This is a genomic window from Achromobacter sp. 1012554356 (assembly GCF_059760815.1).
This window is the reverse complement of sequence record NZ_JCBANC010000047.1, coordinates 1-48,206: the sequence shown is the minus strand read 5'-3', so window position 1 is coordinate 48,206 and position 48,206 is coordinate 1. Positions and strand designations below refer to the sequence as shown.

General features: G+C 64.7%; 53 protein-coding genes, 1 tRNA gene and 1 pseudogene. 40 read left to right on the top strand and 15 right to left on the bottom strand.

Annotation, left to right across the window (positions count from 1 at the left end):
• From AC6LJW_RS21685 to AC6LJW_RS21630, 12 genes and pseudogenes are all read left to right on the top strand, one after another.
• Positions 1-240 (top strand): annotated as a pseudogene (locus AC6LJW_RS21685) (IclR family transcriptional regulator); the annotation flags it as partial.
• 81 nt (positions 241-321) lie between these two features.
• A complete protein-coding gene (locus tag AC6LJW_RS21680; protein ID WP_056567431.1) occupies positions 322-588 on the top strand; it encodes an exodeoxyribonuclease VII small subunit in 267 nt (88 codons plus the stop codon).
• Between the two features lie 7 nt (positions 589-595).
• On the top strand, positions 596-1,507 hold the full coding sequence (locus AC6LJW_RS21675; RefSeq protein WP_056567428.1) for a polyprenyl synthetase family protein: 912 nt from the start codon (positions 596-598) through the stop codon (positions 1,505-1,507).
• Positions 1,508-1,561: 54 nt separating this feature from the next.
• Positions 1,562-3,424: a 1-deoxy-D-xylulose-5-phosphate synthase gene (gene dxs / locus AC6LJW_RS21670; protein WP_056567425.1), complete on the top strand. Its 1,863-nt coding sequence runs from the start codon at positions 1,562-1,564 to the stop codon at positions 3,422-3,424.
• 209 nt (positions 3,425-3,633) lie between these two features.
• The gene (folE2, locus tag AC6LJW_RS21665) at positions 3,634-4,431 is read left to right on the top strand and encodes a GTP cyclohydrolase FolE2 (protein ID WP_056567423.1); all 798 of its coding nucleotides are present in this window, start codon (positions 3,634-3,636) and stop codon (positions 4,429-4,431) included.
• Between the two features lie 4 nt (positions 4,432-4,435).
• Positions 4,436-5,359, top strand: a complete 924-nt coding sequence (locus AC6LJW_RS21660) for a DUF817 domain-containing protein (protein ID WP_427986475.1) — start codon at positions 4,436-4,438, stop codon at positions 5,357-5,359.
• 185 nt (positions 5,360-5,544) lie between these two features.
• The gene (gene rpsF, locus AC6LJW_RS21655; RefSeq protein ID WP_056567418.1) at positions 5,545-5,919 is read left to right on the top strand and encodes a 30S ribosomal protein S6; all 375 of its coding nucleotides are present in this window, start codon (positions 5,545-5,547) and stop codon (positions 5,917-5,919) included.
• Between the two features lie 50 nt (positions 5,920-5,969).
• The gene (priB, locus tag AC6LJW_RS21650) at positions 5,970-6,293 is read left to right on the top strand and encodes a primosomal replication protein N (protein ID WP_056567416.1); all 324 of its coding nucleotides are present in this window, start codon (positions 5,970-5,972) and stop codon (positions 6,291-6,293) included.
• Positions 6,294-6,392: 99 nt separating this feature from the next.
• Positions 6,393-6,665 (top strand): 30S ribosomal protein S18, encoded by a 273-nt coding sequence (rpsR, locus tag AC6LJW_RS21645; protein ID WP_056567414.1) that lies wholly within the window; start codon positions 6,393-6,395, stop codon positions 6,663-6,665.
• A 14-nt stretch (positions 6,666-6,679) separates the two neighbouring features.
• The gene (gene rplI / locus AC6LJW_RS21640) at positions 6,680-7,135 is read left to right on the top strand and encodes a 50S ribosomal protein L9 (protein WP_056567412.1); all 456 of its coding nucleotides are present in this window, start codon (positions 6,680-6,682) and stop codon (positions 7,133-7,135) included.
• 131 nt (positions 7,136-7,266) lie between these two features.
• Entirely contained in the window at positions 7,267-8,106 is an 840-nt protein-coding gene (locus AC6LJW_RS21635) for an RIO1 family regulatory kinase/ATPase domain-containing protein (RefSeq protein WP_105241418.1), read from the top strand.
• Complete coding sequence (locus tag AC6LJW_RS21630) at positions 8,103-9,485, top strand: replicative DNA helicase (RefSeq protein ID WP_056567408.1); 1,383 nt, start codon at positions 8,103-8,105, stop codon at positions 9,483-9,485. Before AC6LJW_RS21635 ends, AC6LJW_RS21630 begins: the two co-directional genes overlap by 4 nt.
• Before the next feature lie 70 nt (positions 9,486-9,555).
• On the opposite strand, the gene AC6LJW_RS21625 is transcribed toward AC6LJW_RS21630, so the two are convergent.
• From AC6LJW_RS21625 to AC6LJW_RS21605, 5 genes are all read right to left on the bottom strand, one after another.
• Positions 9,556-10,533: a bile acid:sodium symporter family protein gene (locus tag AC6LJW_RS21625; protein ID WP_427986473.1), complete on the bottom strand. Its 978-nt coding sequence runs from the start codon at positions 10,531-10,533 to the stop codon at positions 9,556-9,558.
• A gap of 161 nt (positions 10,534-10,694) precedes the next feature.
• Positions 10,695-11,687 carry a 4-hydroxythreonine-4-phosphate dehydrogenase PdxA gene (pdxA, locus tag AC6LJW_RS21620; protein WP_498088226.1) on the bottom strand — a complete coding sequence of 331 codons (993 nt, stop codon included), beginning with the start codon at positions 11,685-11,687 and terminating at the stop codon, positions 10,695-10,697.
• A 75-nt stretch (positions 11,688-11,762) separates the two neighbouring features.
• On the bottom strand, positions 11,763-12,071 hold the full coding sequence (locus AC6LJW_RS21615) for a hypothetical protein (RefSeq protein WP_056567405.1): 309 nt from the start codon (positions 12,069-12,071) through the stop codon (positions 11,763-11,765).
• 82 nt (positions 12,072-12,153) lie between these two features.
• Positions 12,154-12,612 carry an Lrp/AsnC family transcriptional regulator gene (locus AC6LJW_RS21610; RefSeq protein WP_056569385.1) on the bottom strand — a complete coding sequence of 153 codons (459 nt, stop codon included), beginning with the start codon at positions 12,610-12,612 and terminating at the stop codon, positions 12,154-12,156.
• A gap of 79 nt (positions 12,613-12,691) precedes the next feature.
• Positions 12,692-13,297, bottom strand: a complete 606-nt coding sequence (locus tag AC6LJW_RS21605) for a hypothetical protein (protein WP_498088225.1) — start codon at positions 13,295-13,297, stop codon at positions 12,692-12,694.
• A gap of 205 nt (positions 13,298-13,502) precedes the next feature.
• Here AC6LJW_RS21605 and AC6LJW_RS21600 point away from each other — a divergent pair, with 205 nt between their 5' ends.
• Both AC6LJW_RS21600 and AC6LJW_RS21595 read left to right on the top strand, forming a co-directional pair.
• A complete protein-coding gene (locus tag AC6LJW_RS21600; RefSeq protein ID WP_056567399.1) occupies positions 13,503-13,748 on the top strand; it encodes a hypothetical protein in 246 nt (81 codons plus the stop codon).
• 184 nt (positions 13,749-13,932) lie between these two features.
• On the top strand, positions 13,933-14,205 hold the full coding sequence (locus tag AC6LJW_RS21595) for a hypothetical protein (protein ID WP_235512246.1): 273 nt from the start codon (positions 13,933-13,935) through the stop codon (positions 14,203-14,205).
• A gap of 12 nt (positions 14,206-14,217) precedes the next feature.
• On the opposite strand, the gene AC6LJW_RS21590 is transcribed toward AC6LJW_RS21595, so the two are convergent.
• On the bottom strand, positions 14,218-14,781 hold the full coding sequence (locus AC6LJW_RS21590; RefSeq protein WP_056567396.1) for a DedA family protein: 564 nt from the start codon (positions 14,779-14,781) through the stop codon (positions 14,218-14,220).
• Positions 14,778-16,217, bottom strand: a complete 1,440-nt coding sequence (locus tag AC6LJW_RS21585; RefSeq protein ID WP_498088224.1) for an aminotransferase-like domain-containing protein — start codon at positions 16,215-16,217, stop codon at positions 14,778-14,780. The genes AC6LJW_RS21590 and AC6LJW_RS21585 overlap by 4 nt, the downstream gene beginning before the upstream one ends.
• 169 nt (positions 16,218-16,386) lie before the next feature.
• Between AC6LJW_RS21585 and AC6LJW_RS21580 the strand changes: the two genes are divergently transcribed.
• From AC6LJW_RS21580 to AC6LJW_RS21565, 4 genes are all read left to right on the top strand, one after another.
• Positions 16,387-16,767: a hypothetical protein gene (locus AC6LJW_RS21580; protein WP_498088223.1), complete on the top strand. Its 381-nt coding sequence runs from the start codon at positions 16,387-16,389 to the stop codon at positions 16,765-16,767.
• Positions 16,768-16,787: 20 nt separating this feature from the next.
• Positions 16,788-16,864 (top strand) — tRNA-Met (locus tag AC6LJW_RS21575).
• Positions 16,865-17,086: 222 nt separating this feature from the next.
• Positions 17,087-17,422 carry a hypothetical protein gene (locus AC6LJW_RS21570; RefSeq protein WP_427986470.1) on the top strand — a complete coding sequence of 112 codons (336 nt, stop codon included), beginning with the start codon at positions 17,087-17,089 and terminating at the stop codon, positions 17,420-17,422.
• Between the two features lie 303 nt (positions 17,423-17,725).
• Positions 17,726-18,961, top strand: coding sequence for a TIGR03862 family flavoprotein (locus tag AC6LJW_RS21565; protein ID WP_498088222.1), 1,236 nt, complete (start codon positions 17,726-17,728; stop codon positions 18,959-18,961).
• Positions 18,962-18,985: 24 nt separating this feature from the next.
• On the opposite strand, the gene AC6LJW_RS21560 is transcribed toward AC6LJW_RS21565, so the two are convergent.
• Together AC6LJW_RS21560 and AC6LJW_RS21555 are read right to left on the bottom strand one after the other, a co-directional pair.
• A complete protein-coding gene (locus AC6LJW_RS21560) occupies positions 18,986-19,390 on the bottom strand; it encodes a hypothetical protein (protein ID WP_056569378.1) in 405 nt (134 codons plus the stop codon).
• A gap of 65 nt (positions 19,391-19,455) precedes the next feature.
• On the bottom strand, positions 19,456-19,815 hold the full coding sequence (locus AC6LJW_RS21555) for a hypothetical protein (protein WP_498088221.1): 360 nt from the start codon (positions 19,813-19,815) through the stop codon (positions 19,456-19,458).
• Between the two features lie 268 nt (positions 19,816-20,083).
• Here AC6LJW_RS21555 and AC6LJW_RS21550 point away from each other — a divergent pair, with 268 nt between their 5' ends.
• The 5 genes from AC6LJW_RS21550 (at position 20,084) to AC6LJW_RS21530 (ending at position 24,156) form a co-directional block, all read left to right on the top strand.
• On the top strand, positions 20,084-20,218 hold the full coding sequence (locus AC6LJW_RS21550; RefSeq protein ID WP_056569376.1) for an entericidin A/B family lipoprotein: 135 nt from the start codon (positions 20,084-20,086) through the stop codon (positions 20,216-20,218).
• Between the two features lie 132 nt (positions 20,219-20,350).
• Positions 20,351-20,794 (top strand): BPTD_2524 family lipoprotein, encoded by a 444-nt coding sequence (locus AC6LJW_RS21545; RefSeq protein ID WP_056567384.1) that lies wholly within the window; start codon positions 20,351-20,353, stop codon positions 20,792-20,794.
• Between the two features lie 3 nt (positions 20,795-20,797).
• On the top strand, positions 20,798-21,208 hold the full coding sequence (locus AC6LJW_RS21540) for a hypothetical protein (protein WP_498088220.1): 411 nt from the start codon (positions 20,798-20,800) through the stop codon (positions 21,206-21,208).
• A 99-nt stretch (positions 21,209-21,307) separates the two neighbouring features.
• Positions 21,308-22,600 (top strand): aspartate carbamoyltransferase, encoded by a 1,293-nt coding sequence (locus AC6LJW_RS21535; protein WP_056569372.1) that lies wholly within the window; start codon positions 21,308-21,310, stop codon positions 22,598-22,600.
• A gap of 125 nt (positions 22,601-22,725) precedes the next feature.
• On the top strand, positions 22,726-24,156 hold the full coding sequence (locus tag AC6LJW_RS21530; protein ID WP_498088219.1) for a diguanylate cyclase: 1,431 nt from the start codon (positions 22,726-22,728) through the stop codon (positions 24,154-24,156).
• Between the two features lie 52 nt (positions 24,157-24,208).
• On the opposite strand, the gene AC6LJW_RS21525 is transcribed toward AC6LJW_RS21530, so the two are convergent.
• The gene (locus AC6LJW_RS21525) at positions 24,209-25,108 is read right to left on the bottom strand and encodes a recombination-associated protein RdgC (protein WP_056567374.1); all 900 of its coding nucleotides are present in this window, start codon (positions 25,106-25,108) and stop codon (positions 24,209-24,211) included.
• A gap of 150 nt (positions 25,109-25,258) precedes the next feature.
• Here AC6LJW_RS21525 and AC6LJW_RS21520 point away from each other — a divergent pair, with 150 nt between their 5' ends.
• Positions 25,259-25,468 (top strand): hypothetical protein, encoded by a 210-nt coding sequence (locus tag AC6LJW_RS21520; RefSeq protein WP_056322527.1) that lies wholly within the window; start codon positions 25,259-25,261, stop codon positions 25,466-25,468.
• Between the two features lie 389 nt (positions 25,469-25,857).
• Here the strand turns inward: AC6LJW_RS21520 and AC6LJW_RS21515 are convergent, their stop codons facing one another.
• The 3 genes from AC6LJW_RS21515 to AC6LJW_RS21505 form a co-directional block, all read right to left on the bottom strand.
• On the bottom strand, positions 25,858-27,519 hold the full coding sequence (locus tag AC6LJW_RS21515; protein WP_056567371.1) for an MFS transporter: 1,662 nt from the start codon (positions 27,517-27,519) through the stop codon (positions 25,858-25,860).
• Positions 27,520-27,713: 194 nt separating this feature from the next.
• Complete coding sequence (locus AC6LJW_RS21510; RefSeq protein ID WP_498088227.1) at positions 27,714-29,090, bottom strand: sensor histidine kinase; 1,377 nt, start codon at positions 29,088-29,090, stop codon at positions 27,714-27,716.
• A gap of 112 nt (positions 29,091-29,202) precedes the next feature.
• Positions 29,203-29,892 carry a response regulator transcription factor gene (locus tag AC6LJW_RS21505; RefSeq protein ID WP_056567365.1) on the bottom strand — a complete coding sequence of 230 codons (690 nt, stop codon included), beginning with the start codon at positions 29,890-29,892 and terminating at the stop codon, positions 29,203-29,205.
• A 225-nt stretch (positions 29,893-30,117) separates the two neighbouring features.
• On the opposite strand from AC6LJW_RS21505, the gene recA reads away from it, so the two are divergent.
• Both recA and recX read left to right on the top strand, forming a co-directional pair.
• Complete coding sequence (gene recA / locus AC6LJW_RS21500; RefSeq protein WP_175184363.1) at positions 30,118-31,179, top strand: recombinase RecA; 1,062 nt, start codon at positions 30,118-30,120, stop codon at positions 31,177-31,179.
• A 129-nt stretch (positions 31,180-31,308) separates the two neighbouring features.
• Positions 31,309-32,037: a recombination regulator RecX gene (gene recX / locus AC6LJW_RS21495; RefSeq protein WP_498088218.1), complete on the top strand. Its 729-nt coding sequence runs from the start codon at positions 31,309-31,311 to the stop codon at positions 32,035-32,037.
• A 25-nt stretch (positions 32,038-32,062) separates the two neighbouring features.
• Here the strand turns inward: recX and AC6LJW_RS21490 are convergent, their stop codons facing one another.
• Positions 32,063-32,980 carry a LysR family transcriptional regulator gene (locus tag AC6LJW_RS21490; protein WP_056567360.1) on the bottom strand — a complete coding sequence of 306 codons (918 nt, stop codon included), beginning with the start codon at positions 32,978-32,980 and terminating at the stop codon, positions 32,063-32,065.
• A 185-nt stretch (positions 32,981-33,165) separates the two neighbouring features.
• Here AC6LJW_RS21490 and metE point away from each other — a divergent pair, with 185 nt between their 5' ends.
• The 14 genes from metE to AC6LJW_RS21420 all read left to right on the top strand — a co-directional run bounded on the left by metE (position 33,166) and on the right by AC6LJW_RS21420 (position 46,686).
• On the top strand, positions 33,166-35,463 hold the full coding sequence (gene metE / locus AC6LJW_RS21485) for a 5-methyltetrahydropteroyltriglutamate--homocysteine S-methyltransferase (RefSeq protein WP_498088217.1): 2,298 nt from the start codon (positions 33,166-33,168) through the stop codon (positions 35,461-35,463).
• Between the two features lie 285 nt (positions 35,464-35,748).
• Entirely contained in the window at positions 35,749-36,351 is a 603-nt protein-coding gene (locus AC6LJW_RS21480; protein WP_056322544.1) for a DUF2889 domain-containing protein, read from the top strand.
• Positions 36,352-36,361: 10 nt separating this feature from the next.
• Positions 36,362-37,522, top strand: coding sequence for an ADP-forming succinate--CoA ligase subunit beta (gene sucC, locus AC6LJW_RS21475; RefSeq protein ID WP_056567354.1), 1,161 nt, complete (start codon positions 36,362-36,364; stop codon positions 37,520-37,522).
• 21 nt (positions 37,523-37,543) lie between these two features.
• On the top strand, positions 37,544-38,425 hold the full coding sequence (gene sucD / locus AC6LJW_RS21470; protein ID WP_056567350.1) for a succinate--CoA ligase subunit alpha: 882 nt from the start codon (positions 37,544-37,546) through the stop codon (positions 38,423-38,425).
• A gap of 266 nt (positions 38,426-38,691) precedes the next feature.
• Complete coding sequence (locus AC6LJW_RS21465; RefSeq protein WP_056567347.1) at positions 38,692-39,390, top strand: TerC family protein; 699 nt, start codon at positions 38,692-38,694, stop codon at positions 39,388-39,390.
• 112 nt (positions 39,391-39,502) lie between these two features.
• Positions 39,503-40,222 (top strand): TerC family protein, encoded by a 720-nt coding sequence (locus tag AC6LJW_RS21460; protein ID WP_056567345.1) that lies wholly within the window; start codon positions 39,503-39,505, stop codon positions 40,220-40,222.
• Positions 40,209-40,331: a hypothetical protein gene (locus AC6LJW_RS21455; RefSeq protein WP_255357201.1), complete on the top strand. Its 123-nt coding sequence runs from the start codon at positions 40,209-40,211 to the stop codon at positions 40,329-40,331. The genes AC6LJW_RS21460 and AC6LJW_RS21455 overlap by 14 nt, the downstream gene beginning before the upstream one ends.
• A 9-nt stretch (positions 40,332-40,340) precedes the next feature.
• Positions 40,341-41,285, top strand: a complete 945-nt coding sequence (gene hemC, locus AC6LJW_RS21450) for a hydroxymethylbilane synthase (RefSeq protein WP_498088216.1) — start codon at positions 40,341-40,343, stop codon at positions 41,283-41,285.
• On the top strand, positions 41,285-42,103 hold the full coding sequence (locus AC6LJW_RS21445) for a uroporphyrinogen-III synthase (RefSeq protein WP_498088215.1): 819 nt from the start codon (positions 41,285-41,287) through the stop codon (positions 42,101-42,103). The genes hemC and AC6LJW_RS21445 overlap by 1 nt, the downstream gene beginning before the upstream one ends.
• Positions 42,104-42,140: 37 nt before the next feature.
• Positions 42,141-43,331, top strand: coding sequence for a uroporphyrinogen-III C-methyltransferase (locus AC6LJW_RS21440; RefSeq protein ID WP_056569365.1), 1,191 nt, complete (start codon positions 42,141-42,143; stop codon positions 43,329-43,331).
• A gap of 4 nt (positions 43,332-43,335) precedes the next feature.
• Positions 43,336-44,973, top strand: a complete 1,638-nt coding sequence (locus tag AC6LJW_RS21435; RefSeq protein ID WP_498088214.1) for a heme biosynthesis HemY N-terminal domain-containing protein — start codon at positions 43,336-43,338, stop codon at positions 44,971-44,973.
• A 29-nt stretch (positions 44,974-45,002) separates the two neighbouring features.
• Positions 45,003-45,533, top strand: a complete 531-nt coding sequence (gene ppa / locus AC6LJW_RS21430) for an inorganic diphosphatase (protein ID WP_056567332.1) — start codon at positions 45,003-45,005, stop codon at positions 45,531-45,533.
• Between the two features lie 287 nt (positions 45,534-45,820).
• Entirely contained in the window at positions 45,821-46,516 is a 696-nt protein-coding gene (locus AC6LJW_RS21425; protein ID WP_056567329.1) for a fumarylacetoacetate hydrolase family protein, read from the top strand.
• 38 nt (positions 46,517-46,554) lie between these two features.
• Positions 46,555-46,686 carry an entericidin A/B family lipoprotein gene (locus AC6LJW_RS21420; RefSeq protein ID WP_056567326.1) on the top strand — a complete coding sequence of 44 codons (132 nt, stop codon included), beginning with the start codon at positions 46,555-46,557 and terminating at the stop codon, positions 46,684-46,686.
• A gap of 74 nt (positions 46,687-46,760) precedes the next feature.
• Here AC6LJW_RS21420 and AC6LJW_RS21415 read toward each other — a convergent pair.
• Positions 46,761-48,206: PhoH family protein (locus tag AC6LJW_RS21415; RefSeq protein WP_498088212.1), on the bottom strand; the 1,446-nt coding region annotated here is incomplete at its 5' end.

Sequence of the window (48,206 nt, the reverse complement as noted above, 5' to 3'; positions counted from 1 at the left end):
CCCGAGGCCATTGCCCGGGCGCGCGCCGAACTGGCGCAAGCCGGCTGCTGCTGCGCCATCGGCGAATGGCAGTCCGGCATCAACGCCGTGGCCGTGCCGTTCACGTCCATCACGGGCGAGGGCGTCTTCGTCATGAGCTGCGGCGGGCCGGCCAGCCTGCTGGAGGCCTCGCATCTGCGCGACCGCGTGGCGCCCGCGCTCCTGGCGGCGGTGGCGGGCCTGGCGGGCACGCCGGCCTAGGGCGCGGGGCGCATCCGGGCCGTGCTTGGCTATCTCGTACAATTCACGGATTAATCCACCCCCAAGTGCCCGGAGGCCCGTTTGGCCAAACCCACTCAAGCTGATCCGCAGAACGACGATCGTCCCTTGCCCCAGGATTTCGAAACGGCCCTGGCCGAACTGGAATCGCTGGTCGCGGCCATGGAAGACGGATCGCTGCCGCTCGAGCAATCGCTGGCTGCCTACCGGCGCGGCGTGGCGCTCACGCGGGTCTGCCAGGATCGCCTGGCGCAGGCCGAGCAGCAGGTCAAGGTCCTCGAAGGCGGCCTGCTGCGGCCGCTGGATCCCGCGGCACTGGACGACGAATAAGACACCGATGAAGCAAACTCAACTCGCTTTTTCCGAGTGGTTGCAAGGCCGTGCGCGGCACGTCGAAGACGTGCTCGACGACCTGCTGCCGCCGGTGGATCAGCCGCCTGCCCGGCTGCACGAGGCCATGCGTTACGCCGTGCTCGGCGGCGGCAAGCGCGTGCGCGCTGCCCTCGTCTATGCCGCTGGACAGGCCTGCCCCGTCAGCGGCAGCGTGCTCGCCATCGAGGCCTCGCTGGACCGCGCGGCGGCCGCTGTGGAACTGATCCACGCCTATTCGCTGATCCATGACGACCTGCCCTGCATGGACGACGACACGCTGCGCCGTGGCCGGCCCACCACGCACGTGCAGTTCGACGAGGCCACCGCCATGCTCGCGGGCGATGCGTTGCAGCCGCTGGCGTTTGAGCTGGTCGCCTCCATGCCCATCGCCCCGGCGCTCATCGTCCAGGCTACCCAGTCGCTGGCTCGCGCGGCCGGCAGCCAGGGCATGGCAGGCGGGCAGGCCATCGACCTCTTCAGCGTCGGCCGCGCGCTGTCGCGCGATGAACTGCAAATGATGCACGGCATGAAGACCGGCGCCATGCTGGCGTGCAGCGTGGCGTTGGGCGGCATCGTGGCGGGCGCCAGCTCGGCCTCGCGCCAGGCGCTGGACGCCTACGCGCAGGCCATGGGCCTGGCGTTCCAGGTGGTCGACGACATTCTCGACGTTACCGCGGACAGCGCCAGCCTGGGCAAGACGCCGGGCAAGGACGCCGCTGAAAACAAGCCCACGTATGTGTCCCTGCTGGGCCTGGACGAGGCCCGGGCCTTTGCCGAGGAACTGCGCGTGGCGGCGCTGGCCGCCCTGGCGCCGCTGGGCGACGCCGGCGCGCGTCTGGCCCAGCTTGCCGACTTCATCGTTCTTCGAGACCGCTGATCCGAGATCAGCCCGGCCTTCTTGGTAGGCCGGGCCAACGAACCCCATAAAAGCATGACGACAGATTTACTGGACCGCATTCAATCGCCGGCTGACCTCAAGCGCCTGGATCGTCGCGAACTGAAAAAGCTCGCCGACGAACTGCGCGGCTTCGTGCTGGAGTCGGTATCCAAAACGGGCGGACACCTGTCGTCCAACCTGGGCACCGTCGAACTCACGCTGGCGCTGCACCAGGTGTTCGACACGCCGCATGACCGCATCGTGTGGGACGTGGGCCATCAGTCCTATCCGCACAAGATCCTGACGGGACGCCGCGCCGGCATGGCCAAGCTGCGCCAGCAGGGCGGCATTTCGGGCTTTCCGAAACGCAGTGAGTCCGAGTACGACGCCTTCGGCACCGCGCATTCGTCCACGTCGATCTCCGCGGCCCTGGGCATGGCGGTGGCTTCGCGCAATGCGGGCGAACAGCGCCAGCACATCGCCGTGATCGGCGACGGCGCCATGTCCGCGGGCATGGCGTTCGAGGCCATGAACAACGCGGGCGTCACGCCCGACATCAACCTGCTGGTGATCCTGAACGACAACGACATGTCGATCTCGCCGCCGGTGGGGGCGCTGAACCGTTATCTGGCGCGCCTGATGTCCGGACGTTTTTACGCCGCGGCCAAGAATGTGGGTCGGGCGGTGCTGCAGCATGTGCCGCCGGTGCTTGAACTGGCGCGCCGCTTCGAGGAACACGCCAAGGGCATGGTCACGCCCGCCACGCTGTTCGAAGAGCTGGGCTTCAACTACGTCGGCCCCATCGACGGCCACGACCTCGATGCGCTGGTTCCCACGCTGCAGAACCTCAAGGCCCTGGAAGGCCTGCAATTCCTGCATGTCGTCACGCGCAAGGGCCAGGGCTACAAGCTGGCGGAAGCCGATCCCGTGCTCTACCACGGTCCCGGCAAATTCGATCCGGCCGTTGGCATCCAGCAATCCAAGGCGCCCGGCAAGCGCACCTTCACGCAGGTGTTCGGCACGTGGCTGTGCGACACGGCGCAGCAGGATTCGCGCCTGGTGGCCGTCACGCCCGCCATGCGCGAGGGCAGCGGCCTGGTCGAATTCGAACAGCGCTTCCCGCAGCGGTATTTCGATGTGGGCATCGCCGAACAGCATGCCGTCACGTTCGCCGCGGGCGTGGCATGCGAAGGCCAGAAGCCGGTCGTCGCCATCTACTCCACCTTCATGCAGCGCGGCTACGACCAGTTCATCCATGACGTCGCCTTGCAGAACCTGGACGTCACGTTCGCGCTGGACCGCGCCGGCATCGTGGGCGCGGACGGCGCCACGCACGCCGGCAATTACGACATCGCTTTCCTGCGCTGCGTGCCGAACATGGTGGTGGCCACGCCCTCCGACGAAAACGAAACCCGCCTGCTTCTGTCGACCTGTTATCAGCACCCCGGTCCGGCATCGGTGCGTTACCCGCGCGGCGCCGGCTGCGGCGCGGCGGAAGGCGGCGGTCTGGATACCGTGGAACTGGGCAAGGGAGTCGTGCGCCGAGAAGGCAAGAAGATCGCCATCCTGGGCTTTGGCACGCTGGTGCAAGCCGCGCTGGGCGCCGCCGGCAAGCTGGACGCCACCGTGGCCGACATGCGCTTTGCAAAGCCGATCGACCGCGACCTGATCCTGGACCTGGCCAGCCGCCACGACGCGCTCGTGACGCTGGAAGACGCCTGCATCATGGGCGGCGCGGGCAGCGCGGTGCTCGAAGTCCTGAGCGCCGCCGGCGTGCTGATCCCCGTGCTGCAGCTTGGCCTGCCGGACGAATTCATCGACCACGGCGAGCAATCGGCCCTCCTGGTCGGGCTCGGCCTGGATGCCGCGGGCATCGAGCAGTCGATCCGCACGCGTTACGCAGACCTGCTGAAGTGATTCGGCTGATTTGATCCGGCTGATCCTTGCGGCCGAGGGCAGGCGCCTTCGGCCGCAAGGATGAAACACACTGTTCCGGCCCCGCCCGCATGGGATCCGAGGGGTTACCCCTTCTCAACGCGCATGGCTGGGCGATAATTAGCCCCTTCTCAAGACAACCCGGCCAGCACGTTGCTCCACGGCGGACCGGCCCGGACAGGTAAGCCGAAATGAATTCTCCGATCGACCCCGCCCTCGTGATGCCCGACGTCCAAAGCTCGACGGACACGCGGCATATCCCGATTCAGCGCGTCGGCATCCGCGGCGTGCGTCATCCCATGCTGGTCCAGAGCGGCGACGGCTCGGCGCAAGGCACGGTGGCCAACTGGACGCTGACCGTGGCCCTGCCGCCCGAAGAAAAGGGCACGCACATGTCCCGCTTCGTGGCCTTGCTCGAAAAATACCGCAGCACGCCCATGACGCCGGCGCTGTTCCGCACCATGGCGGCCGACATGCTGCCGCTGCTGCATGCCGAGCGCGGCGACATCACCGCCTCGTTCCCGTACTTCATCAACAAGTCCGCGCCGATCTCCGGCGTGCAGAGCCTGCTGGACTACGAGGTCCAGTGGATCGCGCGCGCGCAGGCCGGCCACGTCGAATTCGAGCTCGTGGTCCAGGTGCCGGTCACCAGCCTTTGCCCGTGTTCGAAGGCCATCTCCGAATACGGCGCACACAACCAGCGTTCGCATGTCACGGTGTCGGCCATCCTGAATGAAGACATCTCGATGGACGGCGTGATCCGCCTGATCGAAGACGAAGGCTCGTGCGAACTGTGGGGCCTGCTAAAGCGTCCCGACGAAAAGTTCGTCACCGAACGCGCCTACGACAATCCCAAATTCGTCGAGGACCTGGTGCGCGATGTGGCGGCCCGCCTGAATGCGCATCCCGGCATCGCGCGCTATCGCGTCGAGGCCGAAAACTTCGAGTCCATCCACAACCACTCGGCCTACGCCGTCGTCGAAGGCTGAGGTGGTGCGTCATCCGGCGGCCAGCGACTGGCCGCTCATCGCCGATCTGCAGCAGTGGGAAGCGCGGCTGGCCAGCAACCTCGCGAGCCGCGGCCGTTTGGGCGTGGCGCTTTACGAGTTCTTCCGCTTCGGCGTGAAGCAGGCGTGGGCGTGCCTCTTCGGCGGCCTGATGTGCGCGCTGCTGCTGGGCACGCACTGGTGGTATCCCAAGGACGCGGCGCTGGCGCGCTATGACTTCCTGACCCTCGCCGCGCTCGGCATCCAGGCCGCGCTGCTCGCGCTGCGCATGGAAACCTGGAGCGAGGCGCGCGTGATCCTGATGTTCCATGTGGTCGGCACCTGCATGGAGATCTTCAAGACCGCCGCCGGCTCGTGGATCTATCCCGAGGCCAGCGTCCTGCGCGTCGGCGGCGTTCCGCTGTTCACCGGCTTCATGTATGCCGCAGTGGGCAGCTACCTGGCCCGCGTGTGGCGGCTCTTTGATTTCCGCTTCCGCGCGCATCCGCCGCTGGCCGCCACCGCGTTGTTGTCGGTGCTGATCTACCTGAATTTCTTCGCGCACCATTACGTCTCGGACTTCCGGTGGGCGCTTTTCGCGATGACGGCCGTGTTGTTCGCGCGCACGTGGGTGTACTTCCGCATCTGGCAGGTCTACCGGCGCATGCCGCTGCTGCTGGGCTTCGTGCTGGTGGCGCTCTTCATCTGGTTTGCCGAAAACATCGGCACCTTCGCCAATGCGTGGCGCTATCCCAACCAGTCGCAGGTCTGGCAGGTCGTGTCCATCGCCAAGCTGGGCTCGTGGTTCCTGCTCATGATCATCAGCTACGTCATGGTCAGCGCCGTCAACCGGCCGCGGGCGATCACGGCAGCCGATCTGCCCGCTCCGACGGGGCAGGCACCCGTCAGAGACGCGTCCCTTATTTCTTGAGCTTGCGCCGGCTTGCAAGCGGCCGCTCAATCGGTGATAATCGAGAGCTTTCTTGCTCGACCACCCATGGTTTTTGGGTAGCGGGCTGCCCCTTGCGGCGAACGTCGATGATGTTGATCCACCCATGATGGAAAGCGCGGGTGCAAGACGTTAGGCCAGCAAGACATCCTCAAGGAGTTTTACCCATGCGTCACTACGAAGTAGTGTTTATCGTTCACCCCGACCAAAGCGAGCAAGTGCCCGCCATGGTCGAGCGTTACCAAGCACTGGTCACGGGCCAAGGCGGCTCGATCCATCGCCTGGAAGACTGGGGCCGCCGTCAACTGGCCTACCCGATCCAGAAGCTCGTCAAGGCTCACTACGTCTGCCTGAACATCGAGTGCGGCCAAGCCACGCTGGATGAGCTGGAACACTCGTTCCGCTACAACGACGCCGTGCTGCGCCACCTGGTCATCAAGACCAAGAAGGCCCAGACCACTCCGTCGATCATGATGAAGTCGGTCGAGCGCGAAGAAGCCCGCAAGGCTTCGGCGGAAGCTACCCCGGCCCAGGCCGAGTAAGCAGGCTCACGCAGAGCTCATTCCATCAAGTCCCCTCGGTGCCTGGCAGGATGAACAAGCTGGAACTCAGCGCCCGCGTTCTCGAATGCGAGCCTTTGCGCCACACACCCGCCGGTTTGCCAGCGCTGGAAATGCTGCTGGCGCACGAGTCGGAGGTCATCGAAGCCGGCCACCCGCGCCGTGTCGAACTGACGATCGCCGCCGTGGCACTGGGAGATCTGGCGTTGCTGTTGAGAAACACCGCTTTAGGGTCTGAATTGCTGGTGCAGGGGTTTTTGGCTCCCGCGCGCAAGGACTCGGTGAAGATCAAGCTGCATCTGCAGCAGGCGCGCAAGATCAGCGGTAGCGCTGGACGCGATCCGCAGGTGGCCTGAACGGAATGAGACCAAGGGTGCGAGAGCGCCTTCTGAATACGGATAGGTTATGGGGAAGTGGGCAATGACCCAGTCCCCTCAAACATAAAGGCACATATCATGGCTTTCTTCGGAAAACGCAAAGAAAAACGCAAATTCACGCAGCAGAACCCGCTCTTCAAGCGTCGTAAGTTCTGCCGCTTCACCGCAGCCGGCGTCGAAGAGATCGACTACAAGGATCTGGACACCCTGCGCGACTTCGTGCAAGAAAACGGCAAGATCATCCCGGCTCGCCTGACCGGCACCAAGGCAATCTACCAGCGCCAGCTGGACTCCGCCATCAAGCGCGCGCGCTTCCTGGCTCTGTTGCCTTACACCGACAACCACAACTAATCCGGGGCACTGAAATGCAAGTTATTCTGCTCGAAAAAGTCGTCAACCTGGGCAACCTGGGTGAAGTCGTGCGCGTGCGTGATGGCTACGCCCGCAACTTCCTGATTCCCCAGAAGAAGGCCCGTCGCGCAACCGACGCCGCCCTGAAGGAATTCGAAGCCCGTCGCGCCGAGCTGGAAAAGGTCCAAGCTGAAAAGCTGGCCGCCTCCCAAGCTTTGGGCGACCGCATGAACGGCTACCAGCTCAAGATCGTTCAGAAGGCCGGCGTTGACGGTCGTCTGTTCGGTTCGGTCACCAACGCCGACATCGCCGAAGGCCTGAAGAAGGCTTCGTTCGAAGCCGTCGAAAAGTCGCAAGTGCGTCTGCCCAATGGCCAACTGAAGGCCATCGGCGAATACCCGGTTCAGGTCGCCCTGCACGCCGACGTCGTGGTCGACATCACGGTTCTGGTCGAAGGCGAACTGTCCTAATCCGGCAGTCGCGGTAAAAAGAAGCCGGCCCGCGTGCCGGCTTTTTTTCTTTCCGCGGCAATGTACCGATTTTTTGTTGAATGGTGCGCGGCCCCGCACCCTCGTTTTACGCTGTCATTTTCGAGGACCTCTTGACTCATCCGCCTGTCCATCACAACGCGCCGCCCGGTTTGCGAGCCTGGCTCGACAGCGTGGATGCGTCGCGTGAACCTTCGGTGCGGGATGTGACGATAGATGGCGTGCGCTGCATCATCAAGCGGCGCCGGCCCGGCATCCTGCAGGGCGTAAGCTACGTGCTGCGCTACGTGCGCGCCTTGTTCCTTGCCGTGGGCTGCAAGGTGTTCCTGGGCGAATTTCCGCGCCCCAGCGTGCTGCTGCGCAATGGTCTGGCCCACGAAGGGCAACGCCTGGCGCAGTTGCTGGAAGCCGGTTGCCGTGTCCCCGAGGTATGGTGGCGCGAGCAGAACCTGCTCGTGCTGGAATTCGTGGGTGAAGACCTGGCGGACCTCATCCGCAACGAAGACTCCACCTCGCGCCTGTGGCTCACGCGTGCTGCGGCGGCCGACCTGGCCGCTTTCCATGCCCGCGGCATGTGGCATGGCGGGGCGCAGATCCGCAACGTGACGTTGCGCGACGGCGAGATCTGGCGCATCGACTTCGAAGAAAATATCGGCGCGACGCTGTCGCGTCCGTTGGCGCAGGCGTACGACCTGTTCCAGATGCTGGCCTCGCTGGTGTCGTTGCGTAAACTGGGCGATGCCGATGCGCGCACGCTGGGCAAGCTGGCGCTCGACGTCTACCTGGACAGCAATCCCGACCCCGAGGTCCGGGCCCGCTTGAAGCGCCTGGCGCGCGTGCTGTGCGGCATTGCCATGCCGCTGCGCCCCGTTCTTGCCCGATTCCCCTCGCGCGACATCCAAGGGTTTTTCCGCGTCGCGGATATCCTGCAGCCGTTACTATTGAAGCCATGAACACACCCGCCGATTCCCAGCTCGAGTACCTGCGCGTTCCCCCTCATTCCATCGAGGCCGAGCAGTCGGTGCTGGGCGGATTGATGCTGGACAACGCCGCTTGGGACCGCATCGCGGACGTGCTCCTCGAAGAAGACTTCTACCGCCACGACCACCGGCTGATCTGGCACCACATTGCGCGCCTGATCGGTCTGGCGCGTCCGGCCGACGTCATCACCGTGCACGAGTCCCTCGTCAGCGCGGGCAAGGCCGAAGAATCTGGCGGGCTGGCCTACCTGAACGCCCTGGCGCACAACACGCCGTCAGCCGCCAACATCCGCCGTTACGGCGAGATCGTGCGCGAGCGCGCCATGCTGCGCAAGCTGGTGTCGATCGCGGATGAAATCTCCTCGGCCGCCATGAATCCGCAGGGCAAGGAAGCGCGCCAACTGCTGGACGAGGCCGAATCCAAGGTGTTCAAGATCGCCCAGGAAGGCGCACGCGGCGCGGCAGGCTTCCAAGAGATCCAACCGCTGCTGACGCAGGTGGTCGAGCGCATCGACGAGCTCTACCACCGCGAGAGCACATCCGACGTGACGGGCGTCCCCACGGGCTTCACGGATCTGGACAAGATGACGTCCGGCATGCAGGGCGGCGACCTGATCATCGTGGCGGGCCGCCCGTCCATGGGCAAGACGTCGTTCTCCATGAACATCGGCGAGCACGTCGCCATCGAAGAGGGCCTGCCCGTGGCAGTGTTCTCCATGGAAATGGGCGCGGTGCAGCTCGCCATGCGTATGCTGGGCTCCGTGGGCCTGCTGGATCAGCACCGCATGCGTACCGGCAAGCTGATCGCCGAAGACTGGCCGCGCGTCACGCACGCCGTGCAGCTCATGCAGGACGCGCAGGTCTACATCGACGAATCCCCGGCGCTCAGTCCGATGGAAGTGCGCGCCCGCGCGCGCCGCCTGGCTCGCCAATGCGGCCAGCTTGGCCTCATCATCATCGACTACCTGCAGCTCATGTCCGGCAACGGTTCCGGCGAAAACCGGGCTACTGAAGTGTCGGAAATCAGCCGTTCGCTCAAGGGTCTGGCCAAGGAATTGAATTGCCCGCTGATCGCGCTGTCGCAGCTCAACCGAAGCCTGGAACAGCGCCCCAACAAGCGTCCCGTCATGAGCGACTTGCGCGAATCCGGCGCAATCGAACAGGATGCGGACGTAATCCTGTTCATTTACCGGGACGAGGTCTATAACCCCGATTCGCCGGACAAGGGCACGGCCGAGATCATCATCGGCAAGCAGCGTAACGGCCCGATCGGCTCGGTGCGCCTGACGTTCCAGGGCTCCAGCACGCGCTTCCTGAACTTCTCCGGCGCGCAGCCGCGGGACATGTACTGATCCCGGCAACGGCCACGACCAATAAAAAACCGCGCTTCGCAGCGCGGTTTTTTTTCGTCTTGAACGGCGATCAGTGCGTGGCGTCCGGCCGCTTGCCGTAGCGCGCCGCAAGCACGCCGCAGACCATGAGCTGGATCTGGTGGAACAGCATCAGCGGCAGTACCACCGCACCCACGGCGTGGCCGGCGAACAGGACCTGGGCCATCGGAATGCCGCTGGCCAGGCTTTTCTTCGAACCGCAGAAGAGCAGCGTGATGCGGTCTTCGATGCTGAATCCGAACAGCCGGCCTGCCAGTGCGGACAAGCCCAGCGCCAGCGCCAGGATTACGCAGCAGCTCACGACCAGGCCAACCAGCGCGGGGATCGGGGTGCTGCTCCACAGGCCTTCATTGATGGCTTCGGAGAACGCCGTGTAGACCACCAGCAGGATCGAGCCCTGGTCCACGAACTTCAGCATGGCCTTGCGCTTGTGCACCCAGGCGCCGATCCAGCGTCGCGCGAACTGGCCCAGCACGAAGGGCAGGAGCAGTTGCAGCATGATCTTGCCGACCGCATCGAACGAGATCGGCGCGCTGCCGGCGTTGGCCACGACCGTGCCGACTAGCAGCGGCGTGAGGAAGATGCCCAGCAGGCTGGACGCCGAGGCGCTGCACACCGCGGCGGGAACGTTGCCGCGCGCCATCGACGTGAATGCGATGGCCGACTGCACCGTGGCGGGCAGGCAGCACAGGAACAGGATGCCCAGGTAAAGCTCGGGCGTCACCAGCGGCTCCAGCACCGGCTGAAGGGCCAATCCCAGCAGCGGGAACATCAGGAACGTGGCCGAGAAGATGGTCAGGTGCAGCTTCCAGTGCGTGAGGCCGGCGATGATGGCCTCGCGGGAAAGGCGCGCGCCGTGCAGGAAGAACAGCAGGCCGACGGCCACATTGGTGATCCAGCCGAACACGACCACGCCTTGCCCATGTGCGGGCAGGAAGCTGGCGATGATGACGGTGCAGATCAGGTAGAGGGTGAAGCGGTCGGGCAGAAGTCGAACGAGGCGGGACATGGGATGGGAGGAAGAACGGAAAAGCGGCGGCGCGGGGCGCCGGAAACGGGGCGTATTGTAGACCCGCACCGGCGCGGGTTCTTCGCCCGAGGGACGCAAGCGTCCGCGTGTTGAGGCAGTCTGCGGGTCTTTCAGGCGCGCTTGGGCGCTCAGTCAGGCGTTCAGTCAGGCGCTCTGGGCGTCATCGCCAGCGCAAGATCAAACGCCGTCACCAGCGAGGCGTGATCGGCCACGCCCTGGCCGGCGATGTCGAATGCGGTGCCGTGGTCCACGCTGGTGCGCACGAACGGCAGCCCGACGGTGACGTTCACACCGTGGTCCACGCCCAGATACTTCACCGGGATGAGGCCCTGGTCGTGGTATTGCGCCACCACGATGTCGAACTCCCCGCGCCGGGCGCGCATGAAGATGGTGTCGCCCGGCCAGGGGCCGCTGGCATCGATGCCTTCCGCGCGGGCGGCGGCGATGGCCGGTTCGATGATGTCCATGTCTTCGCGCCCGAACTTTCCGCCTTCACCGGCATGCGGATTCAGCCCCGCGACGGCGACGCGCGGATGTGCGATGCCCATTTGGCGGCAGGCGCGGTCCGCAAGACGCATCGCGGTCAATTCGGCCTGCGGCGTGATCCGCGCCATGACGTCGGCCAGCGCGACGTGGATGGTCACCAGCAGCACGCGCAGCTCGTCGTTGGCAAGCATCATCGCGAAGTCCCGCGTCCCGGAGCGGTCCGCCAGGATTTCGGTGTGGCCGGGATAATCAATGCCGGCCTCGTGCATGGACTTCTTGTTCAGTGGGGCGGTCACGATGGCGCGGATGTGTCCGGCAAGCGCATCGTCGATGGCCGCGCACACATAATCGTAGGCGCCGCGGCCCGCCAGGGCGCTGACCTTTCCCAGCGGCAGGCCGGCGGGCAGGGCGGCGCTGCAGGCCACGACCTGGATACCGGCCGCGTCCGGCCGGGCCTGGCTGATGTCCGCGATCTCGGTGATATCCAGGCGGGCGCCCAATTGCGTTGCCGCGCGGCGCAGCGCGCCAGCATCGCCATACACCACACAGGGCGCGGCCAGTCCCTGCACATAGGCCTTGACGACGATTTCGGGACCGATGCCGGCGGCATCGCCCATGGTGATGCCCACGGGCAGGGGAGTGTTCACAGTGCTGGCAGAAAGAGGGGGGACACGGGAATGCTACACCCGAAGCCGGGTGGCGCCGTGGGCGCTCATTGGCGCTTATTGGGCGGGGTTCTTGGGGGGATCGATCGCCGCGCATTCGAACGTGACCGTGGCGCGCTTGGAACCCAGGCCGGTGGCATGATTGGACGTCACGCTGGGCTTGACCAGTTTGCGGCCGATGGACTGGCAGTACTGGTCGGCGCGCTGCAATGCCTGGTTCTTGATCTCGACCCAGCTCAACAACTGTGTGCCGGAGCTGTAGGTGACGCTGTATTGGTCCTTGGCGGTGGACGTGACCTCGCTCATGCTGGAACACGCGGTCAACAGGACGAGGAGGGCGGCGGCAGGGGCAAGGCGAGCAAGCATGAAAAATCCAGGATTCGCGACAGGCCCCATTACACCACCATGTTGCGCCCGCCGGAAAGACGGTCCACAGGATATACGTCGCTCAGGGCGCCGCGACCGCGCTGCGCCGGTCGACCTTTCTGCTGAGCACGATCGACGTCTGCGTCTGCTTGACGCCATCGATGAGTCCGATGCGGTCCAGTAGCGCGTCCAGTTGCTCGTGGGTCTCGCAGCGCAGGAAGATCAGGTAATCATAAGGACCGCTGACCGAAGACACTTCCTCGACCTCCGGCATCTTTTCCAGTTCGCGGATCACGGCGGCCGGCGTCTTGGGCAGCACGCTGATGAAGCAGTAGGCGCGCACCGCCGCCTCTTCCAGCAGCCGCCCAAGCCGCACGCCATAGCCGGAAACGATGCTCTCGCGTTCCAGCCGCGCGATGCGCGCCACCACGGTCGTGCGCGCAAGGCCAAGCTTGCGCGCCAGGATGGCGGCGGGTTCGCGCGCATTGGCCTGCAAGAGGCTCAGCAGTTGCCGGTCGATGGCGTCGAGTCGTTCGTTCATGCGATGGGCGATGGCGTTGAGCGGGAAGGCGAAGTGGCGACGGTACAGGCGCCGGCCTGCCCGCGTCAATGCGGCGCCGCTAGCCGTCGGACTCGGGCGGAATGCCGCCGTGATAGATGCGGCCGTCGAACTCGAAGCGCGTGATGGTCTTGTGCGCGGCATCGAAGATGCGGTCACGGCTGGCGGCGTCCAGGCCGTCGTGGTCCGCAAAGCTGAAGCGGCACAGGTCGATGTCGCTGTCGTAGAACGCGCTGTGCACGAAGCGGCTGACATCCGATTCGTGCGCAAAATGCGCGAACTCGCGCAGTTGCTCCATTTCGTGGAACGAGCCGTTGCGGCTGACCAGCAGCATGCCGAACTTGCGTTCTTCGTCCGCCATCGGTTCCGGCGGCAGCGCCGCGCCATCGCCGTGCGGGTCCTGGCAGTCGAAGTGCGCGCCCGCTTCACGCATGGCGGCCAGCACGCGCTGCCATTCCGGTTCTTCCAGTGTCAGGCGGGCCATCATGTAGAACAGCCGCTGCCGGCCCAGCGTGCGGGGTTCCGGACCGCCCGCATAACTGGGCCACGGCGTCGAGGTGTCCAGCCCGGCCAGCTCGGCCATCCTGCTGTCGGGGTAGCCCAGCCTGTCCTGCAGCCGTTGCAGCGACTGGGCGCTTGGCGGGACGTAATTCTGGATCGTTTTCATGTGCGCGCTCCGGTTGTGCCGGGCGCCCGGAAGCAGCGCCGGCGGCGTGCGCCGCGGTGCCCTTGCGGCTACGCTTCATGCTAGCGCCGAGCCCGGTGCTTGCCTAGCCGCGGCAGGGGAGGCGCGTCGCTTGCTCCCGGGCCGGACGCACCCAATCGCCATGCTAGGATTTGCGCCAGATTTCATTGCCAGGAGGCTTTACATCATGGACATCCAGGAACAGATCGCCGTTGTCGTGCACACCATCTCGCACCAGGGCGGCCGCATCGACGCGCTCAATACCACGCTGCTCTCGATGCTGCATCTGGCGAAGAATTCGCCGGGCCTGCGCGAGGCCATCGAGGCGCAGCTAGAGCAGAATTACTCCGGCCTGCTGGCGCGTTCCGAGAATCCGCAATACGTCGCGGGCTTCGAAAGCGTGCGCGACATGGTCCTGACCGCCCTGAAGTGATGCGCCCGGCGGCAGTTACCCACAGGTTCTGTGGACAAGCCTTGGGATAGCGCGGGCATAGATCCACAAATTCCTTCAATTACAACGACTTGCGTTGGGCGGTCAAAAGCGGCTCCATTGCGCTGATGCGAAGCGCAACCCGACCGCCGCCACGGCAGGCCAAGCCCGGGTAATATGCGGCCCCATGCGGAATCAGTATTCATTGGAAGGCCGGAACCTCGCCCTGGCGGCGCGCGTCTCGGAAGCAGCAAAGCTGGCGGCATTTGACCCCGGCAAGCTTTCCCCCGAGGCGAGGGAGAGCTGGGAGCGCATGGGCCATGGCTTCAAGGCCTGGCACGACTTCGACCAGCGTCACCCGATCCTGCGCCGCCTCGCGCGCCTGCCGGTCATCGGCACTTTGTACCGCAATGCGCGCCGCCGCCATGTGCAGCGCGCAAGCGGCAAATTGGTGTTCTGAGCGCGCTCGCCGCTACCTGCGGCGGCGCGCGTAGACCTGATAGGCCAGCCACACCAGCACGCCGAGCGCCACGGCAATGGCCAGCTTGGTTTCCACGCCATGCAGGCGTCCCAGCAGCGCCTCGATCGTCCGGCCGAACACAAACCCCAGCAGGCTGAAACAGACCGCCCAGATCACGGCGGCGATGGCGTTCAACATCAGATAACGCAGGGCCGGCACCTTGGACACGCCGAGCGCAACGGGCCCGACCGTCCGCAAGCCATACAGAAAGCGCAGCGCCAATATGAATCCGTTGGGATATCGGTCAATCGCGGCCAATGCCTTGTCGAACGCGGGCTTGGCGCGAATGCGCTGCACGTAGCGATGCTCGCGGTAGCGGCGGCCCAGCAGGAACAGCAGTTGATCCGCCATGAACGAGCCGGCGAAGGCGCAGAGCATGACGTATGGCAGGTGGAACAATCCCTGATGCGCCAGGAAACCGGCAAATACCACCACGCTTTCGCCTTCCAGGAAGGTCCCGCCCAGCACGGCCCACAAGCCATAATCCGCGATGAATTGATGCAGTTCCGCGTTCATCCTGTCCTTTCTTCCACGATGCGCGCGAGCGTCACCAATGCGTGCGAGATTTCCGGCGTGATGCGTTGTCCGCAACTGATGCGCAGGAAGTGGTTATAACGGGCGCCATTTGAAAACATCGCGCCGGGCGCCACCCGTATCCCCTGCCGCAGCCCTGCCTCGAAGACTTCCATGCCCGACACGCCCTCGGGCATTTCCACCCAAAGCAGCATGCCGCCTTGCGGCACGCTCAGCCGTGTGCCCCGCGGAAAATGCGCGGCAATGGCCTCGGCGGTCAGGTCGCGCTGCGTTTTGAGCTCGCGCCGCAGCCGGGACAGATGGCGGTCGTAGGCGCGCGATCCCATGTATTCCGCCACGGCGATCTGCGCCAATGGTTCGTTGGGACGGCTTTGCGCGAACTTGAGCATTGCGATCCGGGCTTTCCACCGGCCGCCGAGCAGCCAGCCCAGCCGCATTCCCGGCGCCAGTGTCTTGTGCATCGACGAGCAATAAATGACGTTGCCCGTGGCATCCCAGGATTTCGCCGCTGCCAGCGGCGTGTCGTCGTCAGTCAGCGCGCCGTACGTGTCGTCCTCGATGAGCGGCACCTGTTGGCGCTCGCACAGCGCCACGAGCCGCGCCTTGTGTGCGTCAGGCATGACGCAACCGAGCGGATTATGGAAATTCGGCACGACGACCACGGCGCGGATGTTGCCGTGGGTCTGGAACGCCAGGTCCAGCGCTTCGATCGACAGTCCGTGCTGCGGGCTGGTGGGAATCTCGAGCGCGCGCATGCCCAGGCTTTCCAGGATCTGCAGCAGACCGAAGTAGGCGGGCGATTCCACGGCGATGGTGTCGCCGGGCCGGGCGACGGCGCGCAGCGCCAGATTCAGGGCTTCGATGCAGCCATGCGTGACAATGACTTCGTCGGGTGTGGCGTTGATGCCATTGGCCAGCGCGCGGCGGGCCAGCACCCCGCGCAGGTCGGGATGTCCTTGCGGCGGCACGGGACTGACCAACACCTCGGGCGACTGCCGCAGGGCGCGGGTCATCGCCTGCTTGAGCGCCTCCATCGGATAGGCCTGAGGCACGGCCGCGGCCAGCGCGAAGTTGGCGCTGACCCGGTGCGCCTCGCATTTGGCGATGAAGTCCGAAACCCGGTCATGAATGCCGACATACTGCGCCGCGCCGAGGGTCTGGCGGATGTCAGGCTCGCTCACGGGCGGAATGCTGTTGCGCCGGGGCTTCAGGACGAAATAGCCCGAGCGGGGGCGGGCCTCGATCAGGCCATCGTCTTCGAGCTGCCGGCAGGCCTGGAGCGCCGTCGACAGGCTGACGTGATGGGTGCGCACCAGCGTGCGAACCGATGGCATGCGCTGGGCGGGGGCCAGCACGCCGGTCTGGATGGCGCGCCGGTAGTGATTGGCCAGGCGTAGGTACAGCGGTTGAGGTTCCATGCGCCGATCTTGCTCCCCGGGGTTGGACGGTGGGTAGGCACAGATGCAGGCAAAGTACACCATAACAGTCACAAAATCGACCCTCTGCATCGGTACAGAAAGCCGATTTGTGTGGCTGTTGCGCAAAGCAGGGCGGGCGTAGCCTGTGATGGTCTTTCTGGAGATCATCATGACCCCGCGTTCCGACCCCGCCTCGCCAGGCCTGCGCCTGGATCTTCCCGCCGGCGCCAGCCGGGTATTCGTCCTGCGCGCAGGCGCCGCCGTTGTGTGCGTGGAAGGCAGCGTGCGCGTCGAAGAGGCCGCAACCGGCCTGGAAGCCGCGGGTGGACTGCATCGCGTCGTTTCGGTCCGGCTCAACGCAGGTGAGGTTCACGGGGTGTCCTACGGCGGCGCGGTGCACCTGACCGCACTGGATGGCGCGCAAGTGATCTGCCTGGATTCCGCCGGGCGCCTGGACACGATCCGGCGCCGTGCCGCCGCTTTTTTTCGCGGGTTTCTGTCGAAAAACGGAAACATTCGCGTGGGTGCGCTGCACAAGATTTCAAAATGATGTATGATTCACACATCAGACGCGGGGTGGAGCAGTCTGGCAGCTCGTCGGGCTCATAACCCGAAGGTCGTAGGTTCAAATCCTGCCCCCGCAACCAGTTTCAAGCAGTACCCGGTCTTCCGGCGGCGCGTTTCAAATGCACCCGGCAAGGCCGCAGTAAAAAGCCGCGACAGTGTCGCGGCTTTTTTTCGTCTGGCGATTGCGCTGGGTCATGCCCGGGCTGCGTCCGGAGTTACCCGGGTATCTGCAGCCGCACACGGCCGCAACCCTGCGCTACCATGGGCCACGCGCGCTACATTGCCGCACAGAAGGAGTGTCCATGGGAACCGCAAAATACGATCATCCCGGCTACGTTGCTGATACGGGCGCTGAGGGCAAGTACCACGTGGGCATCTGGTGCCCTCACGGGTATCCGGCCCACATCCATATCGGCCGTCCAGCCGACCGCGGCGATCCCTCTGCGTTGCTGAGGTTGCGCATCCCCGATGGGGTGTTCCAGTCGCTGCCGGACGATCCCGAAACCCTCTGCCGCCGCGCGCTCGGTCAAGCGCTCGACGCCGGTCTGCTGCGTAGCGTCGCGGTCGACGGCGAATATCAGGAACTGCGGTTCCAGCTCGATGCCGAGCCTTGGTCCGGTCCGATGAAGGCGGCCTAGCGCGACTGACGCTTCTCGCCGGGGGCGCGGCAGTTACCCACAGGGATTGTGGAAAACCCTTGGGATAGCTGCTGCGTATATCGGATTTTCCTAGTAAAAACATAGACTTGGCGCCTACGGTCAAGAAATGGTCGGCGCCGGCTTTTCCCGGCGGTAGCGACGCGCTCGCCAGCTAGTGGCCCGCGCCGCCGTGAGACAATCTGCGTCCCGTGGCCCGGTGCCCGATTGTTCTCTCCGTCTCGATTCCTCCCGCATGCGTTCCGCTTTTTCCCTTCCGCGTCCTGCCATGACGGCGACGGCCCCATGAGCCTGTCCGCCAAACGCGTTGCCATCATTGGGGGCGGCCCCGCCGGCCTGATGGCGGCGGAAAAACTGAGCGAAGCCGGCGCGCAGGTGGACGTCTTCGACGCGATGCCCTCCGTGGGGCGCAAATTCCTGATGGCGGGGCGGGGCGGCCTGAATTTGACGCACAGCGAGCCCGCCCAGCCTTTTCTCGCTCGCTTTGGCGACCGCGCCCCATTCGTGCAGCCATGGCTGCAAACGGTGGACGGCGCCGGTCTGCGCGCTTGGGCCCATGCGTTGGGCATCCAGACATTTGTAGGTTCCTCGGGCCGGGTGTTCCCGCAGGAGATGAAGGCGGCTCCCCTGTTGCGGGCCTGGCTCGCCCGGCTGCGCGGACAGGGTGTGCGGTTTCACATGCGGCACCGCTGGCTCGGCTGGGGCGATAGCAAGGCAGGCGTGGATGCCCTACGTTTTGCGACGCCCGACGGTGAAGTGCGCCATGCCGCGGATGCCGTCGTGCTGGCGCTGGGCGGCGGCAGTTGGGCCAAGCTGGGATCCGATGGCGCCTGGGTGCCGGATCTGCAGTCGCACGGCGTGCCGGTCGCGCCTTTGCGGCCCGCCAATTGCGGGTTCGACGTCGCCTGGTCCGAACACTTTCGCAGCCGCTTTGCGGGCCAGCCGGTCAAGTCCGTTTCCATGGCCTGCGGCGGACCCGCCCGCCAGGGCGAATTTGTCGTCTCCGAGACGGGTATTGAAGGCAGCCTCGTCTATGCCTTGTCCGCCACCCTGCGCGACCAGATCGATGCCGACGGCAGCGCCGTGGCCATGCTGGATCTGGCGCCGGACTGGCCGCACGAGAAGGTAATGGCAGCGGTGACGCATCCGCGCGGCGCCCGTTCCATGTCGAGCCACCTGCAGAGCCGCCTGGGTCTGACCGGTGTCAAGGCGGGGCTGCTACGTGAATGCGCCAGCGCCGAAGACTTCAAGGACCCCGAGCGCCTGGGCCAGCGGATCAAGGCCTTGCCATTGACGCTGGTGCGGTCGCGGCCGATTGACGAGGCGATCAGCACGGCGGGGGGCGTCGCATTCGCGGGGCTGACGGCCGGGCTGATGCTCAACGCCGTGCCCGGCGTGTTCTGTGTTGGGGAAATGCTGGATTGGGAGGCGCCAACGGGCGGTTACCTGTTGACGGCCTGCATGGCCAGCGGCGCATCCGGCGCGGCTGGCGTGATTGATTTTCTGAAAGGGCAATCCTGAGCGGACTGCCGCGCGCAGACCTGATCAGGAACCCGTCGTATGCGGCGCCATGCTCATCGGCGCACGGGGCGCCAAGTCGCTGACCACGTGGCCAACCACGGGTGGTTCGCCTTCGGGCTGCGAGATGATGCCGATCACGCGGGTGATGGCGCTGGCGGGAATGGACGTCCCGTGGGCGGGATCCTGCACCAGTTGCCAGATCGTGGCGTTCGCCATGCCTGTGTCGCCCTCGGTCAGGTCGAGGTTGTCCAGGCAGTTGCGCGCAAAGGAAGACCAATCCGAAGCATTGCAGGGCAGGCCGTGCGAGGTTGCCAGGCGGGCCAGGGCCAGCGGCGCGTCGGCCTGGCTTGCGGCATGCTGGGCAGCGGCGCCCAGCGTAACGTCCAGGGACAGCAGGCGGAGAAACTCAATAACGTTGTCCGTGCTCATCTTGTAGTCTCCTTCCTTTTGGGGGCCGTCCTGTTTGATCGCCAGCCGGGCCGCTTGCCGGGATGTCATCCCGGACCTTGTCCAAGCATCGACACCAGCGACTGCTTCAGGCGCGGCGAAAAAATCGGCACCGTATGCGCGACGCCGCTGCGGTCGATACCTTCTTTGAGTTCGACTGACTGCCCCAGAAATATATCCGGTGCGGCAGAAACTTCGTTGTACCGCGCCAGCAATTCATTCACCTGGGCCTGCGCGTCCGACAGCGAGCTGCTGTCCGCCAGCTTGCCCGCGGCATGCGCCTGCAGGATGCGATGCAGGTCGTCGATGAACAGCGCCAGGGCGGCCTGTCCTCGGCATTGCGGCTTTTCCCAGCCCCAGCCATGCGGGCCGGCCCCGGCGGGTTGTGATGCTTGTTTCTTCGTCATGTGCGCATCCTAATCCATTGGCGGCAAATACGCGACAGGCGAGAATGCCTCGCAAATGTCACTGGCGCGTAAGGGTGGTGACGGTTTCTTGTCGGTGTTGTTACACGTGACGCGCTTGTGTCACCACGACTGTTCGCGGACGCCCGCAATTCCGGTCTGAGGCGTGTCCGTGGCGGGCGCGCCCGCCGGGTCCGGCACGTCTCGCGCAAATTGGGGCCTTTGAGGTATGCTGGGCTTCGTTTTTTCCATGCCCAGACAGGAGATGTTTATGAAGAACAAAGTCTTTCTCGTCATGATGCTTTCGATTGCTGCGCTGTCGGCGGGGTGCAACACCGTCGCCGGGGCCGGAAAGGATATCCAGCGGGGCGGGGAAAAGATCGAAGGGGCCGCGGAAAAGCGCTAAGGCGCCCGGCCCGTTGCCGTCACGACGGCGCAAGGCCACGCACGGAGTGCCAAAAACTGGCATTTCCGGCGTGGCCTTTTTGCAGCCGCTGGCATAATCGCGGAAGTCCGAATAGCAATGGCGGGAAGAATCATGCGCAAGTCTGTATGGGTGGCTGTCACGTTGGCGGCTACGGTGGCGGCCACGTTGGCCGGTTGCGCCAGCACCGGGGTCTACGAGTCGGAAACCGCCAAGAAGGAAACCTTTAGCGTCGACACCAATTACCAGGCGGCGTTCCGCCGTGCCGGCGAATACGTGCGCACGTGCCATACGCAGGTCAGCCATCCTTACGGCGTCTCTTATGCCTGGCGCCATAGCCTTGGCGAGAAGGGCGCGCCGGACGAAATCAAGCTTTACAAGGTCGGCCAGCCCGCAACCGTGCTGGAATTGATTTCCGCCGAGGCCGACGGTCCTGCCACCTCCAAGGTGACTGTGACGGTCCTGGGTGAAGGTCGCTGGGACGAGGCCGAGATCGCGGCGGCGCGCAAGTCGATTCAGAGCGCGACGCCCATCTGCCGCAGCGCCACGGGCGGTTGATCCATGGACCCCCGCGCCCAGCAGCTCCGCGCAAACGGCACGTCGTTCGCGTTGCTGGCCGGCGCGTTTCGCTTCCTGGGGTGGTTGAACGGCGGCGCTGCCCTGATCCTGGTCGGATTCTCACTAGGCATTGTGGGGTCGGACATTGCCGCGCCCGATTTGCAGGTACCTCTGTTGTTTTTTCTTGCCGGGCTGGTGCTGGCGGGCCTGGGCGTGGCGTTTGCCTACCTGGCGCAGGTCAGCCTGTTGCGGCAAGGCTACAACGGTCATCTGACGCGCGGCCATTGGCCCGCGCAACTGCTGGCGCTGGTGTGCTACCTGACCAGCATGCTGGCTTTCTGCGGGGCGTGCTGGTTCGCGGCCGGGCAGGCCGCGACTGCCACGCCGCAGGCGGCGGCCTACGCACAGCGATAAAAACGCGGGTAAACCCGTATGCGCAAAAATGTTGGACTTGTAAAGATGGTAGGAATAATATGCGCACTGCGTATATAAATCCTCTTTTTGGGGCCCGTCATGAGCATCTCCCAGCAAGCCTTTCTGCGCGACGCCATGCGCCGCCTCAACCTCACCCGCGATGTGTTCGCCACGCGTATCGGCGTCAAGCGCCGGGCGCTTGATACCTGGCTTCTGCCGGAAGGTTCACAGGAATTCCGAGCGATGCCGGAAGTCGTCCAGCGCTTTGTCACGGAAATCGTGCAAAACGGTGTGCTACTGGAAAAATATACGCAAAGCGTACAAGACGGCCCGCTGCGTGATCGCATTGCCCTGGAAGGCAAGAACCAGCTGCTCTCGGTGGACCAGTTCACCCGCGACTCTGTCGAAGACCTGTTCCGCGTGGCCGACATGATGCAGCCCATCGCGCGCCGCCAGAAGGTGTCGCGCGTGCTGGAAGGCGCCGTGCTGGGCAACCTGTTCTTCGAGGCCAGCACCCGCACCCGGGTCAGCTTTGGTTCCGCCTTCTGCCGCTTGGGCGGCTCGGTGTGCGACACCACCGGCTTCACGTTCTCGTCAATGGCGAAGGGCGAATCCATCTATGACACCAGCCGCGTCATGAGCGGCTATGTGGACGCGATGGTCATCCGCCATCCCGACCAAGGCTCGGTCGCGGAATTCGCGCGCGCGACGAACATCCCCGTAGTCAACGGCGGCGACGGCCCCGGCGAACACCCCAGCCAGGCGCTGCTGGACCTGTACACCATCCTGACCGAATTCTCGCGCCTGGGTAAGCTGCTGGACGGCGCGCACATCGCCATGGTCGGCGACCTGAAGTACGGCCGCACCGTGCATTCGCTGATCAAGCTGATGGCGCTGTACAAGAACGTGAAGTTCTCGCTGATTTCGCCCAAGGGCCTGGAGATGCCGACCTACATCGTCGAGCAGGCCAGCCGCAACGGCAACATCATCGAACAGAAGTCTTCTCTGGCCGAAGGCCTGGCGGGCGCCGACGTCATCTACGCGACGCGCGTTCAGAAGGAACGCTTCGCCAACGAAGAGAACGAAGGCTACACGCCGGACTTCCAGGTCAACCGCGCCATCATCGACGCGTACTGCAGCCCCGAAACGATCGTGATGCACCCGCTGCCGCGTGACAGCCGTCCTGGCGCCAACGATCTCAGCGTGGACCTGAACCACGATCCGCGTCTGGCCATCTTCCGCCAGACCGACAACGGCATTCCCATCCGCATGGCGATCTTCGCGGTGCTGTTGGGCGTGGAAGGCCTGGTGCAGCACTCGCTGCGCGATGTGACGTGGCAGCATCCGTCGCATGTCGGTCCCGACGATTCGGTCTTCCACGGCCTGGATTGACGTCAACCGCCCGTGGCGGCGCCGCAAGCGCGGCCCCGCCACGGAGAATTCAAGCATAATCCGCGCTGGTTTTTCGGGCGCGTGTCGCAGCCAGGCGCGCACGCCGTTCTTGGGCGGATGAGCTTATGTCTTCGAGCAGTACCGGTGTTCCTCCTGCGGCCACCGCACACACGGCCAGCGGCCACGATTGCTACCTGAGCGCATCCAATGCGCAGGCCTGGGAAGCGGTCTATCAGTCGGTGGACGCCGATACGCGCGGCCAGGTTGCGGCGGTGGTGTCCGACCATGCCACGCAACTGGTGGACGCCTTCTATTCGACCTTGCTCGCCGATGCCGAGGCCGGCCCGCGGCTCTCGCATGAAATCGTGTCGACCCGCTTGCATCGCGGCATGACGCACTGGCTGAAGAGCCTGCTCTGCGTGCGCGACCAAGGCGATATCGACGTGCTGCTGGCCACGCAGAAAAAGGTCGGCGAGGTCCACGCACGCGTCCACATTCCGATTCATCTGGTGATGGCCGGCGCCCGCATCCTGAAGAACGAGATCGCGCAGCGCCTGCGCGCGAGCGGTCTGGATGGCATGGCGGTGTCGGTGGCCACGCAATACGTGTGCAACCTGTTCGATCTGGCGATCGAGCAGATGAGCCGCGCATTCATGCGCGATATCAACCGTGGCGCGCGCAACGACGAGGCTTATCGCCTCTTCGCGTTGGGGCAGAACATCTCGACCGAGCGCGAGCGCCAGCGGGCCGCGTTGCTCGAGTGGAGCCAGGCTGTGCTGATCGGTCTGCATTACCGGACGCCGGAGCAGGCGCTGCCGCGCCTTGCCGCGTCGGAATTTGGCCTGTGGCTGCAGCACAAGGGCGCGGTGCTCTTTGAAAGCGCGCCGGCGCTGCGCCAGATCATGGAGGCCGTGGCGCGTCTGGATGACACGGTGCTGCCGCGCATGATGCAGGGGGGCGGTCACGAACACGAATCGCTGCCTGATCAGGTCCGGGAGCTGCAGGAGCTGGTGGCGCGCATCAAGCATTTGCTCAACGGCCTGTTCGACATGGTGGCCGAGATTGAAAGCGGTAGCGATCCGCTTACCAACGTGCTGAACCGCCGTTTCCTGCCGTCCGTCATCGGCCGCGAGATCGCACTGGCCCAGCGTCAGCGGTCGAGCTTTTCGGTGCTGCTGCTGGACATCGATCACTTCAAGGCCATCAACGATGCGCATGGCCACGCCGGCGGCGACCAGATCCTGCGCCAGTTCGCTGAAGTGGTTCACCAGACCTGTCGATCCAGCGACTTCGTGTTCCGTTATGGCGGCGAGGAGTTTCTGGTCGTGCTGGTGGACACGGGACCCGGCGCCGCGCTGGCCGCGGCTGAAAAGCTCAACGCCGAGATCCGCCGGCACCGCTTCATGATGGCCGAATCCGGCGCGCTGCAAGTGACGGCCAGCATTGGCGTCGCAACGTTCGATGGCCATCCCGACTATGCGTACCTGATCGATCGCGCCGACAAGGCGCTGTACAAGGCCAAACAGGCCGGCCGCGACCGCAGCGTCGAGGCATGAAAAAGGGCCGCTCCGAAAGGGCGGCCCTTGCTGTGGATGCGCAAAAGAAGGCTTAGATCTTCTTTTCGCCGCCCAGCGCCTCGACCAGCTCGGCCATCATCTTGGCCAATTCCCCGGTCATCAGCATCATGTCGGAGTCGAACTTCTCGTCGTCGTTCGCGGCGACGCCTTCGTTGCCTTCCTTCAGCACGTCCAGGGGCGCCACGCGTTTGACGTCCAGGCCTTCGGTCAGGACGAACGACACGCGGTCGGCCCAGGTCATGGCCAGGCGGGTGCACTGCTTGCCGGACTGGATGTGGCGGCGCACGTCGTCGGCGTCAATGGAGTGCTTCACGTAGCGGATCGCCGCGCCGCTTTCGCCGGACGAGCGCAGTTCGGTGTCCTGGTCGATGGTGAAGTTGCTAGGCGCTTCGTCCTCGGCCAGCCAGCCGGTCATGGCAGAGGCGGGCGACTGGGCGACGTACAGGTTTTCCAGCGGGAAGGGATCGACGCACTTGGCAAGCAGGCCGATGACTTCGTCGGCCTTGGCCGAAGCGGCCGCGTCAATGACGAGCCAGTTGTTCTTCGGGTCGATCCAGACGCGCGTGTCGCGATAAACGCTGAAGGCGCGCGGCAGAAGCTCGTCGGTGACGCGCTCCTTGATTTCCTTCATCTGCTTGCGGCCCGGCTTGTAGCCTTGCTGCTCTTCGATTTCCTGGGCGCGTGCCTTGGCGACCTGGTTGATCACGGTGCCCGGCAAAAGCTTCTTTTCGGCGCGCAGGCTGAGCAGGATCTGGCCATTGACTTCGTGGGCCAGACCGCCGTTCTCGCGCGGGGGCACCCAGCCCAGGCTCTGCATTTCGAGGTTGTTGCCAGACTGGTAGGCATGCTTCGCCAGCGTGTCTTCAAGCTGATCGCCGGTCAGGGTCCAGGGCGAAGAGAGGCGGTAAATCTTGAGATTCTTGAACCACATGAGCGTCGGCCAAAAGGGTTGATTCTATACGACGCGGCGGCTTTGCCGAAGGGGCTGAGTGCCCCGGCAACAGGCGACACGTTCTGTCACTGACAGCGATCGGCCTATCCGGTAATGTCCCGCGCACCAACGTGAGATTGGAGTAAATACATGAAAATCATTGGCGCGATCCTGATTGTCCTGGGCGTGGTTGCCTTGGCCTACAAGGGCTTTAGCTACAAGTCCGAGGAAACGGTCCTGCAGATCGGATCCGTGAAGGCCACCGCGGAAACCGAGAAGTCGGTTCCCATCCCGACGTGGGCAGGCATTGCCGCGATCGTGGCGGGCGTGGTCGCGATCGGCGTGGGCATGCGTCGTTGATCGTAGCCGACCGCAAGGCCGGCGCGCTGCATGAAGAGGGCGGTCGCATTGCGGCCGCCCTTTTTCTTTGCAGGCGTGGCCGCAGCATCCGTGACCGCAAAAAAAAGCGGCCCGGCTCAATAAAGAGTCGGGCCGGTACGGGAGCACACAATGCCGCGTCATAAAAGGCTCGCGGGGAACGCGGCATCGGTGTCAGAAGAGCAGCCCTGCAATCGTCTGACAGGGGGATCAATCGTCAGGCAATCTTGCGCAAGGCCGTAATCTGAGCGCTCAGTCTACTGGCGCCGGTCTGACATGGTCCTGAAAGTGCGAATAAAAAAAAAGCTCCAATAAGGAGCTTTTGAAAGGCCGGGCAGGCGCAGCAGTCCCGCCCGGCGGGGGATGGTCTATCAAGCGTTGATGTCGTTGTCCTTGGATTCGCGCACGAACAGCGTGCCGATGACCAGGGTCATCACCGCGATGATGATCGGATACCACAGGCCGTCGTAGATGTTGCCGGTGGCTGCCACCACCGCGAACGCGACGGGAGGCAGGAAGCCGCCGAACCAGCCGTTGCCGATGTGGTACGGCAGGCTCATCGACGTGTAGCGGATGCGCGTCGGGAACATTTCGACCAGCATGGCGGCAATCGGGCCGTAGACCATGGTCACGTACAGCACCAGGATCGTCAGCAGCACCACGACCATCACGGTGTTGGTTTGGGCCGGATCAGCCTTGGCCGGGTAGCCGTGGCTGCGGATGGAGGCGGTCAGCGTCTTGTCGAGTTCAGCGACCTTGGCCTTGAACTCGGCGGGCGCCAGCGAGCGACCGTCGAACGAGGCGAACTCTTCATTGCCGATCTTGACGCGGGCCATCGAACCCGCCGGGGCGGCTTCATTGCGGTAGTTCACCGAGTTGCGGGCCATGAACGACTTGATCACGTCGCAAGAGCTGGTGAACGACGCCGTGCCCACGGGGTTGAACTGGAACGAGCACGTGCTCGGATCCGCGATCACCGTGACCGGGGCGGTGGCTTGCGCCTTTTCAAGCGCCGGGTTGGCGAAGTGCGTGAGGCCCTGGAAGATCGGGAAGTAGGTCGCCGCGGCAATCAGGCAGCCCGCCATGATGATGGGCTTGCGGCCGATCTTGTCCGACAGTGCGCCGAAGATCACGAAGAATGGCGTGCCCAGCAGCAGCGCAATGGCGATCAGGATGTTTGCGGTGTTGGCGTCGACCTTCAGCGTTTGCGTCAGGAAGAACAGGGCGTAGAACTGACCCGTGTACCAGACGACGGCTTGGCCGGCGGTCAGGCCCAGGAGCGCCAGGATCACGACCTTCAGGTTCTTCCATTGGCCGAACGATTCGGCGATCGGCGCCTTCGAACCCTTGCCTTCTTCCTTCATGCGCTTGAAGGTGGGGGATTCGTTCAGTTGCAGGCGGATCCACACGGAGATGCCAAGCAGCACCACCGAGATCAGGAACGGAATGCGCCAGCCCCAGGCCTTGAATTCGTCTTCACCCATGAACGTGCGGATGCCGAGGATGACCAGCAGCGACAGGAACAGGCCCAGCGTCGCGGTGGTTTGAATCCAGGACGTGTAGAAGCCGCGGCGGCCGTGCGGGGCGTGTTCGGCAACGTAGGTCGCCGCGCCGCCGTATTCGCCGCCCAGCGCCAGGCCTTGCAAGAGGCGCAGGACGATCAGGATGGCGGGTGCGGCCAGGCCGATGCTGGCGTAGCTGGGCAGGATGCCGACGAGGAACGTGGACAGGCCCATGATCACGATCGTGACCAGGAAGGTGTATTTGCGTCCGACCAGGTCACCCAGACGGCCGAACACCAGCGCGCCGAACGGCCGCACCGCGAAACCGGCCGCGAAGGCCAGCAGCGCGAAGATGAAGCCCGCGGTCGGGTTCACGCCGGAGAAAAAGTGTTGGGCAATGATGGCTGCGAGCGAGCCGTACAGATAAAAGTCATACCACTCGAACACCGTGCCGAGTGAAGACGCGAAGATGACCTTGCGCTCCTCCTTGGTCATCGGACGCGGATCCGCGGATGGACCGCGGCCTGCCATGGTAGTTGTGCTCATGATGTCTCCTCGTTTTTAGGCCGGCGGTTTTCCGCCGTGCTTGACCCTCCGCCGGCGAGACCGACATCGAGCTATCGCCACATTGGGGGCCGAGGCTGACGAGGTTCTGACGTGACCCTTACTCGAATCTTAAAATTGAAACAAATAGTAATTTCACAGGGGAGTGCTAGGGATAGTCCTTAGCTGTCCGATGCCTCTGGCGCAGGCGTATAGAGGGGAAAAACGACGCGGATGCGCGTGCCGGGCAGGCTGGAGTGTTCGGTGGGATGGTCGCCGATCTCGACGCTTGCCTGATGCTTCTGTGTGATTTCGCGCACGATGGCCAGGCCCAGTCCGCTGCCATCGGACGTCGTGCCGAGCACGCGGTAGAAGCGGTCGAACACACGTTCGCGCTCCTCGGGCGCAATGCCTGGTCCCGAGTCCTCGACTTCCAGCACGCCCTGGCTGTCCGCCTGCAACACGCGCACGGTGATGTGGCCGCCGCGCGGGGTGTAGCGCAGCGCGTTGTCGACCAGGTTGTTCAGCAATTCGGCCAGCAGCAGGGGATTGCCGTTGATCTCGACGGGCGTATCCGACCCTTCAAAACCCAGGTCCGTGCTGAGCGACAGCGCCAACGGCACCCAGTGCATGGTCTGCTCGTACGCGATCGCGTTGATGTCCGTGCGCGTCAGCCCGATGGCGCTGGGGTTCTCGGCGCGGGCCAGGAGCAGCAACTGGTTGACGAGCCGCGTCGCGCGCTCAGAACCAGTCACGAGCTGGCGCAGGCTGGATTGCATTTCCTCGGGACTGGCGTCGCGCAGCGCCAGTTCGGCCTGTGTGCGCAACCCGGCCAGCGGGGTCTTCAACTGGTGCGCGGCATCGGCCACGAACCGGCGCTGCGCCTGCACGTTGGCGGACAGGCGGTCCAGCAGGTCGTTCATGGCCGCGACCAGCGGCGCGATTTCGGACGGCGCGGCGCGCTCGTCGATGGGAGAGAGGTCGTCGGGCCGCCGCGCGCGCAGCCGCTGCTGCAGCGCATTCAAGGGCGCCACGCCGCGCGACAGGCCGAACCAGACGAGCAGCACGGCGATGGGCAGCACCACGAACTGCGGAATGATCACGCCCTTGATGATGTCGTTGGCGAGCTGCGTGCGCTTTTCCACGGTCTCGGCCACGATGAACAGCGCCGGCTGCGTGCCGGGCAGGTGCAGATCCACCCAGGTGAAGGCCAGCCGGATACCGAAGCCCCGCAGCGTGTCGTCCTCGTACTGGACCTCGCCGGGGCGGGGCTGGCCCACCGTGGCGGGAAGCGGCAGCGCGCGGTCGCCGCCCAGGTATTCGCCGCGGCTGCCCAGCGCCAGCCAGAACACGCTGTCGGTTTCGTCGGCGCGCAGCACGTCGCGCGCGGCATCGGTCATCTTCAGCACCGCGCGGCCATCCTGCGCGTGAACCTGACGCGTCAGCACATGCAGGTTGTTGGCCAGCGCCCGGTCGTAAGGCACGTTGGCGATGTTCTGCGCCACCACGTAGGTGATGGCGACGCTCATGGGCCACAGCAGGAACAGCGGCGCCAGCATCCAGTCCAGAATCTCGCCCAGCAGCGAGCGCTGGGGCGGCGCGAAGCTCGGGCCCTTGGACCCGGCTTGCATGATGTCCAGGGCTTCCTGGTTGAGCGGCTCTGGGGAGGGCTCAGCTTGCGAGGTACGCCGCACCCTGGTCCCGCTCAAGACAGTAGCCCAGGCCACGCACGGTGACGATCTTCACGCCGCTGGGCTCCAGCTTTTTGCGCAGGCGATGCACGTAGACCTCGATGGCGTTGGTGCTGACTTCCTCGCCCCATTCGCACAGGTGATCCACGAGTTGGGTCTTGCTGACCATGCGTCCGCTGCGGGTCAGCAGGATCTCGAGCAGGCTGACTTCGCGGGCCGACAGATCCAGCGTCTGGTCGTCGACGATGGCGACGCGGCCGGTCTGGTCAAACAGCAGCTTGCCGTGCTTGAGCATCGTGGCGCCGCCGCCCGCGCCGCGCCGCGTCAGCGCCCGCACTCGGGCTTCGAGTTCGGACAGCGCGAAGGGCTTGGCCATGTAGTCGTCGGCGCCCAGGTCCAGGCCCTTGACGCGCTGTTCGATGCTGTCGGCGGCGGTCAGGATGAGAACGGGCAGGGCGGAATTGCGGGCGCGCAGGCGGCGCAGCACTTCCAGGCCGGCCAGTTGCGGCAGGCCGAGATCCAGGATGAGTAGGTCGAAAGCCTGGGCGGCCAGCGCGGAATCGGCGGAAAGCCCGTCGCGCACGGCATCCACGGCATAGCCGTTGTGGCGCAACGAGCGGGACAGGCCGTCGGCCAGGATGCTGTCGTCTTCGGCAATCAGGATACGCATGGGCTGCTGCTAGGAAGAAACACACCGGCCCGGGGGCGGAAAAAGGGCAAAATACCGGGATCGCTCCGGATTCTGTCATACGCCGCCGGGCTTGCCACTCAGGGTATACGTGCAAAGAACTGGCACACTGGTTATTTGTCCAGTACAATCCGATGCCATAATCTGATCCTCATTGCCAGACCCGCAGTTTTCCGACTTCCAGATACGTTACAGACAGGACTCCTCATGGACGACAAAACCACCAAGGCCGCCGCTTCGGAAAAAGCCAAGGCGCTTGCCGCCGCACTCTCGCAGATCGAAAAGCAGTTCGGCAAGGGCTCGATCATGCGCTACGGCGACAACGAGGTCTCGCACGACATTCAGGTGGTTTCCACGGGCTCGCTCGGTCTGGATATCGCACTGGGCGTCGGCGGTTTGCCGCGCGGCCGCGTCGTTGAAATCTACGGTCCGGAATCGTCGGGCAAGACCACGCTCACGCTGCAGGTCGTCGCTGAAATGCAAAAGGTGGGCGGCACTTGCGCCTTCGTCGACGCGGAACACGCTCTGGACGTGCAGTACGCCTCCAAGCTGGGCGTCAACCTGGCCGACCTGCTGATCTCGCAGCCGGACACCGGCGAACAGGCACTGGAAATCACGGACGCGCTGGTGCGCTCGGGTTCGGTCGACCTGATCGTCGTCGACTCCGTGGCCGCCCTGGTTCCCAAGGCCGAAATCGAAGGCGAAATGGGCGATTCGCTGCCCGGCCTGCAGGCCCGCCTGATGAGCCAGGCGCTGCGCAAGCTGACCGCCACCATCAAGAAGACCAACTGCATGGTCATCTTCATCAACCAGATCCGGATGAAGATCGGCGTCATGTTCGGCAACCCCGAAACCACCACTGGCGGCAACGCGCTCAAGTTCTACGCGTCCGTGCGCCTGGACATCCGCCGCATCGGCTCCATCAAGAAGGGCGACGAGGTCGTCGGCAACGAAACCCGCGTCAAGGTCGTCAAGAACAAAGTGGCGCCGCCATTCAAGCAGGCGGAGTTCGACATCATGTATGGTGCGGGTATCTCGCGCGAAGGCGAAATCATCGACCTCGGCGTGGCCGCCAACGTCGTCGACAAGTCGGGCGCCTGGTACAGCTACAACGGCAACCGCATCGGCCAGGGCAAGGACAACGTCCGCGAATACCTGAAAGAACACAAGGACATGGCCATCGAGATCGAAAACCGCGTCCGCGAAAACCAGGGTATCGTCAGCCGCGCCGCTGAATTCGTGCCCACGGCGGAAGACACCGCCGAGTAATTTCGGGGCATTCGACAGGGCTCGCCGCGGTTCGGGCAAGCCCCAACGCCGGCCCGGCTGGGCTGGGAAACTGCGGCAGGCGCCAACATGGGCCTGCCGTTTTGTTTTGTTTAGCAAGCAGAAAAGCGCATGAGCTGGAAATCGACTCCCGCGTCCGCCGAACGCCAACGCGCCAGGTTGGACGACGAATTCGAAACGGTCGCCAAGCCGCAAGGCTTGCGGCGCACGTCCGATGCGCGGGTGGCCCGCGAGACCGCGGCGTCTGACGATTCGGCCGATGGCGCTGAATCTTCCGGCCTGTGGCACCGCAGTTCCGAACAGCGAAGTTCCGATCAGCGCGGCGCCGCACGCGGCCGGCGTGCCGACGCTGCCGACAACGACGGCGAGGCGTCAACGTCCGACGGCAAGCAGGCGCGCAAGGGGCCGTCGCTGAAGATGCGGGCAGTGGGGTATCTATCGCGGCGCGAGCACGCGCGCGAAGAACTGGCGCGCAAGCTGGCTGCTTACGCCGAAGATGCCTCTGAAGTCGAATCCGTGCTGGACACGCTTGAAAAAGAAGGCTGGCTGTCCACCGAACGCTTCGCCCAAAGCCTGGTTCATCGGCGCGCCTCCCGGCAGGGCGCGGCGCGCATCGTGCAGGAACTGCGCCAGCACGGCGTGGACGACAACCAGGTCGCGGAACTGCGCGACCAGCTTCGCGCCACCGAGTACGACCGGGCGCTTGAAGTCTGGAAAAAGCGCTTCAGCGCCAAGCCCGAAGATCGTGCGGCCTACGCAAAGCAGGCGCGCTTTCTGGCCAGCCGGGGTTTCGCGCACGACGTGATCCGGCGCATCCTGGGCGAGGGCGGCGAAGACTGACTGCACCCATTGCGCAACCCCGCCATCATTTCGCCGACTTGATGCCCGACAGCGTCTTGAAGCAGACGTCTCGGGTGATCGTCAAAAATTCGTCGATATACGAGGCGTCCGTGTCCTCGCTGCGCACCGTGGCGTACAGCGTGCGCCACACTCCTTGCGGCCCCAGTCGGCAAAGCCGCAGCCATCCCTGGTTCATGTATTCCGTCAGCGCCCAGTTCGGCAGCGCCGCCACGCCACGATTGCTGGCGACGAGTTGCGCAATGATCGGCGTCAGCTCCGCCTTGCGGATGGCGGCCGGCTCGACATCCGCCGGGTCCAGAAAGGCGGTAAAGACGTCCAGTCGCTGCTTGTCCACCGGATAGGTAATCAGCGTCTGGTCCGCCAACTGTTCCGGCACGATGAATTTGCTGCCCGCGAGCGGGTTGGATTCGGACACGGCCAGCACCAATTCATATTTGAATAGCGGCAGGTACTCCACCGCGTCCAGCGGCTGCGGGTCCGAGGTGATGACCAGGTCCAGGTCGCCGCGCACCAGCGCGGGCAAGGGGGCGAACGAGAATGCCGCAGACAGGTCCAGCGCCACATCCGGCCATTGCACCCGAAAGGCGTCCAGCGCCGGCATCAGCCACTGAAAGCAGGAATGGCAGTCGATCGCCAGGTGCAATCGGCCGGTGCGGCCAGCCGCGAGCCGTTGCAGGTCGCGTTCGGTGGCGCGGATGCGCGGCAGGACGTCGTCGGCCAGCGCCAGCACGCGCAGGCCAGCAGTCGTCAGGCGGGCCGGCCGCGTGCGGCGATTCAACAGGGGCGTGCCGAGCCGGGTCTCCAGGTCTCGCAATTGATGCGACAGCGCGGACTGCGTCAGGTGCAGGCGTTCAGCAGCTTCCTGGAGGCTGCCGCCATCCCGGATGGCGGTCAGTGTTTCGAGGTGGCGGATTTCTAGCATCGAGGCGGCTTCACACAAGACAAATCTACGGGGCAATCCGGGGCGCCAACTCGTGGGCGTCCGGAACGATTCGATATTCTATGAGAGTTTTTCATATTATGAATGTAGACATTGATTTTGATTCATTTAACTTTGCGGTCAAAATAGCCGTCACTTGAACAAATTTTGTGGAAAGGCGTGTTCACATGACTACGATTCATAATTTGGGATTCCCGCGCATTGGCGCGCAGCGCGAACTCAAGCGCGCCGTCGAAGCGTATTGGGCGGGCAAGCAGACCGCCGGCGCGCTGGAAGAAACGGGCCGCGAGCTGCGCGCCCGCCACTGGCGGCTTCAGGCCGCGGCCGGCGTCAAGCTCGTGCCGGTGGGCGACTTCGCCTGGTACGACCAGATCCTGGAATGGACGACGCTGCTTGGCGCGGTGCCTGCGCGCTTCGGCCAAAAGGACAACGAACCGGTGTCGCTGGACACGCTCTTTCGCATGGGCCGCGGCCGCGCCCCATCCGGCAAGCCCGCCGCCGCCTGCGAGATGACGAAGTGGTTCGATACCAACTACCACTACATCGTCCCCGAACTGGTGCCCGGCCAGACCTTCCGCATTGCCCGCGAAACCCTGTTCGAGCAGGTCAAGGAAGCGCAGGCGCTGGGTCTGCAGGTAAAGCCGGTCATCCCCGGTCCGCTGACCTGGCTGTTCCTGGGCAAGGGCGACGCCTTTGCCGACGGCGCCGCCGATGCCGGCAAGCTTCAGCTTCTGGCCGCGCTGTTGCCGGTCTACCAGGACGTGCTGGCACGCTTTGCCAAGCTGGGTGTCGAGTGGGTGCAGATCGACGAGCCCATCCTGGCGCTCGACCTGCCGCAAGCCTGGCGCGATGCGTTCAAGCAGGTGTACGCCGCGCTGGCTGCCAGCCCGGTCAAGTTGCTTGCCGCGACGTATTTCGACGGTCTGAAAGACAATCTCTCGACGGTCCAGGCCCTGCCGGTTGCGGGTCTGCATGTGGACCTGGTGCGGGAGCCCGACCAGCTGGCTGCCGTGGTGGCCGGCCTGAATGACGGTCAGGTGCTGTCCGCGGGCGTCATCAACGGCCGCAACATCTGGCGCACCGACCTGGACGCCGCCATCGCCACGCTGGCCCCGGTCGCGCGCCAGTTGGGCGACCGCCTGTGGCTGGCGCCGTCGTGCTCGCTGCTGCACGTGCCGGTCGACCTGGAAATCGAAACCGAACTGGATGCTGAGCTCAAGAGCTGGCTGTCCTTTGCCGCCCAGAAGCTGGACGAGCTGAGCCTGCTGGGCCGAGCGCTCCACAGTGCCACCGACTCGACCGTGCAGGAAGGGCTGGCCGGGCAGCGCGCCGCACTGGCCGCGCGCCGCGCCTCGGTACGCATCCACAACCCGGCCGTGGCCCAGCGCATGGCCGCCGCCGCGGGCGTGTCGCGCGACCGCGCGCCGTTCGCCGGCCGCATTGCGCGCCAACAAGAACAGCTTGGGCTGCCCGCCTATCCCACCACGACGATCGGTTCGTTCCCGCAGACGGCCGAAATCCGCGCGTTGCGCCGCGACTGGAAGGCTGGCGCCCTGACGGATTCGGCGTACGAGGCCGCCATCCGCAAGGAGATCGAGGAAGTCATCCGCTTCCAGGAAAAGGTGGGCCTGGACGTGCTGGTGCACGGCGAGCCCGAGCGCAACGACATGGTCGAGTATTTCGGCGAGCTGCTCGCCGGCTTCGCGTTCACGAAGAACGGCTGGGTGCAAAGCTACGGCTCGCGTTGCGTGAAGCCGCCGATCATCTTCGGCGACGTCGCGCGCCCCGCGCCCATGACGGTCGGCTGGTCGTCCTACGCGCAATCGCTGACGGACAAGCCGGTCAAGGGCATGCTGACCGGCCCGGTCACCATCCTGCAATGGTCGTTCGTGCGCGATGACCAGCCTCGCGAGCAGACCTGCCGTCAGCTCGCGCTGGCCCTGCGCGATGAAGTGGTGGACCTGGAAGCGGCCGGCATCAACGTCATCCAGATCGACGAACCCGCCATCCGCGAAGGTCTGCCGCTGCGCCGCGCCGATTGGCAGGCGTACCTCGACTGGGCCGTGGACTGCTTCCGCCTGTCGACCGCCGGCGTGCGCGACGAGACGCAGATCCACACCCATATGTGCTATTCGGAGTTCAACGACATCATCGAATCCATCGCGGCCATGGACGCCGACGTGATCACGATCGAAACGTCGCGCTCCAACATGGAACTGCTCAAGGCGTTCGAGGACTTTCGTTACCCGAACGACATCGGCCCCGGCGTGTATGACATTCATTCGCCCAACGTGCCCGAAGTGGACTGGATGGTGGACCTGATGAACAAGGCTGCCGCCCGCCTGCCCAAGGAACGCCTGTGGGTGAACCCCGACTGCGGCCTGAAGACGCGTGCCTGGCCGGAAACCGAAGCCGCATTGATCGGCATGGTCCAGGCAGCCCGCGCGCTGCGCGACGCGGCCTGACGCCATGGTCCGTCCCCGGCGCGCTGGCGCCGGGCGCACATTCCCCAACCCGGCCGTGCCCCCTCGCGCGCGCCGGGCTTTTTGCCTGCCACCCACGGCGATTTCAAGGCCGATCTGGCGCCGGCCCAGCGCGAGTCGCCGCCGTCGCTCAGGCCAGCGTGTGGGATAGCGGGCCATCCCCCGGCCAATTAATACGATTGCGGCAGGCCGCCTGCGCTATACTTTGAAGGTTTTGTTGCCGCGCACCATTACGCGCTGGCCGTCTCTGCCCCGCAGGCCCCACGCATGCCCTTGCCACCGCCAGATTGTCCTCGTCAGCCGCTGCATACGCGTTCCATACGTGTGCAGTCGTACGCGCGCGATGACGGCAACTGGGACCTGGAAGCCGAGCTGATCGACGTCAAGGCGTACGATTTTCCCAAGCGCGACGGCGAGATGTTCAAGGCCGGGCAACCCATCCACCATATGCACCTGCGCATCACCATCGACGAGGAATTCTCGATCGTGGCGGCTCAGGCCGTCTATGACGCGGCGCCTTATGGCGAGCATTGCAAGGCCATCGAGCCGGCGTACACTGACCTGATCGGCATGAACCTGCTCAAGGGGTTCCGTCGCCAGGTCAAAGAGCGGTTCGGGCATGTGGAAGGCTGTACGCACATGACCGAGCTGTCGCAGGTGCTTCCCACCGCGGCGGTCCAGACCATGGCCAACCGCCGGCGGCAGGAACCCAACCCGAACCGGCGTCCATTCCAATTGGACGGCTGCCATGCGCTCAGCACTGGCGGCCCTGTGGTGGCTGAGCATTATCCCGAGTGGTACACCGGGGGTAGCGCTGAGGCATCGGCCGAGTCGTCCTCCGATTCACCTTCTTTTTCTCATACGTCCTGACAGGTAACACATGAAAATCCACGAGTATCAAGGCAAGGAACTGCTGAAGCAATTTGGCGTCCCCGTGCCGCGCGGGATCCCCGCTCTTTCCGTCGACGAGGCCGTGGCTGCCGCTGAAAAGCTGGGTGGACCGGTTTGGGTCGTCAAGGCACAAATCCACGCGGGTGGCCGCGGCAAGGGCGGCGGCGTCAAGCTGGCCCGCTCGCTGGACGACGTCCGCAAGCTGGCCTCCGAAATCCTGGGCATGCAACTGATCACGCATCAGACCGGCCCCGAAGGCCAGAAGGTTCGCCGCCTGTACATCGAAGACGGCGCCGACATCCAGAAGGAATACTACGTGTCGCTGGTCACCGACCGCGCCACGCAGAATGTCGCTTTCATCGCTTCCAGCGAAGGCGGCATGGACATCGAGGAAGTGGCTCACTCCACGCCCGAAAAGATCATCACCGAATACATCGACCCGCTGACCGGCCTGTCCGCCGAGCAAGCCACCAAGATCGCCAATGCGATCGGCCTGCCCGCCGACTCGACCGCCCAGGCCGTTGACGTGTTCCAGAAGCTCTACAAGTGCTACATGGACACCGACGCCTCCCTGGTCGAAATCAACCCCCTGAACCGCGACAGCAAGGGCAACATCATCGCCCTGGACGCCAAGTTCAACTTCGACTCCAACGCCCTGTTCCGTCACCCGGAAATCGTCGCCTACCGCGACCTGGACGAAGAAGATCCCGCTGAAATCGAAGCCAGCAAGTTCGACCTGGCCTACATCCAGCTCGACGGCAACATCGGCTGCCTGGTGAACGGCGCCGGTCTGGCCATGGCCACGATGGACACCATCAAGCTGTTCGGCGGCGAGCCGGCCAACTTCCTGGACGTCGGCGGCGGCGCCACGGCCGAGAAGGTCACCGAAGCCTTCAAGATCATGCTGGCCAACAAGAGCGTCAAGGCGATCCTGGTCAACATCTTCGGCGGCATCATGCGCTGCGACGTCATCGCCGAAGGCGTGATCGCTGCTTGCAAGGCCGTCAACCTGAACGTGCCGCTGGTCGTCCGCATGAAGGGCACCAACGAAGAGCTCGGCAAGAAGATGCTGGCTGAATCGGGTCTGCCCATCATCAGCGCCGACACGATGGCCGAAGCTGCCACCCGCGTCGTAGCCGCCGTCAAGTAAAGAGAAAATCAAGGATTCACAATGTCGATTCTGATCAACAAGGACACCAAGGTCATCACCCAGGGCATCACGGGCAAGACGGGCCAGTTCCACACCCGCATGTGCCGTGAGTACGCCAATGGCAAGGCCGCCTTCGTGGCCGGCGTGAACCCCAAGAAGGCGGGTGAAGACTTCGAAGGCGTGCCGATCTTCGCGTCGGTCAAGGACGCCAAGGCCGACACCGGCGCTACCGTGTCCGTCATCTACGTGCCGCCCGCCGGCGCCGCTGCCGCCATCTGGGAAGCTGTCGAAGCCGAACTGGAACTGGTCATCTGCATCACCGAAGGCATCCCGGTCCGCGACATGCTCGAAGTCAAGAACCGCATGAAGGCCAAGGGCAGCAAGACGCTGCTGCTGGGCCCGAACTGCCCCGGCCTGATCACCCCAGACGAAATCAAGATCGGCATCATGCCCGGTCACATCCACCGCAAGGGCCGCATCGGCATCGTCAGCCGTTCGGGCACCCTGACGTACGAAGCCGTGGCGCAAGTCACCGAACTGGGCCTGGGCCAATCCAGCGCCGTCGGTATCGGCGGCGATCCCATCAACGGCCTGAAGCACGTCGACGTGCTCAAGCTGTTCAATGACGATCCCGACACCGACGCCGTCATCATGATCGGCGAAATCGGCGGTCCGGACGAAGTCAACGCCGCGCAGTGGGCCAAGGACAACATGAAGAAGCCGGTCGTCGGCTTTATCGCTGGCGTCACCGCCCCTCCCGGAAAGCGCATGGGCCACGCCGGCGCGCTGATCTCCGGCGGCGCCGACACGGCCGATGCCAAGCTGGAAGTCATGGAAGCCTGCGGCATCCGCACCACGCGCAACCCCTCCGAAATGGGCAAGCTGCTCAAGTCGGTGCTGTAAGTCTCAGCATTGCGCAATGAAAAAGCCCGCTTCGGCGGGCTTTTTTTTTGTCCGGTTTTTTCGCGATTCCTTAGGGTAATCCCGCGTCCAGGAAGCGGCCGGGGCAATCATACGGAAAGCTGAACGAAACTATAATGAAAGAAATTTTGCGCGTACCAGCAAGAATGCCGTCGGGCTCGCACCAAGACGGTCTGTACGTTTATCCGTTCAAATTCATCCATTAATTTGGTTTTGTCCTAGGGGGATCACACCTAGGAAAGAGAGGCATGGAACTCAGTTCAGCGGCATTCTGGATCGCGTTGCTCCAGATCATTTGGGTCAACATTCTGCTATCAGGCGACAACGCCGTGGTTATTGCGCTGGCGGCGCGTTCACTGCCTCCGGCACAACAGAAAAAAGCGATCGTGGTCGGTTCCGCCGCTGCGATCATCATGCGTATCGTATTGACGCTCGTCGCGGCCAAGCTGTTGCTGCTGCCGTGGCTTAAGCTCATTGGCGCGCTGCTTCTGGTCTACATCGGCGTGACGCTGCTGTTGCCCGAGGGCGAAGAAGATGGCGCCGGCAAGACCCAGGGCAATCTTTTCACCGCCATCCGCACCATCATGATCGCCGACCTGGTCATGAGCCTGGATAACGTGGTGGCTGTTGCCGCCGCTGCAATGGGCGATACGACGTTGCTGGTGCTCGGCCTGGCCATCAGCATTCCCCTGGTCATCTTTGGCAGCACGCTGCTCTTGAAGGTCATCGAACGCTTCCCGCTCATCGTCTGGGTTGGCGCGGCGCTGCTGGGCTTCATTGCTGGCGAACTGCTGGTGGGCGATCCTGCATTGCAAGAGCCCGTAGCGCGTATTGACGCCGCGTTGGGCGTGACGCAGCATAGCTTCGCGCTGATGTCCGGCGTGCTCGGCGCAGTGCTGGTGCTGCTGATTGGTAAAGTTTTACTGATGCGCCAGAAAGCTGACTGAAAGCTGAACTACAATAATATGTTTTTCTGAATCAACCTGCCGCGCGAAGGCGCGGCAGGGCGGCCGGGCCGGGACCGGCCATTCTTTTAATAAATGCCTTCGGGGGTTCAAAGTGCTTGAGTTTTTTCAGACGCTGAGTTGGGCAGCGGTATTTCAAATCATTCTTATCGACATCCTGCTCGGCGGCGACAACGCTGTCGTGATCGCACTGGCGTGTCGCAACCTGGCGCCCAAGCAACGGATGCAAGGCATCTTGTGGGGCACCGCGGGCGCAATCATTCTGCGTGTCGTGCTGATCGCCTTCGCGATGCAGCTCCTGAATATCCCGTTCCTGAAGGTCGTGGGCGGCGTGCTGCTCGTCTGGATCGGCGTCAAGCTTCTGATTCCCGAAGACGATGCGCATGGCGACATCAAGGGTGGCACATCCATCGTTGCCGCGATCAAGACCATCATCATTGCTGACTTCGTGATGAGCCTGGACAACGTGATCGCCATTGCTGGCGCCGCGCAGAACGCGCATGCCGACCATCAACTGGGTCTGGTCATCTTCGGCCTGGTCGTCAGTGTGCCGATCATCATCTGGGGCAGCACGCTGGTGCTCAAGCTCATCGACCGCTATCCGCTGGTCGTCACCTTCGGCGCGGGCCTGCTGGGCTGGATCGCCGGCGGCATGCTGGTCACCGACGTTATTGTCGAGCGTCAATTTGGCGTTCAGCCGACTACGGTTAAAATCGCCGCTGAAATTATTGGCGCCTTGCTCGTTGTTGTCCTTGGACGGTGGCTTGCAAGCCGCAAGAACGCTTCCAAGGAATCAGCACATGAGTCTGCGTAGATCCACCGATCCCCAGCAATCCGAATCGGGCCTGAGCCTTCTTCAGGGTCTGTTCGTGCTGGCCATCCTCGGCGTAGTCGCGACGATCATCGTCTCCAACTTCGTTTGATGGCATCACGTGTCTCTGCCGCAACGTCTGGTCATTGCGACCCGCGCCAGCCGGCTTGCCCTGTGGCAAGCCGAGCATGTGCGCGATCGGCTGCGCACGCTGTACCCAGCGTGCGCAGTTGAACTTCTCACCCTGACGACCCGAGGCGACCAGATCCTCGACCGCACGCTGTCCAAGGTGGGCGGCAAGGGTCTGTTCGTCAAGGAACTCGAAAACGCGCTGCTCGACGGGCGCGCCGATCTCGCCGTTCACTCCCTGAAGGACGTGCCGGTGGATCTGCAAGCCCCGTTCGAGCTTTGCGCCGTCCTCGATCGCGCCGATCCGCGCGATGCCTTCGTGTCCAACCGATATGCCTCGCTGGCGGACCTGCCCGCGGGCGCCGTGGTTGGCACTTCCAGCCTGCGCCGCGAGTCCCAGATCCGTTCCCGGTTTCCCGCCCTGGTGGTCAAACCCCTGCGCGGCAACCTGGATACGCGCCTCGGCAAGCTCGACAAAGGCGACTACGACGCCATCGTGCTGGCGGCGGCAGGCCTGGACCGGCTGGGCATGGGCGAGCGCATCCGCAGTCTGCTTGATCCCGCCGACAGCTTGCCCGCCGCGGGGCAGGGCGCTCTCGGTATTGAAATTCGCGACGACCGCGACGACATGCGCGCATGGCTGGCGCCGCTGGTCAGCGCAGACACAACCGCCTGCGTGCTCGCGGAGCGCGCCGTGTCGCGCAAGCTGGGTGGCTCCTGCCAGGTTCCCCTGGCGGCGTTTGCCCAGATCGCGGGCGACACCCTGTCGCTGCGCGCGCTGGTCGCATCGCCGGACGGCACCCGTATCGTTCATGCAGTGCACACCGGTCCGGTGGATCAGGCCGAAGCCATCGGCGAAGCCGCCGCCTCCGAATTGCTGGACGCGGGCGCAGAGGCGATCCTCCGCGAACTCCTGCACAACCACGGGCCTGACTGATGGATCCGGCGTTTGCAGCCGCCGAAGGGCCGCGCATCGCCATCCTGACGCGGCCCGCAGGGCGCAACGAAGCGCTGGCCAGCCGCCTTCAGGGCGCCGGTTGGCAGCCCTGCATCTTGCCCGCTCTTGAAATCCATCCCCTTTCGGCCGCGTCCGAAGACCTGCCCCGGCCCTCGGACTACGGCCTCGTCGTGTTCGTCAGCGGCAATGCTGCCCGCCAGTATCTGGACCAGTTAGCCCAGGCCGACGGCGCCACCGGCTGGCCGGTGGGCGTGGCTGCGGCCACGGTCGGCCCCGCCAGCGCTCAGGCGCTGCGCGACACGGGCTTTTTTGGCGCGAATACAACAGTCCTGCACCCGGATGAATCGGCGTCCACCCACGATTCCGAGGCGCTGTGGCAGGTGCTCGAAGCGCAACCGCGGTTGCCCGCGCGCGTGCTGGTGGTTCGCGGCACCCAGGGACGGGACTGGCTTGGCGGCAAACTTGAAGCCCATGGGGTCCATGTGACGCGCCATGCCGCCTACCAGCGGCAGCCGGCAGCCTGGACCCCTGACCAGCTTGGCACGCTGCGGCGCTGGGCCGATGCGGGCGTCTCCGCCACTTGGCTGCTCACCAGCGGGGAGGGCGCTGATGCCGTCCAGCGTCAGCTCCATGCCGCGGGTCTGGCAGACTGGTGGCAGCGCTGCCGCTTCGTGGTCACGCACCCGTCGCTGGCAGGCCGCCTGCCACCGTCCTGTCATGGCACGTCTGGATCGGCGATGGTAAAAATCTGCGTGCCGAACGACGAGTCGATATTCCAGGCTTTTGTTGCTGCTTGATTCGTTGGTTCGGACTGACACCGAATACAATCGCGTCATGACAGATAAGACTCCCGCTACCGATTCGGCCGTTTATCCGGCCGCCCCGGACGCAAGCGCGTCCGCATCGGCCCCGGCCGACTCCGTCAAGGCCCGTCCGGCCAAGCGCGGCAGTGGTCCCTTGGTCACCGCCCTCATAATCGTCATCCTGCTGGCCGTTGGCCTGGGTTATGCGCTGTGGAAGCAACGCACCCAGTTCGTGTCCGCGGGCCGCGAAGTGGCAACGCGCCTGGACACGCTGGGCGCCGACGTGGCGCAAGCCCGCAAGGACACCCGCGAAGCCCTTGCCTTGGCACAGGCGCAGTCGGGCCGCGTCGCCGAACTCGAAGACACGCTGCGCGAAACACAAAGCCAGTACAACGCCCTGCAGCAGGCTTGGCAGAACTTCAACGACAGCGCCAGCGACGAACTGCTGGCCAATGACGTCGAACGCCTGCTGACCATCGCCAATCAGCAATTGCGCCTGGCCGGCAACGTCTCCAACGCCATCGTCGCGCTGGAAACCGCGCAATCGCGCCTCGCGCGCGCAGACCGTCCGCGTTTCTCCAGCCTGCAGCAATCCATCAACGGCGACCTGGACCGCTTGCGTGCCGTGTCCACCGTCGACATCCCCGCCCAGTCCGGCCGCATCGAACGCCTGGTCGCGCTCATCGGCAAGGCGCCGCTGCTGGTGCCCGACACCGTGTCGCCGGGCATTGCCCCGGTGGGCCAAGCCCAGCCGCCCGCGCCGGCCCCCACGATCGATCCGCAGGCCGGTCTGCCCGCCGACGCGCCGTGGTGGCAACGCTGGCGCGCCGAAGTCGCATCGTGGCCCGGCCGCGCGGGTTCCGCGCTGGCCCATGAACTTGGCGGACTCATCACGATCCAGCGCGTGGACGAACCTGCCGCGCTGCTGTTGTCACCCGAGCAGGCCGATCAGGTGCGCGGCACCCTGCGCCAGCGGCTGCTGACGGCGCAACTGGCGATGCTGATGCGTCAGCCGTCGGTCTGGAAGAGCGAGCTCGACAACGTCGGTTCGACGCTTTCCAAATATTTCGATGGCCGCTCGCCCGATACCGTCGCCGCTCAGACCCTCGCGCGCGAATTGGCCCAGACCGACATCGCCGTGCGCATGCCGGACGTGGCGGATAGCCTGAACGCCGTGGCCGCCTTGCGCGCCGCGGGCTTCAAGACCAGCGACCAGGACTGAGCTCATGCGTACCTGGTTCTGGACACTACTGCTCGCCGTCGTCGCCGTCGCTCTGGCGGTGGTTCTGCGCTCGCATGCGGGCAACGTGCTGCTCCTGGTGTGGCCGTGGCGCATCGAGATGTCGCTGACGCTCGCCGTCCTGCTCATCGTCGCGACGTTCATCATCCTGTATGTGGGCCTGCGCCTGCTGGCCTGGCTGCTCGCCATTCCCGATCGCGTCCGGGCTTGGCGCGGCAAGCGCGCGCAGGCGCGCGACCACGAATTGCTTGAACGCGGCTGGATCGGTCTGCTCGAAGGCCGCTACGCCCACGCCGAAAAAGACCTGACCAAGCTTCTGGACCAGACCAAGGTCCGCACGCGCCGCGTGCTGGCCGCGCTGTCGGCGGCCCGCGCCGCGCACGGCCTGGGCGAATTCGACCGGCGCGACCGCCTGCTCGCCAACGCGCAGGAACAGGCCGACACGGAGCCCGGCCTCATTGAAGCCACGGCCACGGTGTCGGCCGACATGCTGCTGGATCAGGGCCGCGCCGAGCGGGCGCTGACCGTGCTGGGGCCGCTGGCCGACGGCGGCGCGCGCCATCTGCACACCATGCGCCTGCTGCTGCGCGCGCATACGGCCTTGAACCACCAGGAGCAGGTCTTCACGCTGGCGCGAGGTCTCCTGCGCCGCAATGCGCTGGGCCGCACGGAAGCCGACGTTCTGATCGACGCCGCTGGCGCGGCGCGCCTGCGCGCCGCGGCGGGCAACGATGCCTGGCGTCCCATCTGGAAAGACCTCAAGGCAGAAGAGCGCCTGCTGCCCGAAATCGCCCTGGCGGGCGCGGCGGCCTTCGAAGCCGCCGGCGAACCCAATGAAGCCGCCCGCGTGCTGGAGTCGGCCATCGCGGTCAAGTTCAATCCCGCACTGGTGGCGGCCTATGCCCGCTGCGAAGCTGAACACGTGTCGCGTCGCCTGGCCAAGGCCGAGACCTGGCTGCATCAACGTCCGACCGATCCCGATCTGCTGACTGCGCTGGGCATGCTGTGCCTGAATGGCCAGCTTTGGGGCCAGGCCGAACGCTACCTGCTTCGTAGCCTGGCGCGACGCAGCGATGCGCAGACGCATGCATTGCTGGGCAGCCTGTACGATCGCCTGGACCGCCCGGTCGACGCCGTGCGCCACTGGCGCCTGGCCACGGCCGCCAGCATGGCCCTGCCTGTGCTGGCCTCGGACGCGGCGCTTCCCGCCGCGGACACGGGTTCGGATCCTTACCGCGTGGACGCCGAAGGCGGCTATGCCGTTGGCCTGTCGGACACGGACAGCGATGCGGACGTCGGCGGCGATTACCCCGCCTTGCCGGCCGCCGCTGCGGCAGCGCCCGTTGCCGCGTCGGCCTCGGACTACGTGCTGGATCCGGACGCGCGCGTCAGCAAAGCGCAGCACGACCGCGCCCTGGCGCCCGAAGACGCGCCACTGGCACGCGGCACCGCCGACATCGACGAATACTTCGACAGCGCGCCGATTCCCGCCACCGCTTTCGACGAGCCGGTGCCCACGTATTCGCCGAAGCCCGCACCCGCTGCGCCCGCCGCCAAGCCTGTGCCGCCCGCGGCGCCCCTGCCGACCACCAAGCCGCCGTTCAAGGACGACGGCTCGATTTGAATAACCATTCAGACAAACAAGGTTGAACCATGAGTCTTGATCGCGTCTCCCCTGGCAAGAAGCTGCCGGAAGACTTCAACGTCATCATCGAAATCCCCATGAACGCCGACCCGGTGAAGTACGAGGTCGACAAGGATTCCGGTGCGATCTTCGTTGACCGCTTCATGCTGACGGCCATGCACTACCCGTGCAACTACGGCTACATTCCCCAGACCCTGTCGGAAGACGGCGACCCCGCCGACGTGCTGGTCCTGACGCCGTTCCCGATCCAGATCGGCGCCGTCGTGCGTTGCCGCGCCATCGGCGTGCTGGAAATGGACGACGAGTCGGGCGGCGACGCCAAGCTGCTGGCCGTGCCCATCGAAAAACTGTACCCGCCGTACCGCAACATCAAGTCCTATGAAGATCTGCCGGCGGAAGACGTTTCCCGCATCCAGCACTTCTTCGAGCACTACAAGGATCTGGAAAAGGGCAAGTGGGTCAAGGTCAAGGGCTGGAAGGGCGTGGACGCCGCACACGAGGAAATCGTGCGCAGCGCCGAGCGCTACACCAAGGGCTGATCGGGCCTTAGGCCAGCCGGCATCGCGCCGGCTGGCGCCTTGCAGCGGCGGGGCCGCGACGGCTGTAGCCGGTCGCCGCCGCGCCGTTATCTTGTGGGCGCCCGATCCATCCGGTCCTCGCATCGGCCGCAGAAAGGGCTACACTCGCGAGTGCTTTTTTAAACGCCCGGCCGCCCAACAACAACAGCGCCCCATCGCGGGGTCACAGGGCATGCCAAGCGCGCGCGCGTCGGGGTAATATTTTTTCCGGTTTTTCCGGTCACGTATTTGTCATAGGTTGATAGCTCATGGACTACGTTTTGCCTCCCCAGCCGCCCGTCGCGGTTCCCGTTGCCGGCAGCGCCGCGCTGTTCCCCGTGCGCCGCGTCTATTGCGTCGGCCGCAATTACGCCGAGCATGCCAAGGAAATGGGTTTCACTGGCCGTGAAGACCCGTTCTTCTTCTGCAAGCCCGCCGACGCGGTGCTGCTCGTGGCCGACGGCGAAACCGGCAAGATGCCGTACCCGCCCAAAACGTCCAACCTGCACTACGAAATGGAACTGGTCGTGGTGCTGGGCAAGGGCGGCCGCGACATCCCCGTCGAGCAGGCCAACGAATGCGTGTGGGGCTATGCGCTGGGTCTGGACATGACCCGCCGTGACCTGCAAGGCGAAATGAAAAAGCAGGGCCGTCCCTGGGAAATCGGCAAGGCGTTCGACCAATCGGCGCCGCTCGGTCCCATTCACCCGCGCAGCGTGGTGGGCACGCTCGACAAGGGCGCCATCTGGCTGGACGTCAACGGCGAGCGCAAGCAATCCAGCGACATTTCCCAGATGCTGTGGAATATTCCGGAAAGCATTTCGTATCTGTCGGGCCTGTTTGAACTGCAGCCCGGCGACATCATCTTCACCGGCACGCCGGAAGGCGTGGGCGCCGTGCGCCAAGGTGACGTGATCACTGGCGGCGTCGAAGGCCTGGGCGAACTGCGCGTGCAGATCGCCTGAGCATCGGCGCTTTCATTTTTTCATTTTGGAGTTAAAGCATGCGCGGCAAGTTTGTGCTGACTGCCTTTGTCGTATTCGGCTTCGTGCTGGCCGGTTGCAATACCGTTGCCGGCATGGGCAAGGATGTGTCCCGGGCAGGTAATGCCATCACCAACGCAGCCGACAAATAATCGGCTCGCGGCAGTGAAAAAAAAGCCCCTTGAGCAATCAAGGGGCTTTTTGCTGGTGGCGCGGGAACGATGATCTACAGCACGTCGCCCGCGTAGTCGGCCAGGCGCGAACGTTCGCCGCGCTGCAGCGTGACGTGGCCGGAGTGCGGCCAGCCCTTGAAACGGTCGACCACGAACGTCAGGCCGGAGCTGCCTTCGGTGAGGTAGGGGGTGTCGATCTGGGCGACGTTGCCCAGGCAGATCACCTTGGTGCCGGGGCCCGCGCGGGTTACCAGCGTCTTCATCTGCTTGGGCGTCAGGTTTTGCGCTTCGTCGATGATGAGGTACTTGTTCAGGAAGGTGCGGCCGCGCATGAAGTTCAGGGACTTCACCTTGATGCGCGAGCGGATCAGGTCCATGGTGGCCGCGCGGCCCCAGTCCCCGTTGCCTTCGCCTTCGCCCATGTTCAGCACGTCGAGGTTGTCTTCCAGCGCGCCCATCCAGGGCAGCATCTTTTCCTCTTCGGTGCCGGGCAGGAAACCGATGTCTTCGCCGACAGGCACCGTGACGCGCGTCATGATGATCTCGGTGTAGCGCTTGGTCTCCAACACCTGCGTGATGCCCGCCGCCAATGCCAGCAGCGTCTTGCCCGTGCCCGCCTGGCCCAGCAGCGACACGAAATCGCATTCCGGGTTCATCAGCAGGTTCATGGCGAAATTCTGCTCGCGGTTGCGCGCCGTGATGCCCCAGACATTGTTCTTGCCGTGGGTGTAGTCGCGCAGGGTGGCCAGCACCGCCATCTTGCCGCTGACTTCGCGCACTTGCGCGTACAGCGGCATCTGGCCTTCGAAGTAGACGAACTGGTTCACGACGAACTGCGAACACAGCGGGCCGTGGATGCGGTAGAAGGTGGTGCCGCCCTGTTGCCAGGATTCGACATCCTTGCCGTGCTTGTTCCAGAAGTCCTCGGGCAATTGCATGACGCCCGAGTACATCAGGTCCGAGTCTTCGAGGACATGGTCGTTGAAGTAGTCTTCGGCGGCCATGCCCAGCGCGCGCGCCTTCAGGCGCATGTTGATGTCCTTGGACACCAGCACGACCTCGCGTTGCGGGTATTTTTCCTGCAGGGCGCGCACCACGCCCAGGATCTGGTTGTCGGCCTTGCCCATCGGCAAGTCCGAGGGCAGGGTGCTGTGGATGGCGGTCGTCTGGAACATCAGGCGGCCAGTGGCGTCCTTGTTGCCCAGCTTGGCCAGCTCCAGCCCTTCTTCGAGGTGCGTGGCGTCCTGCACCAGCGCGTCCAGCGAACGGCTGACTTGACGCGCGTTGCGCGCCACTTCGGACATGCCCTTTTTCTGGTGGTCCAGCTCTTCCAGCGTCATCATCGGCAGGAAGATGTCGTGTTCTTCAAAACGGAACAGCGAACTGGGGTCGTGCAGCAGCACGTTCGTGTCCAGCACGAACAGCTTGCGCGGGGCGTTCTCGGCGCGCGCCTTGCCGCGCTTGGCCGGCGCGGGCGTGGCCTTGGCCTGGCGCGCGGG

What these genes read in the sequence shown, in the direction of transcription:
- AC6LJW_RS21675 (WP_056567428.1), top strand. Translation starts at nt 596, where the DNA reads ATGAAGCAAACTCAACTCGCTTTTTCCGAGTGGTTGCAAGGCCGTGCG.
- dxs (WP_056567425.1), top strand. Translation starts at nt 1,562, where the DNA reads ATGACGACAGATTTACTGGACCGCATTCAATCGCCGGCTGACCTCAAG.
- folE2 (WP_056567423.1), top strand. Translation starts at nt 3,634, where the DNA reads ATGAATTCTCCGATCGACCCCGCCCTCGTGATGCCCGACGTCCAAAGC.
- rpsF (WP_056567418.1), top strand. Translation starts at nt 5,545, where the DNA reads ATGCGTCACTACGAAGTAGTGTTTATCGTTCACCCCGACCAAAGCGAG.
- priB (WP_056567416.1), top strand. Translation starts at nt 5,970, where the DNA reads ATGAACAAGCTGGAACTCAGCGCCCGCGTTCTCGAATGCGAGCCTTTG.
- rpsR (WP_056567414.1), top strand. Translation starts at nt 6,393, where the DNA reads ATGGCTTTCTTCGGAAAACGCAAAGAAAAACGCAAATTCACGCAGCAG.
- rplI (WP_056567412.1), top strand. Translation starts at nt 6,680, where the DNA reads ATGCAAGTTATTCTGCTCGAAAAAGTCGTCAACCTGGGCAACCTGGGT.
- AC6LJW_RS21630 (WP_056567408.1), top strand. Translation starts at nt 8,103, where the DNA reads ATGAACACACCCGCCGATTCCCAGCTCGAGTACCTGCGCGTTCCCCCT.
- AC6LJW_RS21625 (WP_427986473.1), bottom strand. Translation starts at nt 10,533, where the DNA reads ATGTCCCGCCTCGTTCGACTTCTGCCCGACCGCTTCACCCTCTACCTG.
- AC6LJW_RS21615 (WP_056567405.1), bottom strand. Translation starts at nt 12,071, where the DNA reads ATGCTTGCTCGCCTTGCCCCTGCCGCCGCCCTCCTCGTCCTGTTGACC.
- AC6LJW_RS21610 (WP_056569385.1), bottom strand. Translation starts at nt 12,612, where the DNA reads ATGAACGAACGACTCGACGCCATCGACCGGCAACTGCTGAGCCTCTTG.
- AC6LJW_RS21605 (WP_498088225.1), bottom strand. Translation starts at nt 13,297, where the DNA reads ATGAAAACGATCCAGAATTACGTCCCGCCAAGCGCCCAGTCGCTGCAA.
- AC6LJW_RS21600 (WP_056567399.1), top strand. Translation starts at nt 13,503, where the DNA reads ATGGACATCCAGGAACAGATCGCCGTTGTCGTGCACACCATCTCGCAC.
- AC6LJW_RS21595 (WP_235512246.1), top strand. Translation starts at nt 13,933, where the DNA reads ATGCGGAATCAGTATTCATTGGAAGGCCGGAACCTCGCCCTGGCGGCG.
- AC6LJW_RS21590 (WP_056567396.1), bottom strand. Translation starts at nt 14,781, where the DNA reads ATGAACGCGGAACTGCATCAATTCATCGCGGATTATGGCTTGTGGGCC.
- AC6LJW_RS21585 (WP_498088224.1), bottom strand. Translation starts at nt 16,217, where the DNA reads ATGGAACCTCAACCGCTGTACCTACGCCTGGCCAATCACTACCGGCGC.
- AC6LJW_RS21580 (WP_498088223.1), top strand. Translation starts at nt 16,387, where the DNA reads ATGACCCCGCGTTCCGACCCCGCCTCGCCAGGCCTGCGCCTGGATCTT.
- AC6LJW_RS21570 (WP_427986470.1), top strand. Translation starts at nt 17,087, where the DNA reads ATGGGAACCGCAAAATACGATCATCCCGGCTACGTTGCTGATACGGGC.
- AC6LJW_RS21565 (WP_498088222.1), top strand. Translation starts at nt 17,726, where the DNA reads ATGAGCCTGTCCGCCAAACGCGTTGCCATCATTGGGGGCGGCCCCGCC.
- AC6LJW_RS21560 (WP_056569378.1), bottom strand. Translation starts at nt 19,390, where the DNA reads ATGAGCACGGACAACGTTATTGAGTTTCTCCGCCTGCTGTCCCTGGAC.
- AC6LJW_RS21555 (WP_498088221.1), bottom strand. Translation starts at nt 19,815, where the DNA reads ATGACGAAGAAACAAGCATCACAACCCGCCGGGGCCGGCCCGCATGGC.
- AC6LJW_RS21550 (WP_056569376.1), top strand. Translation starts at nt 20,084, where the DNA reads ATGAAGAACAAAGTCTTTCTCGTCATGATGCTTTCGATTGCTGCGCTG.
- AC6LJW_RS21545 (WP_056567384.1), top strand. Translation starts at nt 20,351, where the DNA reads ATGCGCAAGTCTGTATGGGTGGCTGTCACGTTGGCGGCTACGGTGGCG.
- AC6LJW_RS21540 (WP_498088220.1), top strand. Translation starts at nt 20,798, where the DNA reads ATGGACCCCCGCGCCCAGCAGCTCCGCGCAAACGGCACGTCGTTCGCG.
- AC6LJW_RS21535 (WP_056569372.1), top strand. Translation starts at nt 21,308, where the DNA reads ATGAGCATCTCCCAGCAAGCCTTTCTGCGCGACGCCATGCGCCGCCTC.
- AC6LJW_RS21530 (WP_498088219.1), top strand. Translation starts at nt 22,726, where the DNA reads ATGTCTTCGAGCAGTACCGGTGTTCCTCCTGCGGCCACCGCACACACG.
- AC6LJW_RS21525 (WP_056567374.1), bottom strand. Translation starts at nt 25,108, where the DNA reads ATGTGGTTCAAGAATCTCAAGATTTACCGCCTCTCTTCGCCCTGGACC.
- AC6LJW_RS21520 (WP_056322527.1), top strand. Translation starts at nt 25,259, where the DNA reads ATGAAAATCATTGGCGCGATCCTGATTGTCCTGGGCGTGGTTGCCTTG.
- AC6LJW_RS21515 (WP_056567371.1), bottom strand. Translation starts at nt 27,519, where the DNA reads ATGGCAGGCCGCGGTCCATCCGCGGATCCGCGTCCGATGACCAAGGAG.
- AC6LJW_RS21510 (WP_498088227.1), bottom strand. Translation starts at nt 29,090, where the DNA reads ATGCTGGCGCCGCTGTTCCTGCTGTGGCCCATGAGCGTCGCCATCACC.
- AC6LJW_RS21505 (WP_056567365.1), bottom strand. Translation starts at nt 29,892, where the DNA reads ATGCGTATCCTGATTGCCGAAGACGACAGCATCCTGGCCGACGGCCTG.
- recA (WP_175184363.1), top strand. Translation starts at nt 30,118, where the DNA reads ATGGACGACAAAACCACCAAGGCCGCCGCTTCGGAAAAAGCCAAGGCG.
- recX (WP_498088218.1), top strand. Translation starts at nt 31,309, where the DNA reads ATGAGCTGGAAATCGACTCCCGCGTCCGCCGAACGCCAACGCGCCAGG.
- AC6LJW_RS21490 (WP_056567360.1), bottom strand. Translation starts at nt 32,980, where the DNA reads ATGCTAGAAATCCGCCACCTCGAAACACTGACCGCCATCCGGGATGGC.
- metE (WP_498088217.1), top strand. Translation starts at nt 33,166, where the DNA reads ATGACTACGATTCATAATTTGGGATTCCCGCGCATTGGCGCGCAGCGC.
- AC6LJW_RS21480 (WP_056322544.1), top strand. Translation starts at nt 35,749, where the DNA reads ATGCCCTTGCCACCGCCAGATTGTCCTCGTCAGCCGCTGCATACGCGT.
- sucC (WP_056567354.1), top strand. Translation starts at nt 36,362, where the DNA reads ATGAAAATCCACGAGTATCAAGGCAAGGAACTGCTGAAGCAATTTGGC.
- sucD (WP_056567350.1), top strand. Translation starts at nt 37,544, where the DNA reads ATGTCGATTCTGATCAACAAGGACACCAAGGTCATCACCCAGGGCATC.
- AC6LJW_RS21465 (WP_056567347.1), top strand. Translation starts at nt 38,692, where the DNA reads ATGGAACTCAGTTCAGCGGCATTCTGGATCGCGTTGCTCCAGATCATT.
- AC6LJW_RS21455 (WP_255357201.1), top strand. Translation starts at nt 40,209, where the DNA reads ATGAGTCTGCGTAGATCCACCGATCCCCAGCAATCCGAATCGGGCCTG.
- AC6LJW_RS21445 (WP_498088215.1), top strand. Translation starts at nt 41,285, where the DNA reads ATGGATCCGGCGTTTGCAGCCGCCGAAGGGCCGCGCATCGCCATCCTG.
- AC6LJW_RS21440 (WP_056569365.1), top strand. Translation starts at nt 42,141, where the DNA reads ATGACAGATAAGACTCCCGCTACCGATTCGGCCGTTTATCCGGCCGCC.
- AC6LJW_RS21435 (WP_498088214.1), top strand. Translation starts at nt 43,336, where the DNA reads ATGCGTACCTGGTTCTGGACACTACTGCTCGCCGTCGTCGCCGTCGCT.
- ppa (WP_056567332.1), top strand. Translation starts at nt 45,003, where the DNA reads ATGAGTCTTGATCGCGTCTCCCCTGGCAAGAAGCTGCCGGAAGACTTC.
- AC6LJW_RS21425 (WP_056567329.1), top strand. Translation starts at nt 45,821, where the DNA reads ATGGACTACGTTTTGCCTCCCCAGCCGCCCGTCGCGGTTCCCGTTGCC.
- AC6LJW_RS21420 (WP_056567326.1), top strand. Translation starts at nt 46,555, where the DNA reads ATGCGCGGCAAGTTTGTGCTGACTGCCTTTGTCGTATTCGGCTTCGTG.